The 55,712-nt window shown below is 73.0% G+C and carries 55 protein-coding genes (2 of these 55 only partly in view); 25 read left to right on the forward strand and 30 right to left on the reverse strand.

What is annotated here, in order from left to right; all coding sequences use genetic code 11:
• The 9 genes from ACFYYW_RS08385 to ACFYYW_RS08425 all read right to left on the reverse strand — a co-directional run.
• Positions 1–413, reverse strand: partial view of an ABC transporter permease gene (locus ACFYYW_RS08385; protein WP_352322613.1) — the beginning only. Its footprint begins 517 nt before the window's first position; 413 of the gene's 930 nt are visible here — the first part of the coding sequence; the start codon lies at positions 411–413; its stop codon lies off the left edge, out of view.
• Positions 410–2,032 carry a TIGR04028 family ABC transporter substrate-binding protein gene (locus ACFYYW_RS08390; RefSeq protein WP_387646491.1) on the reverse strand — a complete coding sequence of 541 codons (1,623 nt, stop codon included), beginning with the start codon at positions 2,030–2,032 and terminating at the stop codon, positions 410–412. Before ACFYYW_RS08390 ends, ACFYYW_RS08385 begins: the two co-directional genes overlap by 4 nt.
• Positions 2,033–2,185: 153 nt before the next feature.
• Entirely contained in the window at positions 2,186–3,274 is a 1,089-nt protein-coding gene (locus tag ACFYYW_RS08395) for an LLM class flavin-dependent oxidoreductase (protein WP_387646494.1), read from the reverse strand.
• On the reverse strand, positions 3,271–4,305 hold the full coding sequence (locus tag ACFYYW_RS08400; protein WP_364413656.1) for an LLM class flavin-dependent oxidoreductase: 1,035 nt from the start codon (positions 4,303–4,305) through the stop codon (positions 3,271–3,273). Before ACFYYW_RS08400 ends, ACFYYW_RS08395 begins: the two co-directional genes overlap by 4 nt.
• Positions 4,302–5,471 (reverse strand): LLM class flavin-dependent oxidoreductase, encoded by a 1,170-nt coding sequence (locus ACFYYW_RS08405; protein WP_352322617.1) that lies wholly within the window; start codon positions 5,469–5,471, stop codon positions 4,302–4,304. Before ACFYYW_RS08405 ends, ACFYYW_RS08400 begins: the two co-directional genes overlap by 4 nt.
• Positions 5,468–6,790, reverse strand: coding sequence for an NtaA/DmoA family FMN-dependent monooxygenase (locus ACFYYW_RS08410; RefSeq protein ID WP_387646498.1), 1,323 nt, complete (start codon positions 6,788–6,790; stop codon positions 5,468–5,470). Before ACFYYW_RS08410 ends, ACFYYW_RS08405 begins: the two co-directional genes overlap by 4 nt.
• Complete coding sequence (locus ACFYYW_RS08415) at positions 6,787–7,698, reverse strand: glutathione S-transferase C-terminal domain-containing protein (protein ID WP_387646500.1); 912 nt, start codon at positions 7,696–7,698, stop codon at positions 6,787–6,789. Before ACFYYW_RS08415 ends, ACFYYW_RS08410 begins: the two co-directional genes overlap by 4 nt.
• A complete protein-coding gene (locus tag ACFYYW_RS08420; RefSeq protein WP_352322620.1) occupies positions 7,695–8,213 on the reverse strand; it encodes a flavin reductase family protein in 519 nt (172 codons plus the stop codon). Before ACFYYW_RS08420 ends, ACFYYW_RS08415 begins: the two co-directional genes overlap by 4 nt.
• 350 nt (positions 8,214–8,563) lie before the next feature.
• On the reverse strand, positions 8,564–9,904 hold the full coding sequence (locus ACFYYW_RS08425; protein WP_352322621.1) for a lanthionine synthetase LanC family protein: 1,341 nt from the start codon (positions 9,902–9,904) through the stop codon (positions 8,564–8,566).
• Between the two features lie 111 nt (positions 9,905–10,015).
• Here ACFYYW_RS08425 and ACFYYW_RS08430 point away from each other — a divergent pair, with 111 nt between their 5' ends.
• Entirely contained in the window at positions 10,016–10,570 is a 555-nt protein-coding gene (locus ACFYYW_RS08430; RefSeq protein WP_387646504.1) for a hypothetical protein, read from the forward strand.
• Here the strand turns inward: ACFYYW_RS08430 and ACFYYW_RS08435 are convergent.
• On the reverse strand, positions 10,556–11,158 hold the full coding sequence (locus tag ACFYYW_RS08435; protein ID WP_387646506.1) for a TetR/AcrR family transcriptional regulator: 603 nt from the start codon (positions 11,156–11,158) through the stop codon (positions 10,556–10,558). The two genes, ACFYYW_RS08430 and ACFYYW_RS08435, sit on opposite strands and share 15 nt — an antisense overlap.
• A 67-nt stretch (positions 11,159–11,225) precedes the next feature.
• Between ACFYYW_RS08435 and ACFYYW_RS08440 the strand changes: the two genes are divergently transcribed.
• Together ACFYYW_RS08440 and ACFYYW_RS08445 are read left to right on the forward strand one after the other, a co-directional pair.
• Complete coding sequence (locus ACFYYW_RS08440; protein WP_387646508.1) at positions 11,226–12,257, forward strand: saccharopine dehydrogenase NADP-binding domain-containing protein; 1,032 nt, start codon at positions 11,226–11,228, stop codon at positions 12,255–12,257.
• Positions 12,254–13,102, forward strand: a complete 849-nt coding sequence (locus tag ACFYYW_RS08445; protein ID WP_352322625.1) for an NAD(P)H-binding protein — start codon at positions 12,254–12,256, stop codon at positions 13,100–13,102. The genes ACFYYW_RS08440 and ACFYYW_RS08445 overlap by 4 nt, the downstream gene beginning before the upstream one ends.
• A 33-nt stretch (positions 13,103–13,135) precedes the next feature.
• Here the strand turns inward: ACFYYW_RS08445 and ACFYYW_RS08450 are convergent, their stop codons facing one another.
• Entirely contained in the window at positions 13,136–13,624 is a 489-nt protein-coding gene (locus tag ACFYYW_RS08450) for a helix-turn-helix domain-containing protein (protein WP_352322626.1), read from the reverse strand.
• 69 nt (positions 13,625–13,693) lie between these two features.
• Between ACFYYW_RS08450 and ACFYYW_RS08455 the strand changes: the two genes are divergently transcribed.
• Entirely contained in the window at positions 13,694–15,124 is a 1,431-nt protein-coding gene (locus tag ACFYYW_RS08455; RefSeq protein ID WP_387646512.1) for an MFS transporter, read from the forward strand.
• Here the strand turns inward: ACFYYW_RS08455 and sigJ are convergent.
• From sigJ to ACFYYW_RS08475, 4 genes are all read right to left on the reverse strand, one after another.
• Positions 15,121–16,014, reverse strand: a complete 894-nt coding sequence (sigJ, locus tag ACFYYW_RS08460) for an RNA polymerase sigma factor SigJ (RefSeq protein WP_387646515.1) — start codon at positions 16,012–16,014, stop codon at positions 15,121–15,123. The two genes, ACFYYW_RS08455 and sigJ, sit on opposite strands and share 4 nt — an antisense overlap.
• 57 nt (positions 16,015–16,071) lie before the next feature.
• Positions 16,072–17,364, reverse strand: a complete 1,293-nt coding sequence (locus ACFYYW_RS08465; RefSeq protein WP_387646517.1) for an ArsB/NhaD family transporter — start codon at positions 17,362–17,364, stop codon at positions 16,072–16,074.
• 172 nt (positions 17,365–17,536) lie between these two features.
• Entirely contained in the window at positions 17,537–18,361 is an 825-nt protein-coding gene (locus tag ACFYYW_RS08470; RefSeq protein ID WP_387646520.1) for a hypothetical protein, read from the reverse strand.
• A 271-nt stretch (positions 18,362–18,632) separates the two neighbouring features.
• Entirely contained in the window at positions 18,633–21,371 is a 2,739-nt protein-coding gene (locus tag ACFYYW_RS08475) for an AAA family ATPase (protein WP_387646522.1), read from the reverse strand.
• A gap of 102 nt (positions 21,372–21,473) precedes the next feature.
• Between ACFYYW_RS08475 and ACFYYW_RS08480 the strand changes: the two genes are divergently transcribed.
• Positions 21,474–22,088 (forward strand): LysE family translocator, encoded by a 615-nt coding sequence (locus ACFYYW_RS08480; RefSeq protein ID WP_387646525.1) that lies wholly within the window; start codon positions 21,474–21,476, stop codon positions 22,086–22,088.
• A gap of 3 nt (positions 22,089–22,091) precedes the next feature.
• Positions 22,092–22,631: a TetR/AcrR family transcriptional regulator gene (locus ACFYYW_RS08485; RefSeq protein ID WP_387646527.1), complete on the forward strand. Its 540-nt coding sequence runs from the start codon at positions 22,092–22,094 to the stop codon at positions 22,629–22,631.
• Positions 22,632–22,703: 72 nt separating this feature from the next.
• On the opposite strand, the gene ACFYYW_RS08490 is transcribed toward ACFYYW_RS08485, so the two are convergent.
• The 6 genes from ACFYYW_RS08490 to ACFYYW_RS08515 are packed head-to-tail and all read right to left on the reverse strand — an operon-like array spanning position 22,704 to position 31,012.
• Entirely contained in the window at positions 22,704–23,900 is a 1,197-nt protein-coding gene (locus ACFYYW_RS08490) for a hypothetical protein (protein ID WP_352322635.1), read from the reverse strand.
• A gap of 9 nt (positions 23,901–23,909) precedes the next feature.
• Entirely contained in the window at positions 23,910–24,290 is a 381-nt protein-coding gene (locus ACFYYW_RS08495; protein WP_352349473.1) for a Rid family detoxifying hydrolase, read from the reverse strand.
• Between the two features lie 9 nt (positions 24,291–24,299).
• Positions 24,300–25,376, reverse strand: a complete 1,077-nt coding sequence (locus ACFYYW_RS08500; protein ID WP_387646529.1) for an alanine racemase — start codon at positions 25,374–25,376, stop codon at positions 24,300–24,302.
• A 43-nt stretch (positions 25,377–25,419) separates the two neighbouring features.
• Complete coding sequence (locus ACFYYW_RS08505; protein ID WP_387646532.1) at positions 25,420–26,949, reverse strand: amidohydrolase family protein; 1,530 nt, start codon at positions 26,947–26,949, stop codon at positions 25,420–25,422.
• 8 nt (positions 26,950–26,957) lie between these two features.
• Complete coding sequence (locus ACFYYW_RS08510; protein WP_387646534.1) at positions 26,958–30,332, reverse strand: DUF4153 domain-containing protein; 3,375 nt, start codon at positions 30,330–30,332, stop codon at positions 26,958–26,960.
• Complete coding sequence (locus tag ACFYYW_RS08515) at positions 30,329–31,012, reverse strand: response regulator transcription factor (RefSeq protein ID WP_387646537.1); 684 nt, start codon at positions 31,010–31,012, stop codon at positions 30,329–30,331. Before ACFYYW_RS08515 ends, ACFYYW_RS08510 begins: the two co-directional genes overlap by 4 nt.
• A 72-nt stretch (positions 31,013–31,084) precedes the next feature.
• Here ACFYYW_RS08515 and ACFYYW_RS08520 point away from each other — a divergent pair, with 72 nt between their 5' ends.
• From ACFYYW_RS08520 to ACFYYW_RS08535, 4 genes are all read left to right on the forward strand, one after another.
• Positions 31,085–31,939 (forward strand): arylamine N-acetyltransferase, encoded by an 855-nt coding sequence (locus tag ACFYYW_RS08520; RefSeq protein WP_387646539.1) that lies wholly within the window; start codon positions 31,085–31,087, stop codon positions 31,937–31,939.
• Positions 31,940–31,978: 39 nt separating this feature from the next.
• Positions 31,979–33,046: a protein kinase gene (locus tag ACFYYW_RS08525; RefSeq protein WP_387646541.1), complete on the forward strand. Its 1,068-nt coding sequence runs from the start codon at positions 31,979–31,981 to the stop codon at positions 33,044–33,046.
• Positions 33,043–34,467: a glycosyltransferase family 39 protein gene (locus ACFYYW_RS08530; protein WP_387646543.1), complete on the forward strand. Its 1,425-nt coding sequence runs from the start codon at positions 33,043–33,045 to the stop codon at positions 34,465–34,467. Before ACFYYW_RS08525 ends, ACFYYW_RS08530 begins: the two co-directional genes overlap by 4 nt.
• 105 nt (positions 34,468–34,572) lie before the next feature.
• Positions 34,573–34,764, forward strand: a complete 192-nt coding sequence (locus ACFYYW_RS08535; protein WP_352322643.1) for a hypothetical protein — start codon at positions 34,573–34,575, stop codon at positions 34,762–34,764.
• Positions 34,765–34,789: 25 nt separating this feature from the next.
• On the opposite strand, the gene ACFYYW_RS08540 is transcribed toward ACFYYW_RS08535, so the two are convergent.
• A complete protein-coding gene (locus ACFYYW_RS08540; protein WP_352322644.1) occupies positions 34,790–35,101 on the reverse strand; it encodes a DUF3817 domain-containing protein in 312 nt (103 codons plus the stop codon).
• Positions 35,102–35,103: 2 nt separating this feature from the next.
• A complete protein-coding gene (locus tag ACFYYW_RS08545; RefSeq protein ID WP_352322645.1) occupies positions 35,104–35,886 on the reverse strand; it encodes an SURF1 family protein in 783 nt (260 codons plus the stop codon).
• Between the two features lie 106 nt (positions 35,887–35,992).
• Here ACFYYW_RS08545 and ACFYYW_RS08550 point away from each other — a divergent pair, with 106 nt between their 5' ends.
• Positions 35,993–36,166, forward strand: a complete 174-nt coding sequence (locus ACFYYW_RS08550) for a hypothetical protein (protein ID WP_352322646.1) — start codon at positions 35,993–35,995, stop codon at positions 36,164–36,166.
• Between the two features lie 193 nt (positions 36,167–36,359).
• Entirely contained in the window at positions 36,360–37,814 is a 1,455-nt protein-coding gene (locus ACFYYW_RS08555; RefSeq protein ID WP_387646548.1) for a flavin-containing monooxygenase, read from the forward strand.
• On the opposite strand, the gene ACFYYW_RS08560 is transcribed toward ACFYYW_RS08555, so the two are convergent.
• Positions 37,808–38,494: a glycoside hydrolase family 25 protein gene (locus tag ACFYYW_RS08560; protein ID WP_387646551.1), complete on the reverse strand. Its 687-nt coding sequence runs from the start codon at positions 38,492–38,494 to the stop codon at positions 37,808–37,810. The two genes, ACFYYW_RS08555 and ACFYYW_RS08560, sit on opposite strands and share 7 nt — an antisense overlap.
• A 216-nt stretch (positions 38,495–38,710) precedes the next feature.
• Complete coding sequence (locus tag ACFYYW_RS08565) at positions 38,711–40,453, reverse strand: gamma-glutamyltransferase family protein (RefSeq protein WP_387646554.1); 1,743 nt, start codon at positions 40,451–40,453, stop codon at positions 38,711–38,713.
• Between the two features lie 95 nt (positions 40,454–40,548).
• On the opposite strand from ACFYYW_RS08565, the gene ACFYYW_RS08570 reads away from it, so the two are divergent.
• Positions 40,549–41,661 (forward strand): sensor histidine kinase, encoded by a 1,113-nt coding sequence (locus ACFYYW_RS08570; protein ID WP_352326951.1) that lies wholly within the window; start codon positions 40,549–40,551, stop codon positions 41,659–41,661.
• The gene (locus tag ACFYYW_RS08575; RefSeq protein ID WP_352326950.1) at positions 41,658–42,305 is read left to right on the forward strand and encodes a response regulator transcription factor; all 648 of its coding nucleotides are present in this window, start codon (positions 41,658–41,660) and stop codon (positions 42,303–42,305) included. Before ACFYYW_RS08570 ends, ACFYYW_RS08575 begins: the two co-directional genes overlap by 4 nt.
• Here ACFYYW_RS08575 and ACFYYW_RS08580 read toward each other — a convergent pair.
• Complete coding sequence (locus ACFYYW_RS08580) at positions 42,286–43,833, reverse strand: FAD-dependent monooxygenase (RefSeq protein WP_387646557.1); 1,548 nt, start codon at positions 43,831–43,833, stop codon at positions 42,286–42,288. The genes ACFYYW_RS08575 and ACFYYW_RS08580 overlap by 20 nt on opposite strands.
• Before the next feature lie 57 nt (positions 43,834–43,890).
• Here ACFYYW_RS08580 and ACFYYW_RS08585 point away from each other — a divergent pair, with 57 nt between their 5' ends.
• From ACFYYW_RS08585 to ACFYYW_RS08610, 6 genes are all read left to right on the forward strand, one after another.
• A complete protein-coding gene (locus ACFYYW_RS08585; protein ID WP_352326953.1) occupies positions 43,891–44,088 on the forward strand; it encodes a helix-turn-helix domain-containing protein in 198 nt (65 codons plus the stop codon).
• Positions 44,085–44,558, forward strand: a complete 474-nt coding sequence (locus ACFYYW_RS08590; RefSeq protein ID WP_352326948.1) for a Clp protease N-terminal domain-containing protein — start codon at positions 44,085–44,087, stop codon at positions 44,556–44,558. Before ACFYYW_RS08585 ends, ACFYYW_RS08590 begins: the two co-directional genes overlap by 4 nt.
• A 59-nt stretch (positions 44,559–44,617) precedes the next feature.
• The gene (locus ACFYYW_RS08595) at positions 44,618–45,391 is read left to right on the forward strand and encodes a class I SAM-dependent methyltransferase (protein WP_387646560.1); all 774 of its coding nucleotides are present in this window, start codon (positions 44,618–44,620) and stop codon (positions 45,389–45,391) included.
• A gap of 140 nt (positions 45,392–45,531) precedes the next feature.
• Positions 45,532–45,768, forward strand: coding sequence for an SHOCT domain-containing protein (locus ACFYYW_RS08600; RefSeq protein WP_352326946.1), 237 nt, complete (start codon positions 45,532–45,534; stop codon positions 45,766–45,768).
• 98 nt (positions 45,769–45,866) lie between these two features.
• The gene (locus ACFYYW_RS08605) at positions 45,867–46,745 is read left to right on the forward strand and encodes a sulfite exporter TauE/SafE family protein (protein ID WP_352326945.1); all 879 of its coding nucleotides are present in this window, start codon (positions 45,867–45,869) and stop codon (positions 46,743–46,745) included.
• 56 nt (positions 46,746–46,801) lie between these two features.
• The gene (locus ACFYYW_RS08610) at positions 46,802–48,190 is read left to right on the forward strand and encodes a tetratricopeptide repeat protein (RefSeq protein ID WP_364413624.1); all 1,389 of its coding nucleotides are present in this window, start codon (positions 46,802–46,804) and stop codon (positions 48,188–48,190) included.
• Between the two features lie 77 nt (positions 48,191–48,267).
• On the opposite strand, the gene ald is transcribed toward ACFYYW_RS08610, so the two are convergent.
• Together ald and ACFYYW_RS08620 are read right to left on the reverse strand one after the other, a co-directional pair.
• Positions 48,268–49,377, reverse strand: coding sequence for an alanine dehydrogenase (ald, locus tag ACFYYW_RS08615; RefSeq protein WP_364413622.1), 1,110 nt, complete (start codon positions 49,375–49,377; stop codon positions 48,268–48,270).
• A 52-nt stretch (positions 49,378–49,429) separates the two neighbouring features.
• Positions 49,430–50,812, reverse strand: a complete 1,383-nt coding sequence (locus ACFYYW_RS08620; RefSeq protein WP_352326942.1) for an aspartate aminotransferase family protein — start codon at positions 50,810–50,812, stop codon at positions 49,430–49,432.
• Between the two features lie 231 nt (positions 50,813–51,043).
• Here ACFYYW_RS08620 and ACFYYW_RS08625 point away from each other — a divergent pair, with 231 nt between their 5' ends.
• Together ACFYYW_RS08625 and ACFYYW_RS08630 are read left to right on the forward strand one after the other, a co-directional pair.
• Positions 51,044–52,399 carry a dipeptidase gene (locus ACFYYW_RS08625; protein ID WP_352326941.1) on the forward strand — a complete coding sequence of 452 codons (1,356 nt, stop codon included), beginning with the start codon at positions 51,044–51,046 and terminating at the stop codon, positions 52,397–52,399.
• Positions 52,400–52,492: 93 nt separating this feature from the next.
• On the forward strand, positions 52,493–53,263 hold the full coding sequence (locus ACFYYW_RS08630; RefSeq protein ID WP_387646564.1) for a phytanoyl-CoA dioxygenase family protein: 771 nt from the start codon (positions 52,493–52,495) through the stop codon (positions 53,261–53,263).
• Between the two features lie 76 nt (positions 53,264–53,339).
• Here the strand turns inward: ACFYYW_RS08630 and ACFYYW_RS08635 are convergent, their stop codons facing one another.
• Complete coding sequence (locus ACFYYW_RS08635) at positions 53,340–53,612, reverse strand: hypothetical protein (RefSeq protein ID WP_387646567.1); 273 nt, start codon at positions 53,610–53,612, stop codon at positions 53,340–53,342.
• 12 nt (positions 53,613–53,624) lie between these two features.
• Positions 53,625–54,212 carry a winged helix-turn-helix domain-containing protein gene (locus ACFYYW_RS08640; RefSeq protein ID WP_387646569.1) on the reverse strand — a complete coding sequence of 196 codons (588 nt, stop codon included), beginning with the start codon at positions 54,210–54,212 and terminating at the stop codon, positions 53,625–53,627.
• Positions 54,213–54,372: 160 nt separating this feature from the next.
• Between ACFYYW_RS08640 and ACFYYW_RS08645 the strand changes: the two genes are divergently transcribed.
• The 3 genes in view from ACFYYW_RS08645 to ACFYYW_RS08655 are tightly spaced (at most 57 nt apart) and all read left to right on the forward strand, a layout consistent with a single transcriptional unit that may run on beyond the window.
• On the forward strand, positions 54,373–55,017 hold the full coding sequence (locus ACFYYW_RS08645) for an alpha/beta fold hydrolase (protein ID WP_387646572.1): 645 nt from the start codon (positions 54,373–54,375) through the stop codon (positions 55,015–55,017).
• Between the two features lie 57 nt (positions 55,018–55,074).
• A complete protein-coding gene (locus ACFYYW_RS08650) occupies positions 55,075–55,644 on the forward strand; it encodes an ATP-binding cassette domain-containing protein (RefSeq protein ID WP_387646575.1) in 570 nt (189 codons plus the stop codon).
• On the forward strand, positions 55,644–55,712 hold the beginning of the coding sequence (locus tag ACFYYW_RS08655; protein ID WP_387646578.1) for a YhgE/Pip family protein. It continues 2,211 nt past the right edge of the window; 69 of the gene's 2,280 nt are visible here — the first part of the coding sequence; the start codon lies at positions 55,644–55,646; its stop codon lies beyond the right edge, outside the window. The genes ACFYYW_RS08650 and ACFYYW_RS08655 overlap by 1 nt, the downstream gene beginning before the upstream one ends.

A 55,712-nucleotide genomic window follows, 5' to 3' on the forward strand; every position in this document is an offset into this window, starting at 1 on the left:
GGCACCGACAACAACGCCCCGCGCAGCCACGACGTCCGGCTGTAGCTCGCCACGAACGCGATCACCACGGCGAGCAGCACCGCCAGGACGAACGCCGCCGAGGCCAGCCGGGCCGTCTCGGGCAACGCCTCGCCCAGGCGCTCGACCACGGGGGTGCCGGTGTCGATCGAGTAGCCGAAGCCGCCGGTCAGGAAGCCGGTCAGGGTGCGCAGGTACTCGCCGATCGGCGAGCCGCCGCTGTAGTACGCCCGGATGTCGGCGATCTGCTGCGGCGACAGGCCCAGCTCGGGGTTCTGGAACTTGATCAGGATCGAGTCGCCGGGCAGCAGTTGCAGCAGCACGTAGCTCGCGGTGAAGGCGGCCCACAACACGAGCACCGCCTGCCCGGCCCGCGTCAGGAGATACCTGGTCATTGCTGGGTCTTCCACGTCGAGTAGAACCACGGCCGGGCGACCGCCTCGAAGGCCACGCCCTTGACGTACGGCGCGCCGCCGTACACCTGGGGCTCCTCGAACAGGGGGATGGCGTAGCCCTGGTCGATCACGTACCGCTGGATCTCGCCGACCTTGGCGTTGCGCTTGGCGTTGTCGGGCTCGGCGGACTCCTCCTCCAGCAGGGTGTCGAGCTTCTTGTCCTTGGACAGGATGACGTCGCGGTTCTGGCTGTGGAAGTGGCTCTTGATCACGTCCTGGTCGGCGCGGCCGACCATGCTGTGCGCGACGGCGGTCTTCTCGGCGTCCTTGATGTCCACGGCCTGGGTGCCGGCGTCGGCGGGGCGGATCTCCAGCTGCACGCCGAGCTTGGCCCACTGCTGGCCGACGAGTTCGAGCGTCTGCTTGGACAGCGGCTGCGGGCCGGCGACGAAGACGCCCAGCCGCAGCTTGACGCCGTCCTTCTCGCGCACGCCGTCGGCGCCCCTGGTCCAGCCGGCCTTGTCGAGCAGCGCGTTGGCCTTGGCCGGGTCGTAGGCCAGATCCTTGGACAGGTCGAGGTAGCCCTGGGCGAGGTGGCTGAGCACGGAGGTGGCCCGCGGGTAGCTCGCGGTGAACAGGGTGTCCACGACCTCCTTGACGTCGGTGCCCGCCTGCAGCGCCTTGCGCACGTCGAGGTCCTTCAGGATGCTGTTGGACGGCCGCAGGTACAGGCCGTTGTTCACGCCCCTGGTCGGCTCGGCGTAGATCTGGAAGCCGGCGTCCTTGACGGTCTTCTCGTCGTAGGCCTGGACGTAGCGCACGAAGTCGGCCTGGCCGGAGGTCAGCGCGCCGACCCGGACGTTGTCCTCGGGCGTCACGATGATCTTGATCTCGTCCAGGTACGCCCGCCCCTGGTGCTTCGACGACGGCGGCGCCCAGTTGTAGTCCTTGCGGGCGGCCAGGTCCACCTCCTTGTCGACGATCTGGTTCTTCAGCGTGAAGGGACCCGAGCCGACGATGTTCTTCAGCTGGCACTGCTGCTCGTACGGCAGCGAGATCGTCTTCTTCGACACCAGCCCGGCCCCGATGACCGAGGTGCCCTGGAGGAAGCCGGGAGAGGGCTTCTTGAAGTGGAACCGCACGGTCAGCGGGTCGACGACCTCGCTGCGCTCGTAGTTGTTGACGAACTCGGCGACCGGCAGCTTGAGCTCGGTGTTCCCGAGGCCGTACACGTCGAAGTTGGCGGCGACGGCGGCGGCGTCGAGCGGGCTGCCGTCACTGAAGGTCACGCCCTGGCGCAGGTGGAAGGTGTACTCGGTGGCGTCGTCGTTCACCTCCCACTTGGTGGCGATCCAGGGCTCGATCTCCAGCGTCTGCGGGTTCTGCCAGGTCAGCTTGTCGGTGATCTGGTTGAGGATGCCGCCGTTGGGATAGAAGCCGGCGGCCGGCAGGTAGAGGCAGGTGGGCGGCTGGTGCTCCAGGTAGGTCAGCGTGCCGCCGTACACCGGCTGACCGCTGGACGGCGCCGCGCCGGCAGCACCCCCTTGACCGCCACAGGCGCCGAGGAGCCCAACGACGGCGAGCATGACGGCTGCGGTGCGCAGGCTGGATGAGGACATGGGGTACTGCCTTTCAGACAAAACATACCTAAAAAGTAGGAAAAGGCTACAGCATGCGCGCGACCGAAGCCACCAGGGGTTTCGGTCCGCACGTGACGCGGGCACGCCGGGCTCCGGAGCTCACGGGCGCGTCCGCGTCACGGGCCTTCCGGATTACCGGCGTTGCCAGGCTTCGGCGAGCAGTTCGTAGGAGCGCACGCGGTCGGCCGGGTCGTGGGTGATGGTGGTGACCAGCAGCTCGTCGGCCCCGGTGACCCGGCGCAGCACGCGCAGCCCCTCGGCCACGGCGCGCGGCGTGCCGACGAATTGGGTGTCGATCCGGTCCTTGACCAGCTCGCGGTCGGCCTCGGTCCAGACGTGCCGGGCCGCCTCCTGCGGCGTCGGGTACGGCATCGCGCCCGCCCCCGTCCTGATGCTGCGCACCCACAAGCCGTACGGCGAGGCCAGCTCACGCGCCCTGGCCTCGTCCTCGGCCACCACCGCGTCGGCCGACACGATCACGTACGGCTCGGCCAGCTCGTCCGACGGCTTGAACGCCTCCCGGTACGCCTCCACGGCCTCCAGCACGCTCGACGGGCTGACGTGGTAGTTGGCCGCGAACGGCAACCCGCGCTCCCCCGCCACCCGGGCGCTCTGCCCGCCGCTGCTGCCCAGGATCCACACCTGGACATCGGCCCCCTCGCCGGGCGTCACGTGCGCCTCGTGGGTGCCGCCGAGCAGGGCCAGCACCTCGTCGACCTGGTCGGCGAAGTCGGGCGTCACCGCTCCGGGCTGCTGGAGCAGGCTCGCCTGGAAGGCCAGGCGAGGGATCCTGGCCAGCCGCGACCAGTCGAAGGGCGGCGGGATGAGCAGCCCGTCCACCACCCTGGCCTCCTTGCTCGCGGGACGTGCGGGAGCCGGCTCGGCCCCGCGCCGCCCCGAGCGGCCGATGCCCAGATCGAGCCGGCCCGGATGCAGCGCGTCGATGATCCCGAACTCCTCGACCACGGACACCGGCGTCCGGTGGCCGAGCTGCACGGCTCCCGAGCCGACCCTGATCGTCGAGGTGGCCGCCGCCACCAGCCCGATCAGCACGGCGGGGGCCGAGCCGGCCACGCCCGGGGCGAAGTGGTGCTCGGCCAGCCAGTAACGGGCGTAGCCGAGCTCCTCCGCGCGGCGGGCGAGCTCGATCGTGTCGCGCAACGCCTGGCCCGCGGTGCCGCCCGAGCTGATGGGGGCCAGATCGAGAATGGACAGAGTCATGACGCGCTCCCCGGGAACGGACGGCTGGGGATCTCCGCGCGCAGCGCCGGCGCGATCTCGGTCTGGAACAGCTCCAGCGTCTGCCGGTGCTGCCCCGGCGTCAGGCCGTCGGCGTCGGCGGGGATGTGCATGACCTCGTGCCCGAAGCGCTTGTGGTAGCGCAGCACCTTGTCGATGATCTGCTGCGGGCTGCCGACCAGGATCGAGCCGCGTTCGATGGCGTCCTCCAGGGTGGGGAAGACCGGCTCCACGCCGGCCCGCCGGAACGTCTCCAGGCGGGCCTGGTAGATCGGCCGGTACTCGGCCAGCGCCCGTTGCGAGGTGCGGGCCGCGTAGTAGCCCGCGCTGCCCGCCCCGACCAGGGCGTCGGCGGGGTCGTGGCCGTGATGGGCCCAGCGTTCGCGGTAGTGGTCGATCAGCTCGGCGTAGGGCTCGATGGGGTTGGTGACGTTGGCCGAGAACAGCGGGTCGCCGTGGCGGGCGGCCAGCTCGACCGACTCCTTGCTGGTCGCGCTGCCGTGCCAGACCCTGATCGGCTGTTGCAGCGGGCGCGGCCAGGTCTCGGCGCCGGTCAGCGCGGGGCGGAAGCGGCCCTGCCAGGTGACCCGGTCCTCCCGCCACAGGCGGCGGAACAGCTCGTACGCCTCGCGGTTGCGCTCCCACTGGTCCGCGGCGGTGACGTGGAAGAGCCTGGCCTGCGCCGCGCCGTTGCCCTTGCCGACGATCAGTTCGAGCCGGCCGCCGGACAGGTGGTCGAGCGTGGCGTAGTCCTCGTAGGCGCGGACCGGGTCGAGCAGGCTCAGCGTGGTGACCGCGGTGAACAGCCTGATCCTGGACGTCCTGGCGGCGATGTGGCTGAGCACGACCGGGGGCGAGGAGGAGATGAAGGGCCGCTCGTGCCGCTCGCCCACGCCGAAGCCGTCGAAGCCCAGCTCCTCGAAGAGCACGGCGGTCTCGACGACCTCGCGGAACCGTTCCGTGGGTGACCGGCCGTCGCTGTGGACGATCAATGTGATGCCCAAAAATTTCATGACACCTCCGCGTACCTGCTCGCCGGGCGCGGCAGGCCGAGCAGCCCGCGTAACGTCCGGGCCTCGTACCCGCTCCTGAAGGCCCCGCGCCCGCGCAGCTCGGCCGTCAGCTCCCGGCTGATCCGCTCCAGGTCGTACGGCACCGCCCCCGGCCGCAGCCGGAAGCCCTCGATCCCGGCCCGCCGCCACTCCAGCAGCAGGCCGGCCAGCTCCCCCGCGGTCCCGGCGAAGATGGCCGCGTCGGAGGTCAGTTCGGCCCCGTCCAGCTCGTCGAGCCGCGCCTTGCGCCGGGCCGCGTCCGGGCCCAGGAAGACCAGCAGGTCGGCGAAGATCCGCAGGTCGCCGGAGAGCCCCCGGACCTCCTCGACGATCTCCCGCGCGTGCTCGGCCGAGCGCGGCGTGACGAAGACGACGTCGGCCGCGCCCGCCGCGAACTCGTACGGCAGCCGCGCGTGGGCCAGCGCGGCCACCACCGGCTGCCCCTGCGGCGACCTGGGCGTGATGGACGGCCCCCGCACCGAGAAGAACCCGCCCTCGAAGTCGATGTGGTGGAGTTTGCCGCGGTCGACGAACCGGCCGGTGGCCACGTCCCTGATCTCGGCGTCGTCCTCCCAGCTGTCCCAGAGCCGCCGGGCCACCTCCACGGCGTCGGCGGCCTCGGCGAACAGGGCGCGGACGTGCGGGTCGGCCGACAGGTCCACCCCGCCGGGCCGGTTCAGCACCACGTCGAGCGGGGCGAACCGGCGGCGGCCGAAGTGGGCCGCCTCGCTCGCCCGCGCCGAGACCTGCGGCCGCCAGCCCGCCCGGCCGCCGCTGACGTGGTCCAGCGTGGCGATGCCGATGGCCACGTGGAACGGCTCGGTGTGCGTGGTGGTGGCCGTCGGGACCAGGCCGATCCGGGTGGTCAGCGGCGCCAGCCGGGCCGCGAGCAGCACCGCGTCGAACCGGCCGCGCACCTGGTCGGTGCGGTCGTCGGGGCCGTCGGGCCGGGTGGACTGCAGGCCCAGGGCGTCCTCGAAGGTGACGAAGTCGAGCAGCCCGCGCTCGGCCTCGGCGACCAGCCCCGCCCAGTGACCGGCCGAGAAGAGCCGCGCGGCGGGGGCCGCCCGCCAGGCGGCGGGGTGCCAGCCGGCGCCGTCCAGCGCCACGGCCAGGTGCAGCGTCATGACAGCTCCAGGTGCTCGCGCAGGGTGGTCCCGGTGTACTCGGCGCGGAAGACGCCGCGTTCGCGCAGCGCCGGCACCACCCGGTCGACGAACTCGTCCAGGCCGCCGGGGGTCAGGTGCGGGACGAGGATGAAGCCGTCGGCGGCGCCGGCCTGCACGTGCTCGTCCATCTGCCGGGCCACGCCCTCCGGGGTGCCGACGAACGTCTGCCGCCCGGTGACCTCGATCACCAGCTCGCGGATGCTCAGCCCCTTCTCCGCGGCCAGCGCCCGCCATTTGGCCGCCACCGCGGCGCGGTCCTTGATCGGCACCCGTCCCTGGGAGACGCCCTGGGTCAGGTCCGGCTCGACGTCGGGGAACGGTCCATCGGGGTCGAAGGCTGACATGTCGCGCCCCCACACCTGCTCCAGGAACGCGATCGCGGTCTGCGGCCCGACCTGCTGCCGCCGGATCCTGGCCGCGTTCTCGGCGGCCTCCTCGTCGGTGTCGCCCAGCGCGAACGTCACGCCGGGCATGATCTTGAGCTGCTGCGGCTTCCGGCCGTACCGGGCCAGGCGGCCCTTGACGTCGGCGTAGAAGCGCCTGCCGTCCTCCAGCCTGCCGTGCGGGGTGAAGACCACGTCGGCGTGGGCGGCGGCGAACTCGCGGCCGTCGTCCGAGTCGCCGGCCTGGATGATCACCGGGTGGCCCTGCGGGGAGCGCGGCAGCGTGAACCGGCCCTCGACGGTGAAGTGCCTGCCCCGGTGGCTGACCGTGCCGATCGCGCCCTCCCGCAGGAAGCGGCCGGCGTCCTGGTCGGCGAGCACGGCGTCCGGCTGCCAGGAGTCCCACAACTCGCGCGACAGCCGGACGAACTCCTCGGCCCGCCGGTACCGGTCGGCGGGGTCGAGGAAGCCGCCGCGGCGGAAGTTCTCGCCGGTGAAGGCGTCGGAGGTGGTCACCACGTTCCAGGCGGCCCGGCCCTCGCTCAGGTGGTCGAGCGTGGACAGCCGCCTGGCCAGCTCGTACGGCTCGTTGAAGGTGGCGTTGACCGTGCCCGCGAGCCCGAGCCGCGAGGTCACCGCGGCCAGGGCGCTGAGCACGGTCAGCGCCTCGGGCCTGCCGACCACGTCCAGGTCGTGGATGCGGCCCTTGAGCTCGCGCAGCCGCAGCCCCTCGGCCAGGAAGAAGAAGTCGAACGTGCCGCGCTCGGCCGTCCTGGCGAGGTGGACGAACGAGGCGAAGTCGATCTGGCTGCCCGACCGGGGGTCGGCCCACACGGTGGTGTTGTTCACGCCGGGGAAGTGCGCGGCGAGGTGCACCTGCCTCTTGCGCGTCACCGGCCCCGCCCGTGCGGCCTGTCCCAGACGGCGGGCAGGCCCTCGATGGTCTCGCCGAACGCCGGGCGCTGGTAGAGGTCGCGGGCGTAGCCCCAGAGGTGCTCGAAGTCGGGCAGCTCGCGCTCGCTGATGAGGTGCTCGCGGTTGTGCAGCGCGTCGAACCTGGCCAGCGTCACCCACAGCCGCACGTCCGCCTCGGTGATCGTGTCGCCGGTCAGGAAGCGCTGCTCGGCCAGGCGTTCGTCCAGGCGTTCCAGGGCCGCGACGACGCGGTGGCGCTCCTCCTCGCGGGCGGCCTCGGTGCCGGCGGGGGCCACCCGGGTGACGCCGGTGTTGACGTCGTGGTAGATCCACGCGTTCAGCTTGTCGATCTCGGCGCGCAGGTGCTCGGGGTAGAGGTCGACCGAGGTGTCGGCCCACTTCTCGAACTGGGTGGCCAGGTCGATGGTGATGTCGGGGAAGTTGTTGCTGACGATCCTGCGCCGCGCCCTGTCCCAGAGCACGGGCACCGAGATGTGGCCCGGGTAGCCCTTCTCGGTGGCGTCGTAGGCCTGCTCCAGGAAGGCGAACCCGTTGACCGGGTCCGGGCCCCTGCGCTCCCTGAAGGCCCAGCCCCGGCCGTCGCGCTCGTCGTCCACGTACGACAGCGAGACGACGTCCTCCAGGCGCTTGAGCTTGCGGACGATCGCGACGCGCTGGGCGTAGGGGCAGGTCCAGGCGGCATAGACGTGGTAGCGGCCGGGCTCGGCGCGGTAGCCGCTGGTACCGTCGGCGGTGACGCGGTCCTGGAAGGGGTAGACCGGGCGGTCCCAGCCGGCCGACAGGTGCAGGCGGCCGGGGCCGTAACGGCCGTAGGCGACGCGGTCGAGCGGGCCGGCGTAGACCGGCGTGCCGGTGGTGGCGGTCACAGGTTCTCCTGGTGGGGTAGGAAGCGGCCGAACCGGCCCTGGTGGTAGAGCAGCGGGCGGCCGGCGCTGTGCGTGGCCGCCTCGGCCACCAGGCCGACGACCAGCACGTGGTCGCCGACCTCGACGGTCTCGTACGGCAGGCAGATCAGGTGGGCGGAGACGTCCTGGAGCAGCGGCGCGCCCAGCGGCCCCGCCCGCCACCGCGTGGGCGCGGCGAACCTGTCCACCCCCTTGCGCGCGAACCGCGCCGCCAGCTCGGCCTGGTCGCTGGCCAGGATGTTGACCGCGAAGTGGTCGGCCCCCTGCAGCCACGGCCAGGTGGTGGAGGACTGGTCCACGTAGAACGAGACGAGCGGCGGGTCGAGGCTGACCGAGGAGAACGAGGTGGCGGTGAGCCCCACGGGGATGCCGTCGCTCTGCGCGGTGATCACCACCACTCCGCTGGCGTGCACGGCGAGCGCCTGACGGAACACGTCGGCGCCGACGGCCTGCTGGTCGGGCAGGGTGTCGGTCATGCGCCGGCCTCCGCTCGTGCGTACCGGCGGAGGGGTCTGATTGCGATCACGGAAAGGCTCCTCACGGGAGAGAGGGCGTGCTCACGCCGCTCCCGGCGGCCGGGCCGGGAGCGCCGGGAAGGGGGCACGCAAGGGGTTCGTCAGCGGAGGCGTGGACGGCGTCGGCCACGCTGGAGCGCTCAAGGGAAGGCGGGCGGCTGCTGGTCCGTGATCAACGACACTGGGCGCTGGCGACGTGACCGAAGTCCACGTGCGGGCGCCTGGTCAGGAGAGTGCCCTGGCTCATGCCAACGACGCTAGGCCGCCGCGAGCCTCAAGTCAATATTCCCTACTGGTTTTAAAGGGAATACCTATTGGGATGAATCGCGAAGTTTGGCGGGCGGCACCGGGATCGCCGGGAAAGGGTTGTCCGGCAGCAGGATGACCCGGCGCGCCTGCCGGGGCTGCATGGCGGCGTCGAGGTGGAGCAGGGCGGCCCCGATGCCGGCCGCGCCGACCATGTACCCGGTGTCCGCGCTCACCTCGCCCGGCCGCAGCCGCCGGTACGCCTGGTACCAGCGGAACCCCTGGCCGTCGTGGTTGTCGCCGCGCCCGATGAGGTGCCCGGCGAGCACCTGGGCCTGCGCGAGGCGGGTTTCGTCGCCGGTGGCCGCCCACAGGCCGACGAACAGTTCGAGCAGCCCGGCCGCGCCGCAACACTGACAGGCCACGTTCCAGAAGCCGTCGGTCTGCCGGAGGGGGGCGCCGCTCTCGACGACGCCGTGCGCGAGCCGTTCGACCCAGTCGAGGTGGCCGGGGTCGCCGGTGACCCGGTGCAGCTCGTAGAACATCCGGGCCACGCCCGCCGAGCCCGAACAGAAGCCCAGGTAGTGCAGCTCGCGCCCCTGCGGCACGTGGTGCGGGACGACGGCGCACCGGCCCGCCACCGCGCTCACCTCGCGCACGAAGCCCGCGCCACGGGCGGCCGCCTCCAGGAAACGCCGCTCGCCCGTGACGCCGTAGAGCCTGGCCAGCAGGAAGGCGGTGCCCGCCGTGCCGGACAGGAAGCCCGGGGTGACGGCGTCGAGGGGCAGGTCGGCGCAGTCGCCGAAACGATGGCCGGGCACGGCGAGCCCGGCGATGCGCTCGCCCGCCGCCACCGCCGTCTCCTCGTAGCCGCGCACGCCGAGCGCGGCGGCGGCCTGGAGCAACCCCAGGACGATGCCGCCGTCGCCGCGCTGGGCGGGCTCGCGTGTCCAGCCGGGGCCGCCGTCCAGCGGGCGCGCGGCGCGCACGATCGCGTCGGCCACCGCGACGGCCTCCTCCTCGAAGACGCCGTCGCCGAAGGCCCAGCCGGCCTCGATCAGCGCGACGAGCGTGCCGGTCAGGCCGTGGTAGAGGGTCAGGTCGGGGCGTTCGCGCCAGGTGGCGGCCAGGTAGCGGGCGCCTCTGCGGGCGTCGTCCAGGTACGCCTCGTGGCCGGTCGCGGCGGCCAGTTCCAGGAAGAACAGCACGATGCCGGCCGCGCCCGCGTACAGGGACGCGGAGTCGCCGGCGGCGGCCGACCTGCCACGGGGGTCGGGGTTGGCACGCCAGTGACGGCCTCTGCCGTCGTCGACTGCGGCGGTGCGGATCCAGCGGCCCGCCATGATCGCGGCGGTCAGCGGAGTCTCGGCGCGCTCACTCGGCGAGCGGGTCCGGTCCAAGCCCATACTCCATTCTCCCACACTTCCGGTAGGAAAATCGGCCTTTTCCTCAAGGGTTCGCCTCCATCATCGCGGGTAACGGAACGGTGACGTCGAGTATCGAACGGGGAGGGCGTCGTGAAGCGTCCCATCATCTGCGCCGCGATCCTGGCCCTGGGCGTCACGGGCTGCACGAACACCGGCTACGACACGGGGCAGCACCTGCCGCAGAACGAGGGCGCGAACGCCGACGCCAAGGGCGTCATGCACGTGCGCAACGCCCACCTGCGGGCCGCCGCCGGCCAGGCGGCCACTCCGACCTCGCCCGCCGCCGAGCAGAACCTCTACGCCGTGCTGATCAACGACGGCCACAAGCCCGACCAGCTCCAGCGGATCACCGTCGACGGCGGCGGCTCGGTGCAGCTCTCCGGCGCCGCCGCCGACATCCGGCCCGGCCAGCCCGTGGGCGCGGGCGACCAGCCGCTCGGCACGGTCACCGGCGTACGCGGCACCACCGTGCCGATGACCTTCACCTTCCGCGACGCCGGGGCCGTGCGCGTGCTCGTGCCCGTGAAGCAGAACGCGACCCAGTCCCCCGCCCATTCGACCGGCCCCGCGGCCACTCCGGCGGCGCCGGGCCACGCGCCGCCGCACGCCCCCCGTCACCGGACCGGCCACTCAACCGGCCACTGAGGGCCGCAGCGCCGACAGCAGCCGGTCCAGCTCGGCGGCGATCAGCGGCAGGTCGGCGTCCGGGTCGGCGGAGCGGGCCAGCAGCATGCCGCCCTCGCAGACCGCGCCGAACACGAGCTGCGCGCGGGCGGGCACGTTCCCGCCCTCGATCCGCCCGCCGTCGGCGGCCCGGCGCAGGCCGCCTACCAGCACGCGGAGCAGGTGGTCGTACTCGATCGCGCGGGCGGTCTCCCAGCCCAGCACCGAGGGCGCGTCGAGCAGCACGATCTGCCGGAAGCCCGGCTCGAGGCAGTGCTCCAGGAAGGTGCGCAGGCCCCGGCGCAGCGCCGCCAGCGGGTCGTCCTCCTGGGCTCCGGCGTGCTCCAGGGCCGCCGCGACCTCGGCCAGCTCGCCGGTGAACGCCGCCCGGAACAGCGCCGGCTTGCCGCCGAAGTGGTGGTACGCGGCCCCCTTGGTCACCCCCGCGCGGGCGGCGACGGCGTCGATCGAGGTGTCGGCGTAGCCGTTCTCGCCGAACAGCCGGCGCGCGGCGCCCACCAGGCGCGCCGTCGTCTCGTCCGTGCGTTCTGCCTGGGTGCGGCGGCTCATTGACTTCCATACTCCTAGTACGTATGTTCGAATCGCGTACCAGAAGTATGGAACACGGAGGCCCATCATGTCCGCAGAACCCATCGCCGTCTACGGAGCAAGTGGTCATACCGGACGCCTGGTGGCGGCGGAATTACGCGCCCGCGGCCTGGAGGTGATCCTGGCCGGCCGCGACGCCGCCCGGCTCAAGGCCGTCTCCGACGAGCTCGGCGGAGCCCGCGTGCACGAGGCCCCGCTCGACGACGCCGACGCCCTGCGGGCCCTCACCGCCGAGGCCGGCGTGCTGGTCCACTGCGCCGGGCCCTTCACCGACACCGGCCGGCCCGTGGCCCGCGCCGCGGCGGCGTCCGGCTGCCACTACGTCGACCACGCCCTTGAGCAGCACCACACCAAATGGATGTTCGACACCATGGCCGAGCCCGCCGCGGCCGCGGGCATCACGATGATCACGGCCATGAGCTTCTACGGCGGCATGGGCGACCTGCTGGCCGCGGCCGTGTCCGCCGGGCTGACCGGCATCGACCGGGTGACCAGCGCGTACGCCGTGTCCGGCTGGCGGCTGACCACCGGCGCGCGCAAGACCGCCGAGCTGCTGTTCGCCGACACCCGCCGCATCACCTTCAGCGACGGCGCCCAGCACATCGGGTACGTCGAGCCGCGCAACGCCGTCTTCCCCTTCCCGCCGCCGCTCGGCCCGCGCACGATGATCGCGCCGATCCCGTCGTCGGAGGTCGTCACCGTGCCCAGGCACGTGCCGGCCCGCTGGGTCGAGGCGCAGCTCACCGCGCACACCTTCGAGGAGGAGGGCGCGTTCACCGGCGAGGCCGCCGACCCGGAGACCAGGGCGGCCTCGGAGTTCACCGTGGCCGTCCAGGTCGTCACCGAGGACGGCGGCGCGGCCGGCCGGATCACCGGCCGCGACCTGTGGCGGCTCAGCGCGCTGGCCTCGGTCGAGGCCGCCGTGCGGCTGGCCGCCGGGCACGGGCCGGGGGCCGGCGTCTTCGCCCCGGCCGAGGCGTTCCCCGCCGAGCCGTTCCTGCGCGACCTCGAAGCGCTCGGGCTGCTCCGGCTCACCCTGCCGGGAAGGAGCGGGCGATGATCCTGGTCACGGGCGCGGCCGGCGGCCCCCAGGGCGGCACCGGCCGACAGGTCGCCGAGCAGCTTCTCCAGCGCGACCAGGCCGTGCGCGCCTTCGTGCACTCCGACGACGAGCGCGCCGGCGAGCTGCGCAAGCTCGGCGCGGACGTCGTCGTCGGCGACCTGCGCGAGATCAGGGACGTGCGGCCCGCGATGCGCGGGGTGCGGCGGGCGTACTTCACCTATCCGGTGACGGCCGGGCTGCTCGACGCGACCAGCGCGTTCGCGGCGGCGGCCAGGGAGGAGGGGGTCGAGCGGGTGGTCGAGGTCTCCCAGCTCGACGCCCAGCCCGAGGCCGGCACGCCGCGCATGCGCCGCCACTGGCTGTCGGAGCAGGTCTTCGACTGGGCGGGGGTGGGCGCGGTGCACCTGCGCGCGGCGGTCTTCTTCGAGAACCTGGCCGTCGTGGCGGACGCGTACGGCGAGCTGGCCCTCCCGCTGGGCCCGCCGGACACGCTGATCCCGCTCGTCGCCGCCGCCGACGTGGCGCGGGTGGGCGCGGGCCTGCTGCTGGACCCGGCGCCGGCCGACCCGGTGTGCCTGGTGACGGGCCAGCTGGCGACGGCCGCCGAGGCCGCCGACGCCCTCGGCGTGCGCTACGCGGACCTGCCGCCCGAGGAGTGGGAGCGGCGGGCGCACGACCTGTACCGCGACCCGTACGCCGTCGAGCACCTGACGCACCTGTGGGCGATCTTCCGCTTCATCGGCTCCGGCGACCACCCGCTCTACCGGGTCACCGAGAGCATCGAGCGCGTCGGCGGGCGCCGTCCGGTGACCATCGGCGAGTTCGCCGCCGCCCGGCGCTGATCCCGAACCGGCCGGCCCCCTCCACCGGGCCGGTCAGCGCAGGCCCGCGAGCACGCCGCGGGCGACGGCCTCCCGCCCGGCCTCCTCCTCGGCCGCCGCCGCCTGCTCGGCCGCCACCCGTACGTCGTAGGCGGCGCGGGCCGTGGCGATCTCGCCCTGGTGCTCCTCGGTCCAGGTGACCAGGGCGCGGATGGTGGCGTGCAACGTGCCGCCGAGGGGCGTCAGCGCGTAGTCCACGCGGGGCGGCACGGTCGGATGGACGGTACGGCTCACCAGGCCGTCGCGCTCCAGGTGACGCAGGGTCCTGGTCAGCATGCGCTGGCTCACGCCGTCGATCATGCGGCGCAGCTCGGTGAAGCGCAGGCTGCGCCGGTCGAGCAGCGCGATCACCTGCAGCGACCACTTGTCGGCGATCCGGTCGAGGATCTGCCTGACCTCGCAGTCCTCCCGCTGGTCCCATTGCAGCACGTCGTAGTCGGTATCCCCGCAGTGACCGAGGGACATCGAAGTTCCGTCTTCCATGTCTCCCAATGGTGACCAAAAATGCTGCTGGTTACAAGAAGGAACCGACCATTGTGGAAGGAATGCACCATGTCTCCCTCATCTCCCACGAATGATCGCATGGGGGCGCGCGCGTGGAGCGCGCTGTTCGTCCTGGCGGGGGCCGTCTTCCTGGAAGGCATCGACGTGGCCATGCTCAACGTGGCGCTGCCGTCGATCCGGGCCGACCTCGGCCTGTCCACCGGCACACTCAGCGGCGTGGTCAGCGCGTACGTGCTGGGTTACGGCGGGTTCATGCTGCTGGGCGGCCGGGCCGCCGACCTGCTCGGCCACCGCCGCATGTTCCTGACCTGGCTGACGGTGTTCCTGCTCTTCTCCGGCCTGGGCGGCCTGGCGACCGAAGGGTGGATGTTGCTGGTCGCCCGGTTCGTCACGGGGGTCGCCGCCGCGTTCATGGCGCCCGCCGGGCTGGCGCTGGTCACCGGCACCTTCCCCGAGGGCCCGCAGCGCACCAAGGCGCTCGGCGTGTACGCCGGGACCGCGGCGGGCGGCTTCTCGCTCGGCCTGGTCGCCGGCGGCCTGCTGGCCTCGATCGGCTGGCGCTGGGTGTTCTTCGCCCCCGTGGTGTTGTCGGCGGTGATCCTGCTGGCCGCCGTCCCGCTGGTCAAGGACTCCGGCGAACGGGCGCGGGGCTCGTTCGACCTGGCCGGGGCGCTGACCATCACCGGCTCGATGTTGCTGCTCGTGTACGGCGTGGTCCGCCTGGAGGCGCCCGCGGACGGCTCCGGCGCCACCGTCGCGACGTTCGCCGCCGGGCTGCTGCTGCTCGCCCTGTTCGTGCTGATCGAACGCCGCTCGGCCAACCCGCTGGTCCGGCTGGACATCCTGCGCTCGGGCTCGCTCGTCCGGGCCAACCTGGGCGCGCTGCTCTTCCTGGCCTCGTTCGCCGGGTTCCAGTTCCTGGCCACGCTCTACCTGCAGGAGGTGCGCGGCTGGAGCACCCTGCAGACCGGACTGGCCATGCTGGTGATCGGCATCGACACGGTCCTGGCCCCCACGCTCACGCCGCGCCTGGTCAACAGGTTCGGCAACGCCCGCGTGCTGTTCGCCGGGATCGTGCTGTCGGCGCTGGCGTACGCGCTGTTCCTGCCGGTCGGCCCGGACTGGACGTACGCCGCCATGCTGCCCACCATGCTCCTGCTCGGCCTGGCCTTCTCGCTGACCTACGGCCCGCTGACCATGGCCGCGACCGAGGGCGTGGCGGAGGACCGGCAGGGCCTGGCCGGCGGCCTGCTCTACACGGCGATGCAGTTCGGCACCGCGCTCGGCCTGTCGGCGGTCACCGCCGTGAACGTGGCCGCGCTCGGCGGGGGCGCCGCGCCGACCCTGGACTCGCTGCGGATCGCCCTGGCCGTCCCGGTGGCCGCCGCGGTCGTGGCGGTGCTGGTGACCGCGTTCGGCCTGCGGGCCCGCGCCGCCGCCGCGCCCGTCGAGAGCCCGGTGCCCGAGGCCGTCGGCTAGGACGCGCTCGCTCCCGGCTCCTTCCGCACCCGGGAGAGCTTGTCGGGGTTCGCGACCGTGTAGATGTCGCGCACCTGCGACCCGTCGGAGGTCAGATCGACGACCATGACGGCGAACGGCGCGTTCTCCACGAACACCACCGCCGAGGGGTCCCCGTTGGTCTCCCGGTACTGGATGTCCAGCCCTTCCATCGGCTGGGCGGTGCGCGCGACCAGCAGCCGGGCCACCTTGTCGCGACCCCGGACCGGACGCGGCCCGCCCACCGCGGACTTGCCGCCGCCGTCGGCCCACAGGGTCACCTCCGGCGCCAGCAGCTCCATCAGCGCGTCGAGGTCGCCGCCGAACGCCGCCGCCACGAACCGCTCGGTCACCTCCTGCTGGACGTGCGCGTCCACCCGGTAACGCGGGCGCCGGGCCTGGACGTGCTCCCGGGCCCGGTGCGCGAGCTGGCGTACGGCGGCGGCGCTGCGGCCGAGCATGCCGGCGATCTCGGTGTGCTGGAAGGCGAACACCTCGTGCAGGACGAACACGGCCCGCTCCAGCGGGGTCAGCGTCTCCAGCACCACCAGCAGGGCCAGCGACACCGACTCGCCCCGCACCACGTCCTCCGCCCCGTCGGCCGGTCCGTCAGCCGCGGTGACCAGCGGTTCGGGCAGCCACGGCCCGACGTAGGTCTCGCGGCGGCGGCGCAGCGCCGACTGGTGGGCGAGCGCCTGGTTGACGGCGATGCGCACCAGGTAGGCGCGCGGGTTGCCGATCTCGTCCGGGTTCCGCGACGACCAGGCCAGCCAGGTGTCCTGGAGCACGTCCTCGGTGTCGGAGACGCTGCCGAGCATGTTGTAGACGATGGAGAACAGCAGCTCCCTGTGGCCGCCGAAAACGTCCGTCATTCCAGGCATCATGTCCTTTGAGAGCCTTCGTGGCCCCCGGGTGTGACATGAGCTGCGTCACACCAGGTAACGCAGCCACAGGTACGGCGTCGCCAGCGCGACCGTCGTCGCGGTGACGATCAGACCGTACTTCGTGAACTGCCAGAAGCTGATCGGGGTGCCGTTGCGGGCGGCGATGCCGAGGATGACCACGTTCGCCGCCGCGCCCACGGCGGTGGCGTTGCCGCCCAGGTCGGCGCCGAGCGCCAGGGCCCACCACAACACCTGCGCCGGGCCCTCGCCGCCGTTGGCCTGGACGAGGTCGGCGACGATCGGGCTCATGGTGGCCACGTACGGGATGTTGTCGACGATGGCGGAAAGGCCCGCCGAGGCCCACAGCAGGACCATCGTGGTCAGCCCGAGCCGGCCGTGCGTGGCCTGCGCGGCGGCCTGGGAGACCTGGGCGATGACCCCGGTCTCCACCAGCGCCCCGACCATGACGAACAGCCCCGCGAAGAACACCAGCGTGGGCCACTCGACCTCGGCGATCGCCTCCTCGGTGGTCACCTTGGTGAGCGCCACCAGCACGCCCGCGCCGAGCAGCGCCACCACCGACGGCTCGTAGTGCAGCACGGGATGCAGCACGAACGCCGCCATCACCACCGCGAGCACGGTCAGCGACTGCCACAGCAGCCTGCGGTCGGCGATGGCCTCGCGCTCGTCGAGCGTCATGATCTCGGCCGCCAGCTCGGGGTCGTAGCGGAACGACCGGCGGAACATCACCCGGCACAGCCCGATGAACACCACGAGCAGCACCACGATCAGCGGCGTGAGGTGCGCGAGGAAGTCGTTGAAGGTCAGCCCGCCGCGGCTGGCGATGATGATGTTAGGCGGGTCGCCGACCAGGGTGGCGGTGCCGCCGATGTTGGAGGCCATCGCCTCGGCGATGAGGAACGGCGCCACCGGCAGCGCCAGCCGCTCGCAGACCAGGAAGGTCACCGGCGCGATCAGCAGCACGGTGGTCACGTTGTCCAGCAGCGCCGACGCGCCCGCGGTGATCAGGATCAGCAGCACCATGAGCCGGAACGGGCGCCCCCTGGCCCGTTTGGCGGCCCAGATGGCCAGGAACTCGAAGACGCCCGTCTGTTTCAGCACGCCGACGATGACCATCATGCCGAGCAGCAGGAAGATGACGTTCCAGTCGATGCCGGTGTGCTCGTCGAAGAAGGCCGCGCCGCCGTCGGTGGCGTGCAGCACCAGCATGATCCCCGCGCCGCCGAGCGCAGCGGCGACCCGGTGCACCTTCTCGGTGGCGATCAGCGTGTACGAGACGAGGAAGACGGCGACCGCCAGCCACGCGGTGACGGTCACGGCGGACCACCCGGGAAAGCCTTCAAGGAGAACTCCGAGATCGACGACAGAATCGCCGACCAGACTTCCCGGCACACCTCAGGACAACCTACCAACAGGCGCGGCCGGACGGGACCGGCGGACTGGCCGCCCGTACGGGGCCAGGCGCCGGTCGCGCCCGGTGGGTGGCTGGTCAGCCGACGGTGAACTGCCCCTTGAAGTCGGCGTGCAGCACGCTGCCGGACGAGCCCGACACGCACGTGCCCGAACCGCCGAGCAGGTAGGTGTCGAACCGGCCGGTGAACGCCTTGCCTCTGAACGGCCCGGACTGGATCGTCCCCGTCACCTTGGCCGTGTCGCGCACGATCTCGACGATGCGCGCGCCGGCCTTGCTGGTCTGCCTGGTGCCGTTGACGGTCCAGTCGATGGTGACCGTGCCGGTGCCCGCGGGCGCGGCGCTCCCGGCGGCGGCGGCGCGGTCGCGGATGACGCCGTCGGACCGCCCCCAGGGCTCGCGGATGACGCCGTCGGACTGCCCCCACCGCTCGCGGTCGTAGACCACGCGGTCAGCCAGGTTGCGCTCGTCCCGATCGTGCACGATGCGATCGGCCAGGCTACGGCCCTCGCGGTTGTAGACGATGCGGTTGGGCAGGCTGCGGCCGTCGGCGTCGCGGTCGGTGAACACCCGGTCGAAGGCGTCGCCGTCGCCGGACAGGCGCCCCCTGGTGCTGGTCGTGGTACGTCCGCCGCAGGTCGGGGTCACGCCGTTGAAGCTGGCTCTGAGCCGGGCCGCCGTGACGCCCGTGCCGCCGTGGTCGACGCAGTTCCACGGCTCCCGGCGGCTGACGGAACGTTCCAGGCGCAGCAGCCGCTGCGCCCCCGGCAGGTACTGTGCCTGACCGGACACGGTGCAGGAGATCACGGCCGCGGCGTGCGCGGCCCCCGGGACGACGGCCGGAGCCAGGACGGTCAGCCCGGCCGCGGCCAGGGCGGGCAGTGACGTGGCGAGAGTAGGCATGAGACTGCTCCTTTTCGAGGCAGGACGGGTCGGCGCAGCGGGCCGACCTGTCACGGCAGGACGGGTCGGCGCAGCGGGCCGACCTGTCACGGCAGGACGGGTCGACGCGAGCCGCCGGCCGGGCCCGCCATCGCTCTCCGGTGTGAGAGGTCCCGATCTCGGACGCTACGAGGCGAACCGCAAACATCGCCCCAAATGGCCGCCCGTGGCGTCCCAGATGTACGGACTCACCCCTGCCTGTCCGCCTCAGCCCCTCCGGCAGCGCAGGCGATCACAGGAGATCGTGCGCGCGGGCGGCGGCGGCCGCCTGGGTACGGGTGGAGACCTCCAGCTTGGCCAGGATGTTGGAGACGTGCACGCTGACCGTCTTCTGCGCGATGAACAGCCGCCCGGCGATCTCCTTGTTGGTCAGCCCCTCGGCGACCAGCCGCAACACCTCGACCTCGCGCGCGGTGAGCCCGCCCTCGGCCTGCCCGCCGCCGAACCGGGCCCGCCTGCCGAACTCCAGCAGCGCGGCCTCCAGCGGCGCGGCCCGCAGCCGGCCGGCCGCCTCCTTGGCCAGGGACCACTCCTGCTGCGCCGCCTCCCGCTCGCCCGCCGCGAGCAGCGCCTCGGCCAGCCGCCAGCGCGCCCTGGCCACCTCGTAGACGAAGCCGAAGTCGAAGGCCGCGACCACCTCGCGCCACAGCGCGACGTCGAGCCGCCCGTGGAGGCGGTGCCAGTCGGCCTCCACGCGCAGCGCCCACGCCTGCCCCTCGGGGCCGAGGTGGCCGCCGTCGCCGGTCGGCCCTCTCGTCGCGGCGAACCGGGCGCGGGCCAGCAGGTCGTCGGCGCCCTCCGTGGTGCCCAGCTCGGCCATCGCCCACAGGCTGACGGCGGCCAGCCGCAGCGTGCCGGACTCGCCCTCGTCGAGCGTGGCCATGGCCGCGTGGGCGTGGTCGAGCGCGGCGGCCGGGTCGCCGTTCCACAGGGCGTGCTCGGCGGCCATGCCCCGCGACATGTACGTGGCCAGCGGGTCGTGCCAGAACGGGCGCAGCCACCCCAGCCGCGCCTCGACCGCGGGCAGCCCCCGCCCCACCTCGATGAACAGGGCGAAGGACGACAGGATGGCCTCCGACAACGTGCCCACCCGCGCGCCGAACCCGGCGGCCACCGCCTCCGCGGCGTCCCACTCGCCGGCGACGTAGTGGATGAGCAGGCGCAGGAAGCGCAGGTCGGTGCCGTAGGTGCTCCAGTTGAGGCCGGTGTGGACGGCCAGCTTGATGCCGTCGTCGGCGACCTCGGCGGCCTGGGCCAGCAGGCCCTGCTCGTAGAGGATGCGGGCGTGGTGGAAGCGGGCCCGCAGGTCCATCGCCAGGTCGCCGGTCTCCCGGGCGGAGGCGCTCTCGACCAGCGAGTGGGCGCGGGCGACGTCGCCCCGCAGCTCGACGTAGCTGGCCAGCGTGAGCAGCGCGCCCACCTCGGCGTCGGCGGCGCCGCAGGCGCGGGCCGTCTCCAGGGCGCGCGCGGTCAGCGGCTCGACCTCGTGGTGGCGCGGCGTCCACAGCAGCGTGCGGGCCTGCGTGGCGAGGGCACGGGCGAGGCTCGGCTCGTCTTCGGCGCTCTCCACCGCGCGCTCGGCCGCCGCGATCGCGCCGGGCGGGTCGTTGGTCTCGTAGAGGTAGTACGCCAGCCGCTCCTCGACCTCGGAGGTCGAGGGCAGCGCGCGCAGCCGGTGGATCGCCCGGTGGTTGTCGCCGCTGTCGGCCGCCGCGACGGCGCTGCGGAAGGCCAGCGCGACCCGGCTCTCGCCGGCCAGCCCGGCGGCGCCCTCGACGCGGTCCCACAGGCCGAGCGCCTGGTCGTAGTGGTTGTGCGCCTCGGCGGGCGCGCCCAGCCGCTCGGCCTCGCGGCCCGCCTGCGCCGAGGCGGCGAGCGCCCCGGCCAGGTCGTGGCTGGCGAGGTGGTGGTGGGCCAGCTCGGCGGGCGAGGTGAGCAGCCGGGCGAAGTCGGCGTGGAGCCGCGTGCGCTCGCCGGGCAGCAGGTCGGTGTAGACGGCCTCCTGCAGCAGGGCGTGGCGGAAGGCGTAGCCATGGCCGTGCACCTTGAGCAGGCCGCGCGAGACGATCTCCCTGACCGCCTCCTCGAACTCGGCCAGCGGCAGCCCCGCCACCTCGCGCAGCAGGTCGTCCTCCACCCGGCGGCCGGCCACCGCGGCGGCGCGCAGCACCCGCTGCCCGGCCTCGGACAGCACCTCGACCCGCGACAGCAGCAGGCTGGCCAGCCCGTCGGGCAGGCTGTCGCCCTCGGACATGGCGGCGAACAGCTCTTCGGCGTAGAACGGGTTGCCCTCGGCGCGCGAGACGATGAGCCCGAGCTCCTGCGCGTCGACCTGCCCCAGAGTGGTGACATAGTCCGACATTTCGCCGGATTCCAGCGGGCCGAGCTCCACGTTCGTCACCGACGGCAGCCGCTTCAGCTCGGCCAGCACCGCGCGCAGCGGATGGCGGCGGTGGAGGTCGTCGGTGCGGTAGGTGCCGGCCACGCAGACGCGCTCGCTCTGCAGCATGCGGCTGAGGAAGACCAGCAGGTCGCGGGTGGAACGGTCGGCCCAGTGGAGGTCTTCGATCACGAACAGCACCGGCTGGACGTCGGCCAGCAGCCCGAGCAGCGACCCGAACAGCCGCTGCTGGGTGAGCCCGGCCGACGGCGCCCCGCTCTCCCGGCCCGGCAGGAGCTGGCCCAGCATGGGATGGGCGGCGACGGCCTCGCGCACGCCGGGCTCGGCCCCGCGCAGCGCGTCGGCCAGCGGCAGGTAGGGCAGCGCGTCGCCCAGCTCGGCGCACTGGCCGACCATGACGTGGAAGCCCCGCTCGCGGGCCTCGGCGACCAGCTCACCGGCCAGGCGGGTCTTGCCGATCCCGGCGTCGCCGCCGACGAGCGCGACCCCGGCCGTGCCGTCGGCCGCGGCCTCCAGCACACGCACGAGCTTGGACAGCTCGGCCGAGCGCCCGACGAGAAGACCGTTCACGCCAGCAAGTGTGCCACGCGCCTGTGACATTCCATTGGTCCGCCCGGCCGCCCCGGAATTGGCCCTCATCGTGCTGCCGGGCCCCCTCTACGCTGCTCTTTCGTGATCTCCTTGACGACTTTCCTGCTCTTCACGACGGCCTCGCTCGCCCTGGTGCTCGTCCCCGGCCCCAACCACCTCTACATCGCCGCCAGGGGCCTGGCCCAGGGCAGGGCCGCCGGGCTGGCCAGCGCGCTCGGCGTGGAGACCGGGACGCTGGTGCACATCGCCGCCGCCGCGGCCGGGCTCTCGTACGTGATCTCGCGGTCGGCGACGCTCTTCGCGGTCGTCAAGTGGGCCGGCGTGGCCTACCTCGTCTACCTGGGCGTGCGCGCCTTCACCGCCAAGGAGGCGCGGGCCGGGACGCCGCCCGTGCAGCCGCTGTCCAAGGTTTTCCTCGAAGGGGTGCTGGTCAACGTGCTCAACCCCAAGGTGGCGCTGTTCTTCGTGGCCTTCCTCCCGCACTTCGTGGACCCCGGCGCCGGCTCGCCGGCGTTGCAGATCGTCGTGTTCGGCCTGACGCTGCTGCTCCTGGGGTTGGTCTCCGACGTCGTGTACGCCCTCACCGCCGGCACCCTCGGCACCCGCCTGACCAGGGGCGCCAAGGCCCTGCGGTACGTCAGCGGCGTCGTCTACCTGGGGCTCGGCGTGGCCATGGCGTTCGCCGGGAGAAAATGACCTATGGCGCCGAGGAAGCAGCAGGAGATCTTCGACGCGACGCTGTGGCTGGTCGCGGAGAAGGGCTACGACGGGCTGACCGTCGAGGGGGTCGCCGAGCGCTCGGGGGTCAACAAGACGACGATCTACCGGTGGTGGCCGTCCAAGGCGGCGTTGCTGGGGGCCGCGCTGGTCGAGTCCGGCGTGCTGGCGTTCGAGCCGCCGGACACCGGGTCGTTCCGCGGCGACCTGGTGGCGCTGGTCGAGCAGATCGGGCGGCTGCTCACCGAGCCGCCCGGCAGCGACATCGCGGTCGCGGCGCTGGCCGCCGCCGTGCGCCATCCCGAGCTCGACGCCGGCCGCTTCTTCGCCGACCGGTTCGCGCGGGAACGCGTGGTGTTCGAACGCGCGGTGCGGCGGGGTGAGCTGAGCGCATCGGCCGACCCGTTGCTGATCATGGATCTGCTGGGCGGGGCCGTGTGGATGCGCACGGTCTTCCGCGGCCTGCCGCTGCCCGGCGGCTTCGCCGAGAAGGCCGTCTCGGCCCTGCTCGACACCCTGTGAGCGGCTGCGCCCGAGGTGAGCGGTTGCACCCGAGGTGAGCGGCTGCGCCCGAGGTGAGCGGGGCCGGGCGGGTCAGCCGGCGGCGGCCAGGGCGGCCGGGATGCGGTCGAGCACCGGGTGCGGCACCAGACCGTAGGCGTAGAAGTCGACCGCCAGCGCGCCCGCCGCCTTCGCGCCCCTGGCCTTGGCCACCAGGCGGTCGGTCGAGTCGCTGTCGGGGTAGCCGGGCCGCAGCACCGCCCGCACCTCGCGGTCCTTGCCCACCGACCGCAGGTAGGCGCCCACGTCGTCGGCCACCCGCGCCGCGTCCCGCGCGTACGCCAGCACGCCGAAGGCGGGCACCAGGTCGCCCAGCGCCACCAGGTCCACGCCGAGCTGCCAGGCGTCGTGGGCGGCCAGGCCCGGCGTCGGCAGGCCGTCCCGGTAGCCCTTCACCGCTCCGGTCGAGTCGATGAAGACCAGCCTGGAGCCCTCTTCCGCGACCGCCGACGACACCTCGGAGACCAGCGTGGTGACGGTCTCCGAGCGCGCCCGCGCGTACGCCACCACCTCGGGCCCGGCGTAGGCGGTGAGCGCCGCCCTGGTCACCTCGCCCTGCGCGGCCGGGTCGCCGTCGAAGACGCCGCCCACGATCCGCGCGCACTCCTCGCGCGCCACCTCGGCGTTCACGCCCAGGTCGGTGGCCCGGCGCATGCAGTAGTCGCAGAAGCAGAGCCCGAACAGGAACGTGTCCATGGGGCCGAGCTGCACGAAGGAGCGTTGCGGCTCGACCGGCGTGAAGTGCAGCGCCTCGGCGACCACGCTCTCGACGCCCAGCCGGGCCACCGCCCTGGCCAGCGCGACGGAGTATTCGCGCACGTCGGGATGGGCCGGGCACAGGTCGACGAGCGAGCCGCGGTCGCCGAAGCAGTCGCGCACGGTCACGTCGGGGTGCTCGTTGCCGAGCGTGGCGTTGCGCAGGAAGACCGTCCAGCCGTGGAGCTTCAGGCCACGCCCGGCGCACGCCTCGCGCAGCCCGTCGAGGGCGTGGACGTGGCCGGGCACGGGGGCGAGCCGGAGCCCGTCGAACAGCTCGGCCGGCGGGGTGAAGTGCACGCCGTCGTGCCTGACGGTCAGCCGGGACAGTCCGTGCGGGGTGACGTCGCGCGCGCCGTGGTGGACGGCGCCGACCGTGACCCCGCCCACGCCGTACGCGCTGATCCTGTCGAGCACCCGCTCGACGCCCTCACCGTGCAGGTCCTCGGCGAAGACGTATACCGAACTGTCCACGTGCAGACCTTACGCGCTCTTGTGCGCGACGAAGTCGATCTCCACCAGGATGTTCATGAGCTGCGAGCCCACCGTCGTCCGCACCGGGTACGGCTGGGTGAAGTACGACTTGTACACCTCGTTGTAGGCGGCGAAGTCCTCCTTCACGTTCTGGAGGTGGACCGTCGACTTGACGACGTCGTCGAAGCCCAGGCCGTGGGCGGCGAGGATGGCCCCGAGGTTCTTCATCACCTGGTGGGTCTGGGCGGCCACGTCGTCGCCGACGATCTCGCCGGTGTGCGGGTCGAGCGGGCCCATGCCGGAGGTGAAGACGAAGTCGCCCACCACGAGCCCCTGGGAGTAGGCCCCGACCGGCGCGGCGCCCTCGGTGGTCTTGAGCTCTTTCTTCACGGAATCTCCCTAGAAATCGGTGTGAATCGTGCCGACGACACGGTAATCCCGGTCCACCAACGGCAGCACGCGCCACTTGTCGAACGCGGTGCACGGATGTGAGATCCCGAAGGCCAGCAGGTCGCCCGGCTTGAGCCCGTCGGCCCGGACGACGGTGTGCTGGTCCTGCATCTTCGTGATCGTGACGCCGCTGCGGCGCGGCACCGGCAGGCCCTCGTCGTAGGGCGCGTCGCGCTTGCCCATGCCCACGATCGCGAGGCCCGGCTCCGGCGTGGACAACACGTGCGCCCACACCTCGAGAGCCGGCCGCAGCTCGCCCTCCATCCGGTTGAACGGCGTGCGCTCCCGGTAGTAGCCGTCGTCGTGGGTGACGTACGCGCCGCTGCGCAGCAGGATCCTGGCGTGCGTGGTGACCAGCTCGCGGCCGATCACGTCGAACCACTGGCTGCCGCCGATCGTGAGGATCGGGTTGCGCACGCGGACGTGCTCGACGGCCTCCTGCAGCCCGCCCAGGTACCGCCGCACCTCGTCGGCGCTCTTCAGCGCCCCTTCGTACCCGGCGACGCCGGCCAGCTCGACGCCGGGCGTCTCCTGCGCGTACGCGGCCACCTTCAGCAGCTCGTCGAGCGTGCGGCAGCCGGCTCGTCCGCCTTCGTGCCCGAGCTCCACCAGCACCCGGAACGGCCGGGTCGAGGCGTGCCGGGCCAGGATGTCCACCCCGACCTCGGAGTCGACGAAGCTGAGGAAGTCGAAGGCGGGGTCGCGGTCGAGCTCTCCGGCGGCCCAGGTCAGCCCGGCCGTGTCGACGACCTGGTTGGCCACCATGATCCGGTCGCCGCCGTAGCCGCGGGCGATCCTGGCCTGCCGGGTCGTGGCGACCGTCAGCCCCCAGGCGCCCGCTTCGAGCTGCATCGCGGAGATCTCTGGCGACATGTGCGTCTTGACGTGCGGAGCCAGCTCCATGCCGTGGTCGCGGGCGAAGGCCGCCATCGTGGCCACGTTGTGCTCCAGCGCGTCGCGGTGCACGATCATCAGCGGAAAGCCGAGCTCGCCGTCGAGGACGGACTGCCCAAGGATCACCTGCACGACACCCCCCTTTTATCCGCGTCCGACCTTATCCCAGGCGGGATCAGCGTGATCGAAGCGCCCGTCCGGGGTTGGCCCCGGTCAGCTCGCCGCCGGTCAGCACCCGTACGCCGGAGACGAGCACGTCGTCCACGCCGTGCGCGGGGGTGCGCGGATCGGCGTACGTCGACCGGTCCGACACCGTGAGCGGGTCGAACACCACCAGGTCGGCGACGTGTCCGGGGCGTACCAGCCCGCGCCGGTCGAGCCCGAAGCGCCGGGCCGGGTGGGAGGCCAGGTGCACGACCGCCTGCTCCCACGTCCAGTCGCCCAGCTCGCGGACGTGCCGGCCGAGGAACCTGGCGAAGGCCCCGAACCCGCGCGGATGCGGATGACCGCCCACGTAGATGCCGTCGGAGCCGCCGGTGTGGGCGGGATGGCGCAGGATCCGGCGTACGGACTCCTCACCCGCCGGGCCCTCGTCGGGACGCGCGGAGACGCACCCCGCCTCCAGCCGCGTCGCCACCAGCAGATGGCGGCAGAACGCGGCGGGCGTCATGCCGGCCCGCTCCGCGGCGTCCGGCAGGGCGAGCCCTTCGGCCCATTCCAGGCCGGGCGCGTGGGAGACGGTCAGCCGGGGGTAGACCTCGCCGAGCCCCGCCCACCAGTCGTCCAGCTCGGGCGAGGCGATCATCTCCAGCGCCGCGTCGGTGTCGGCGCCCGGCACGGACGGCGGCAGCACCACCATGGCCAGGATCGTGCTGCCGCGCAGGTAGGGATAGGTGTCGAAGGTGAGGTCGACGCCGTCGTCGTGCGCCCTGCCGACCAGCGGCAGCAGCACGTCGGCCGGCCCGTGCAGGTGGGAGACGTGCACGGCCGCGCCGGAACGGCCGGCGATGTCCACGACCTCCGCCATGCCGACCCCGGCGTTCGCGCCGTAGGCCCGCATGTGGGTGACGTACGGCAGGCCGCCGAGCGGCGCGCACAGGGCGGCCAGCTCGGCGGCGTCGGCGTAACGGCCCGGCAGGTACTCCAGCCCGCTGGACAGCCCGACCGCGCCCTCGGACAGGCCGCGCTCGACCCGCTCGACCATCGCGGCCAGCTCCCCCCGCGAGGCCGGCTCCGGCGAGGGCCCGAGGACGTCGTAGCGGATCGTGCCGTGCGGCAGCAGGTAGGCCGTGTTCAGCGCCACCGCGCGGTCGTATCCGTCGAGCAGCTCGGCCACGCTCAGCGGCCCCTCGTGCAGGGCGCCGTTGACGGCGGCGAAGTAGCGGGAGGCGTAGGCGACGGTCTCCGCCGACCCCGGCGCGAAGGACAGACCATCCTGCCCCAGGACGAACGTGGTCACCCCCTGCCGCAACGCCGCGAGCTGCACGGCCGGGTCGAAGACGGCGGCGTCGCCGTGGGCATGGCAGTCGACGAAGCCCGGCGCGACGAACCGGCCGGTCGCGTCGATCACCGTACCGGCCTGCGCGCCGCCCAGCCTGCCGACCGCCGCGACCTCGTCGCCCGCGATGCCCACATCCGCCCGGTACGGCGGCGCGCCCGTGCCGTCGAGCACCCGGCCGCCGCTGATGACTACGTCGAACCTCACACCAAGATTCAATCAGAGCCGCGCGAGGACGCCGATGGGCACGTCGTCGAGCGGACGACGGGCCGCTCGGCCAGCAGGTCCCTGGCCCGCGCGCGGGCGAGGTTCCAGCCGTTCCACGGGTCGGGGCGGTCGAGCCCGTTGGCGCGGACCACGTCGGCCAGCACGCAACTGCGCTGCGGCTCGGGCAGCCGGTCGAGCGCGGGCACGGCCTCCGCGCCGAGGTCGCCCAGGTAGTCGGAGTCCATGTTGGTCACGCCGCGCACCTCGACCTGGGTCTGCGCGACCTGCAGATCGGGGTTCACCATCGCGAACGCCCCCAGGCCGAGCCCGGTGACCAGGACGATCGTGCGCGGCAGCCAGCCGGAGCCGCGGCCCGCCAGGCGTACCGCCCCGGCCAGCAGCACCAGCGCGAACAGCGCGCCCAGCCACCACACCGTCGCCTGCACCGAGATCCGCAGCCGCGACAGGCCGTAGGCGTCGGTGTAGAGACTCATCCGGTGCAGGGCCGAGGCCAGCACCACCAGGGTCAGCCCGCACAGCACGCCCAGCATGACGGCCAGCAGCCAGCGCTCGCCGCGCTCGGTCCGCAGCAGCCCACCGGCCACCGCGACGATGCCCAGCACGAACACGCTGACCACCACGAGCTGGAAGAACCCCTGCCTGGCGTACTCGGCGTAGGTCAGTCCCGCCGTCCGCAGCACCCAGCCGTCGCCGCCGAACAACACCCTGATCTGGACCGCCACGAACGCCGAGAACAGCAGGTTCACCCCGACCAGCGGCACCAGCCACACGATCCTGCTCACGCCGAACTTGTGCTCGGGACCGACCGGGTCGATCACCGGCCGCAGCGCGACCAGCACCGTCGCGGCCAGCAGCACGGCGACGAACCCGAAGACGAAGATCCGCAAGGGCACCGAGTCGGCCCAGGCCGGGGTGCTGGTCAGGCGCTCGACGTACGCGGCGAACACCGCGTCGGCCGAGGCGAACAGCAGCCCGAACACCAGCACCAGCACGGCCGTGATGCCGAGCCCCGCGAGCACCGGCAGGATCCGCCGCCTGGCGGTCAGCTTCCGCAACGGCCCGGCGAGGAACCACGGCACCGGGCCGAGCGCGAGCACCACGGACATGCCGCCCCTGATCACGCCCAGCCATCCCGCCCCCGCCCCGGACACCGCCAGCGCGCCCAGGCCGGCCCCCGCCATGAGCAGGACCGCGACCAGCCAGTCCGCGTCGCGCACGGCCGTCATGGAGATCAGCCAGTACGCCGTCATCCCGAACGCCAGCGTCCAGGGGGTCATCCTGCGCAGCACGGCCGGCAGCGCCGCCGCGCCGAGCACCATCGCGACGAGCACGATCCCCAGCCCGACCTGCGCGTCGGGCAGCGCCACGGCGGCGAACACGCCCGCGCCGGCGGCGGCCGGCAGCAGCCAGCGCGGCGGGGCCGGCAGCTCGGGCCTGGGGAAGAGCGGCGGCGGCACGTACACCTGCCCACCCCCGCCCCCGCCCCCGCCCCAAGCCGCGGCCCGCCCCGCCACCGCCCCTTGGTAGGCGGCGCCCTGGTGTGCCGCGCCGCTCTGGTGCGCCGTGCCTTGGTAGGCGGCGCCCTGGTAGGTCGCCGCCCTGCGCACCGAGCTCGCGCCCAGCGCCATGCCGAGCGCGCCGCCCAGGGCGGTCACCATGACGAGGGTGACGAGCGCGAGGCCGTCGCCGACGGTCATCGAGACCAGCACGGCCGCGAACAGACCGCCCAGGAAGCCGACGATCACCCCGAGAACCCCGCCGCCGACCATCCTGGCCAGCCCCCCACCACCCACCGCCGCTGGAACCGCACCCGCCGACGCGGGCTGCGCCGGACCGGCTCCCTGATACGCCCCACCCCCCGCAGACACCCCAGCCCCTGTCGGGATGCCGGCCTCCATGGTCGCGCCGGCCGCCGTAGGGATGCCGCCCCCTGTGGCGGCCCCTGGCCCTGTGGGGGTCCCAGCGTCTCTGGGGGTGGCGGACTCTGCGGGCACGCCGACCTCCCTGGAGGTGCCGGACGCCGCGGGCGGGCCCGGGTCCGTCGTTGCGGAAGCGGGCGGCGGCGTGTCCTCGGCCGAGGACGGGCGAGCCGCCGTTCCCGGGGCCGCCGTGATGCCCTGTCCCACCGTCATGTCCGGACCCGCCGTCGCGCCCTGGCCCGCCGTCGCGTCCTGGCCCGCCGTCGTGCCCTGGGCCGCCGTCGTGCCTTGGGCCGTCGGGGTGCTGAGGGGCGGGGTGGTGTCGGAGGGGGGCGGGGTGGGGACGGCGTGGTCGTCGCCGGGCGCGTTGGGGGCGGTGGCTGGGGGGAGGGGGTCCCTCAGGTGGTCGGTTCGGCCTCGGTTCGCCCCCGTGTCGAACGGTGTGTCCGTCATCGTCGTCCTTCCTGGTAGATCGACGACCATGCGGCACCCCGCGCAGTCGTCGATGCGGATCGACCCCCCGTGCAGCTCCACGACCTCCTTGACGATCGCCAGCCCCAGCCCCGCGCCCCCGGAGTCGGCCGCGCGCCCCGCGTCCAGCCGGGAGAACCGTTCGAACACCCGACCCCGGGCCGCCTCCGGGATGCCCGGCCCCTGGTCGGCCACCACCAGCCGAGCCCCGTCCCGCTCCGCGCCGCACGCCACCGTCACCACGCCCCCGGGAGGGCTGTGCCGTACGGCGTTGTCCAGCAGGTTCGCCAGCACCTGCGCCAGCAGGTCGGGATCGGCCCGCACGCCCAGCCCGCCGGGCACCGACGCCTCGATCGTGACGTCCTCGCGGGCCAGCGACGCCTCCCGCACGGCCTGCTCGACCAGCGGCGCCAGCGCGACGGCCTCGGGCTCGATCAGCCGGACGCCGGAGTCGAGCCTGGACAGGTCGAGGAGCTGGGCCACCAGACGGCCGAGCCGTTCGGTCTGGGCGAGCGCGGTCCTCATGGTGACCGGGTCGGGCGCGGAGACGCCGTCCACGACGTTCTCCAGCACCGCGCGCAGGCCGGTGATGGGGGTGCGCAGCTCGTGGCTGACGTTCGCGACGAGCTCGCGCCGCTGCCGGTCAACCGCCCCGAGGTCGGCGGCCATCGCGTTGAACGCCCTGGCCAGCTCGCCCACCTCGTCCCGCGAGGTGGCGCTGACCCGCAGGCCGTAGCTGCCCTTGGCGATCGTCTGGGCGGCCCTGGCCATCTGACGCAGCGGCTTGGTCATGCCCATGGCCAGCACCTGAACCATGATCAACGCGAGGATGACCGCGACCACGATCCGGACGTCCCGGGTGAACCCGGCGTTGAGCCCGACTTCGTTCACCACGAACGCGGTGCCCACCGCCAGCACGATGACGATGCCGAGCTTGACCTTGATGCGGCCGAGGAAGTCGAGCGGCCTCATTGCCGGACCAGGGCGTAACCCACGCCGTGGACGGTGCGCACCACGTCGGAGCCGAGCTTGCGGCGCAGCGCCCGGACGTGGCTGTCCACGGTCCTGGTCGCGGCGGCCTCGGAGAAGCCCCACACGTCCGACAGCAGCCGCTCGCGCTCGAAGACCTGCCCGGGGCGCTCGGCCAGCCGCCGCAGCAGGTCGAACTCGGTCCTGGTGAGCTGGGCCTCGATCCCGCCCACGAACACCCGGCGCGCGGCCGTGTCAATCTCCACCTCGCCGACCCTGATCACTGTGTCCTCGACGGCGAGCTGGGCCGCCCGCTCGACCCGGCGCAGCAGCGCGTGGATCCTGGCCACCAGCTCGCGCATGCTGAACGGCTTGGCCAGGTAGTCGTCGGCCCCCACCCCCAGCCCGACCAGCACGTCGGTCTCCTCGCCGAGCGCCGTCAGCATGAGGACGGGCACCGGCCGCGCCGCCTGCATCCTGCGGCACACCTCAAGCCCGTCCAGACCGGGCAACAGCCGGTCGAGGATCACCAGATCGGGCTCCGCCTTCCCGTACTGGACGAGGGCGTCCTGCCCGTCGCCCGCCACCCGGACGTCGAAACCCTCGGCGGCCAGCCTGTTCCGCACGGCCAGGGCGATCGTCACATCGTCCTCGACCACGAGGACGCGCCGCTGCTCTGCCACGCACGAAAGCCTAGAAGTGCGCTGTGCAGACGACACTCCATAATTTGTGCACATCTGGTGCAGACTTGCCGCGTGAACACCGCTGGCTACCTCAGCCGTCTGGGCCTGTCCCACCTGATAGACGCCCCCGCGAGCGCCGAGGGCCTGCGCGCGCTGCACGTCGCGCACGTCGAGAAGGTCGCCTACGAGGCGCTGGAGATCTGGCTCGGCCGCCCCACCTCCCTCGATCCCGTCGAGTCCGCCGAGCGCATCATCAGGGGCCGCGGCGGCTACTGCTACCACCTGAACGGCGCCTTCTCCGAGCTGATCAGGAGCCTCGGCTACGACGTCACGAGGCACGTCGGCGGCGTGCAGAACCCCGGCAGCGAGCCCGGCGTCACCGGCAACCACCTCGTGCTGACCGTGCGCGGCCTGCCGAGCCACGACAACCCGGGCGGCGAGTGGCTGGCCGACCTCGGCCTCGGGGACGGCGTGCACGAGCCGCTGCCGCTGGTCGCGGGCGCGTACCGGCAGGGGCCGTTCACGTACGTCCTGCGGCCGTCGCAGGTCGCGCCCGGCGGATGGCGGTTCGACCATGACCCGAGCGGTTCGTTCGTAGGGATGGATTTCGAGCGGACCCCAACAGAGATGTCCGCCTTCGCTGATATGCACAACCATTTGTCGACGTCGCCGTCGTCGGGGTTCGTGCGCACCGCCGTCGTGCAGAGGCGCGACGCCTCGGGCGTGGACACGCTGCGCGGGCTCGTCCTGACCCGCGTCGGCGCTGGCAGCCACTCGATCACCCTGGACACGGCGCGCGATTACTTCGCGGCGCTGGCCGACGTGTTCTCGCTGACCTTCGACGACCTGACCGACCAGGACGCGGAGCGGCTCTGGAGCAGGCTGCACGACGCCCACGAGGCGTGGCTGACCGGCCGGACCGCGTGATGGCCGGGCGGGCCGGGCGAGCGCTATCGTGCACTCGACATGGCTGAGACCAGGAAGCTGGCCGGGCGCTACCGGCTGCTCAACCCCCTGGGCGCGGGGTCCGTACGGCTGGCCTTCGACGAGACGGAACACCGCGACGTCGCGGTCAGGGAGCTGCGCATCCCGCCCGAGCTGCGCGAGTCCGCGCTGCACGAGGCGCGCCGGGCCGCGGGGCTGCGGCACGCCTCGATCGCCCGGGTGCTCGGCGTGCTGGTCGAGGACCGGGTGCCCTGGCTGGTCATGGAGTTCGTCTCGGGGGTGTCGCTGGAGCAGGCCGTACGCGCCCGGCAGCCGCTGCCCGTCGTCCAGGTGGCCAGGATGGGCGTCTGCGTGTTGTCGGCGCTGTCCGTGGCGCACGCGGCCGGGATCGTCCATGGGCAGGTCAGCCCCGGGAACGTGCTGCTGACCAGCACCGGGAGGGCGGTGCTCACCGGGTTCGGGGTGCCGAGCCTCAGCATGCGGCCCTCGGCCGACCTGTGGTCGCTGGCGGCCACGCTGCACTTCGCCGTCGAGGGCCGTCCGCCCGGCCAGGTGCCCGCCGAGGGCGCCGACCCGCTGCGGTCGCTGATCCGCGCCATGCTGCATCCCGCCGGGTCGCCGCCGGTGGAGGTGGTCCGCGAGACGCTGGAGCGGCTGGCTCTCGACCAGCCGCTCGACCAGGTCGTCCGCGCCCTTGGACCGCTCCCGCCCGCCGAGGTGGCCGAGATCGGGCTCGCCCTGCTCGACCAGCTCCAGGCCATGGGCGGCCGGCACGGGGCGGTGCAGCCGAGCGGCGTGCTCATCTCCGACCAGGGGCGGGCCACGCTGGTCGCGCCGCTGCGGTCGGGCACCGTCCCGGCGTACACGGCTCCGGAGGGGGTGGCGAGCCCGACCGCCGACCTGTGGTCGCTGGGCGCCACCCTGTTCATGGCCGTGGAGGGGGTGCCGCCCGCGCCGGGGGCGTCGCTGGCGCGGGCCGGGGCGCTGGCTCCCGTCCTGGTGCGCCTCCTGTCGGGCAATCCGGCCGACCGTCCCGCCCCCGAAGTCCTCCGGCACGAGCTGCGGGCGGTCATGGGCCCGCGCCGGTGACCGGCGCGCCCGTCCTGCCGCGCCTCGCCGGCGCCGGCGCCCCCACGCGGAACGCCGGCCGGTGGTGGCCGGTCGTGCCCGCGGCCGTCGCCGCGGCGGCCGGGTTCTGGGGGCTGTCGGTGCCGTCGTTGTGGCGGGACGAGTCGGTCAGCGCGCTGGTCGCGCGCATGCCGTTCGGCGAGCTGCGCCGTTTCCTCGCCGACCTCGACGCCGTCCACGCCCTCTACTACCTGCTCCTACGGCCCTTCGCCGCGCTTCCCTGGCCGCCGGAGATCGCCGTCCGCCTGCCCTCGGTGCTCGCCTTCACGGCCGCCGCGCTCGGGGTCGCGGCCCTGGGCCGCCGCCTGGCCGGCACCCCCGCCGGCCTGTACGCCGGTCTGCTGTACGCCCTCACCCCCATCGCCGCCCGGTACGCCCAGGAGGCCCGCTCGTACGCCCTGGTGAGCGCGGTCGCCGTGCTGTCCACGTGGCTCCTGGTCAAGCTGCTCGACCGTCCCGGCGCGGGGGTCTGCGCGGCCTACGGCGCGAGCGTGGCCCTGCTCGGCTGGCTGCACCTGTACGCCCTGCTGCTCGTCCCCGCCCACCTGCTCACCGCCTGGCTGCCCGCCCTCCGCCGCCCGCTCACCGCGAACCCGATACCCGCCGTCGTGCGTTCGGCGGTCGCGGTCGGCGCGGCGGGGGCGGCGCTCGTGCCGCTGCTCGTCCTGGCCGCCGGTCAGCGGGACGCCCAGGTGTTCTGGCTCAGGACCCCCGGCTGGGCCGAGCTGGCCGCCTTCCCCGGCGAGGTCGCGGGGGCGGGCGCGGTCGTGCTGTTCGCCGCCGCTGTGTGGGGAGCCGTACGCGCCCCGGCCGTGGCGGTGTGGGCGGTGCTGCCGGTGGCGCTGTCGTTCACGATCTCCCAGGTCCAGCCCGTCTACCATCCGCGTTACGTGCTCTTCGCGGTGCCGCTGCTGGCGTTGCTCGCCGGGATCGGCCTGGCCGGGGTGCGGTGGCGGGCCGTGCCGGTCGCCGTCCTGGCGTTGTTCGCCGTGCTCGTGTTCCCCGCGCAGGCGGCGATGAGGCAGCCCGCCGCCCGTCCCGACGACCTGCGTACGCTGGCCGCCACGCTGGCCGCGGAGGAACGTCCGGGCGACCGGGTGTTGTTCGTGCCGCAGCGCTTCCGGCTGTTCGTGGCCGTGTACGGCGCCCCGTACGAGCGCCTGACGGACCTCACCCGCGCGCCCGGCGCGCCCGGCCCGCGCACGGCCGCCGAACTGGACGCGGCCCTGAAGGGCGTGGACCGGGTCTGGCTCATCTCCCCCAGGATCGGGACGAAGTACGCCGACGACGAGCGCTACCGCACCCTCAAAAGAACGCTCGTCCCAGGACAGACCCGCACCTACGGCTCGATCCACCTCACCCTCTGGTCCCGCAACAATTGAGATACATCGCGTCATGGAACCTCAGGCACGGGTCCACTCGTTGGACGGGCGACGCAGAATGTGGGAGAGGCGGGGCGCGGGCTCCGCGTTCGGAGGAAGCCAGGGATGTCGCCAGTTCAGAAGTACGTCATCGGCGCAGGCGCCGCGGTTCTGCTCTCGCTGATCTTCTTGCCGGGCTGGATCACCCTGCTGGTGGTGCTCGGCGCGGTCGCGGCGCCGGTGGTCGGCTACCTCATGCTCGACCCGTCGCAGCGCGAGCGGCTCAAGCGGGCCCGCAGGCGCGGGATCGGCGGCTGAGGCCCGCGGGCCGCGGCGGGGGTCGTCAGGCCCTCGCCGCGCTCAGCTCCGACCGCACCCGGCTGTGCACCCTGCGCTCCACGTAGAACGACAGGAACGGGACCGTGCCGCCGAGCATGACCCCGAGCATGTACGGCCAGCTCCAGCGCGCCTTCATGCCCAGATTCATGACGGTGATGAGGTAGATCATGTAGAGGCCGCCGTGGATGGGCGCGACGATCTTCGACAGCTCGGCGGCGCCGAAGCCGTAGCGCAGCACCATCGCGACGCACAGGATGAGCAGCATGACGCCGACCACGTAGGCGAGCACCCGGAAGGGCTTGAGAGCCGATTCCACCGTTAACCTTCCAGAACCATCTCGGGGGACTTGTCGCGGTCCCGATCCGCCCGTACGGCGTCGCGTACGAAGTGGAACCACATGAAGACGGCGAATCCAGCGAAGATCCACCAGTTTGCGGCATAAGCCAGGTTACGCCAGGTCAGCGTGCCGCCGACCTCCGGCGGCCGGATCTTCACCTGCGTGAGCGAGCCGGACGGCGGCTGCGCCACCATGAAGCCGGTCCGCAGCTTCTGACCGGCCCACAGGTTGATCAGCTCGCCGGTGGACACGGTCTGCACCTGCCCCGGAGGCAGCCCCTCGGCTCGCCGCTGGACGCTGTCGGTGCCCTGCTGGCCCCGCAGCCGCCCGTGCACCGTGACCCGGCCCTGCGGCACGGCGGCGACGCCCGGATCGTCCGCGCCGGCCGCCCAGCCGCGCACGACCGGCATCAGCGTGCCGTCGTCGAGCCTGATCGGGGTGAGCACCCAGTAGCCGTGGCCGCGTGAGACGTTGCCGCCGGGCGCGTCGACGTCGGGCCGCCGGTCGGCGACCAGGAGCTGCCGGGCGGCCTCGTACGTGCCCTCGGCGGCGACCCTGCGGCCGACGGCCTCGCCGTCCATCTGCCCGCCCACCTGGGCCAGCGTGGCGACCCCCACGGGGGCCGGATCGACGGCCGCGTGCGGCTTGCCGGAGTCCTGGAACACGCCGAGCTGCCAGCGGCCGAGCAGGATGAAGGCGACGAGGACCCCGATCGTCAGCAGATGCAGCCCCACGACGCGGGGTGAGAGCAGGGTCCGGAGCATGCCTCAAAGCTATCCGCCGGGTGGAGTGGTCCCCTCATCAGCCCATGCCTATAGGTAGTGGCAAAGGGGTGCAAATGGACCATGTCATGGCGCTAGGCTGCTGGCCATGTCTGACCAGCATATCGATCCCGCGGGCAACACCCAGCAGTTCCGCGCCTTCGCACAGCGCCAGGAGCAGGAGGCCGCGGCGGCCCCCAAGAAGTCGCCGCTGGTGCCGATCCTCGCGGTCGCCGTGGCCGTCGTGATCATCGGCGTCGCCGCCTTCCTGCTGCTCCGCTAACACCCAACCGCATACGGTCACCCCACCCGCCCCGACGCCGTGGCGGGTCTTTGCCGTTTCCGCACATGCTGGACATACCGGCCAGTCGGTTTGGCGGGCTCATATCTGGACACCCCCTGGACCGGCAGCCAGCGGCTGACTACATTGGACGACATGTCCAATACACCGGACATCGAGCCGGTCAGGAGGTTCAGTGGCTGAGCCAGGAGTGGTGATCATCGGCACCGGCTTCGCCGGGATCGGCATGGCGATCAAGCTCAAGGAGGCGGGCTACCACGACTTCGTGATCCTGGAGAAGGCCGCCGACCTGGGTGGCACCTGGCGGGACAACACCTACCCCGGGTGCGCGTGCGACGTGCCGTCGCACATGTACTCCTACTCGTACGAGCTCAACCCCGGCTGGACGCGGATGTTCGCCCCGCAGGCCGAGATCCGGGACTACGTACGCACGTGCGCGGACAAGTACGGAGTGACCCCCCACATCCGCTACAACAAGCACGTCACGTCCCTGGAGTACGACGACGACCGCCGGAACTGGACGGTCACCACGGACGACGGCGCAACCATGCGGACGAACGCCATCGTTTCCGGCATCGGCGCCCTCCATATCCCGAAATTTCCGGAAATTGTGGGGAGGGAATCCTTCGCCGGCCCCTCCTTCCACTCCGCCGAATGGGACCACTCGGTCGACCTCACCGGCAAGCGCGTCGCCGTCGTCGGCACCGGCGCCTCCGCCGTCCAGTTCGTCCCCCAGCTCGCCCCCCGGGTGCGCGAGCTGACCGTCTTCCAGCGCACGCCGCCGTGGATCCATCCCAAGCCCGACTTCGCCTTCTCCCCCGCCGCCCGGCGCGTCCTGGCCCTGCCGGGCATGGCGCGGGCCCTGCGCGCGGCCGTCTACTGGGCGCTGGAGAGCCGGGCGCTCGGCTTCGCGGTGCACCCGCGCCTGATGAAGGCACACGAGGCGCTGGCGCTCAGGCATCTGGCGGCGCAGGTGCCCGATCCCGGCCTGCGCCGCAGGCTGACGCCCGACTACACGATCGGCTGCAAGCGCGTGCTGATCTCCAGCGACTACTACCCGGCCCTGACCAGGCCGGACGTCACCCTCGTCACCGACGGCATCGCCGAGATCCGGCCCCGCTCGATCGTGACCGAGACCGGCGAGGAACACCCGGCCGACGTGATCGTCTACGGCACCGGCTTCAAGGTCGTCGAGGCCCTCCACGAGCAGCGCATCACCGGCCGGAACGGCCTGAAGATCCAGGACGCCTGGCAGAACGGCATAGAGGCCTACCACGGCATCACCACCGCGGGCTTCCCGAACCTGTTCTTCCTGCTCGGCCCGAACACCGGCCTCGGGCACAACTCGGTCGTCTTCATGATCGAGTCGCAGGTCCGCTACGTCATCGAGTGCCTGCGCCTGATCTCCAGGACCCAGGCCAGGGCGCTGGACGTCAGGAAGGACGCCCAGGACGCCTTCAACCGCCGGCTGCGCGCGCGCCTGGACCCGCTCGTGTGGAACGCGGGCGGCTGCCGCTCCTGGTATCTGGACGAGCACGGAGTGAACCGGACGATCTGGCCGGGCTTCACCTTCGAGTACTGGGCCCGTACGCGGAAGGTGCGGCCGGAGGCGTACGAGCTCATCTACTGAGGACTCATGCGGCCCAGCGCCTTGAGCTGGACGGGGGTGAGCGCGGAGACGTTCTGGTCCACCGGCGCGTCGGCGTACTGGTGGATGGTCCAGGTCTTCCAGTCGGCGGGGGCGGTCACCTGGCCGGGGCCCTTGCCGTAGCGGGCCACCCACAGCGGGTACCGCTGGAGGCCGTGGCCGTACTCGTCGGCGAAGTTCCAGCCGCTGTAGAACAGCGGCGTGACGCCGGTCCTGGCCTGGACGTGCGCCAGCCACTTCTTGGCCCAGGCGTTCACCTCGGTCACGGACCGGCCGTCGGCGCTCTCCAGGTCGAGCGCGAGCAGGTCGCCCTTGGCGGCCGGCTGCCGGCCGACCACGGACAGGAAGTGGTCGGCCTCGGCGATCGGGTCGTTCGACGGGTGCCCGTAGTGGTAGGCGCCCCGCACCTTGCCCTTCCCGCCCAGGTCGGCCCAGTGGCGGGCGAAGGAGGCGTCCACGCGGGTGACGCCCTCGGTGGCCTTGACGATGCCGAACGCGGCGCCGCTGGCGGCCCAGTCGTGGTCCGGCTGGTAGTTGGAGACGTCCTGGCCGTAGGTGAGGCCGTCGGCGTGGGCGGGGGCGGACGTCAGGCCGAGGCCCGACACGGCGGCGGTGACGGCCAGCAGGGCGCTCGCGTACAGCTTCTTGACGTTCGGCTTCACGGGGTTCCTCCTGAGGGCAGGCGGCAGCCGCCCACGGGTGTCTGTCGGGATGCCGCGACGGCGGCTGATGGGCTGCGGCAGGCGGTTCCGCCCGGCGGCATGGCGCGTCGCGATGCCGTTACAACCCCGTGACCTGGGCAAACATTCCCTCATGCCGGAGTCAAGCCGAGACTCCCGGCGAGGGCGGCGGCCCGCGGGGGGCCGCCGCCGTGCGCGCTAGCGAGGGTTCACGACCAGGGCGCTGCCGCCGCCCCGCCGTACGGGCTCGGCGACGGCCTGGACCAGGCCGTGGCCGCGCAGTTCCAGCGCCGTGGCCGCGCCGATCTCCGGGTTCAGCACGAAGCCGTGGCCCTTGGCCTCCAGCTCGGTCCGGTACTTGTCGAGGAACGCCTGCTCGGCCTGCGTCTGGGCGGTGTTGCGCTGCGTGGCCCGCGGCGCGGCGAGCGCGTCGGGCAGGCTCATGCCGAATTCGTACCGGTTGACCAGGATCTGCAGCACGGTCGTGATGATCGTCGAGCCGCCCGGCGAGCCCGCGGCCAGCACCGGCCTGCCGTGGTCGAACACCAGCGTGGGCGCCATCGACGAGCGCGGCCGCTTGCCGGGGCCGGGCAGGTTGGGGTCGCCGGGGGCGGGGCCGAAGGTGAAGTCGGTCAGCTCGTTGTTGAGCAGCACGCCGCGGCCCGGCACCACGATGCCGTTGCCGCCGGTCGACTCGATGGTGAGGTTGTAGGCGACCACGTTGCCCCAGCGGTCGGCGACGACCAGGTGCGTGGTCTCCGGCCCCTCGTCCGCGATCGGGGTCGCGGTGCCGGTCGGGGTGGCGCAGGCGCCGTACGTGCCGTCGGGGCTGCCGGGGGCGACCGGGCTGGTCAGGGCCCGGTCGCCGATCAGGCAGGCGCGCTCCTTGGCGAACCCGTCGGACAGCAGCTCGCGCAGCGGCACGCCGGGGATGTCGCCGACGTAGGCGTTGCGGTCGGCGAAGGCCAGCCTGGACGCCTCCAGGTACTCGTGCAGGCCCACCTTGGGCAGGGCTTCGAGGATGTTGAGCGCCTCGCCGACGGTCGAGCCGCCCGAGGACGGCGGGGCCATGCCGTAGACGTCCATGCCGTTGTAGGAGATCTTGGTGGGCTCGCGCAGGAGGGCGCGGTAGTCCCGCAGGTCCGACAGCTCCATCAGGCCGGGCCTGACGTTGCGGGTGCTGCCGGGGGTGACCGGCGGCTTCTTCACGGTGGCCACGATCTCCGCGCCGAGCCCGCCGCCGTACAGCCAGCCGGGGCCGCGCCGGGCCAGTTCCCGGTACGTGTTCGCCAGCTCCGGGTTCTTGAACACCGAGCCGACCGGCGGTGGGGCGCCGTTCGGCAGGTAGAGCCGGGCCGTCGAGGCGATGTCCTTGAAGCGGCCGGCGTTCGCGGCGGTCTGGTCGTGGAACGTCTGGTCCACGACGAAGCCGCGGGAGGCCACCTCGATGGCGGGCTGGAGCGCCTGGCCGAGCGAGAGCGTGCCGAACCGGCGCAGGGCCAGGTCCCAGTGCGCCAGCGTGCCGGGCACGCCCGCCGACAGGCCGCTGGTGACGCCCTCGTCGAACGGGATGCCCTCGAAGCTGGACGCGGTCATCGCGCGCGGGGCGGTCTCGCGGCCGTCGATGGTGACGACCTTGCGCTGCCTGGCGTCGTACAACACCATGAAGCCGCCGCCGGTCAGGCCGGCCGAGTACGGCTCGGTCACCCCGAGCACGGCTCCGGCGGCCACGGCCGCGTCGACGGCGTTGCCCCCGCGTCTCAGCACGGAGATCGCGGCCTTGCTGGCGTCGAGGTCGACGGTGGCGACGGCGCCTCCGTACCCCTCGGCGACCGGGGCCTTCTGCTGGGGGCCCGCCGACGCGTGGGGGCCCGCCGACGCGGGCGCGGCGGGCAGGAGTGAGATGAGGACTGCTGCTGCGGAGAAGATCACACGGCGCATGGTGTCCACGATGACCCAGCTACGCCCGTCGTGGTAGGGCCCCCTCGGACAAGGGGATGATGTCGCGGGCGCCGCGGGTGGCCTAGCGTGGAGGCGTGCGCTGGAAGTCCGGTTTCGACCCTTATCTCGCCCTGATCGTGGCGGTCGCCCAATTGGTGATCGCCCAAGGTGCGACGTGGGGCCAGCAGCGCCTCCTGCGGGAGCCGCTCGACCCCTACGCGTACGCGTTGCTGCTGGTCGGGCCGCTGACCATCCTCTTTCGCAGGCGGTTCCCGCTGCTGACGGTGTCCGTCGCGCTCGCCGCGATGGACCTGTTCCTCATCGGCGGCTACGCCTACGGCCCCGCCTTCCTCAGCCCGGGTGTCCTGCTGTTCCTCCTGGTCACGGGGGGAAGGCGGCTGATGGCCTGGACGATGGCGACCATGACGGTGGCCTCGCTGCTCAGCTACGCCTGGTGGGTGGGCAACCGCGACCTGTTCCACAGCGTAGCGATCCTGGCGTTCATCCTGCTGTTCATGGTCGTGGCCGAGCTGGTCAGGATCGTCAGGGAGCGCCAGGCCGAGCGCGAGCGCGTCGCGGAGGAGGAGGCCAGGCGGCAGGCCAGCGAGGAGCGCCTGACCATGGCCCAGGAGCTGCACGACGTGCTCGCGCACAACATCTCGCTCATCCACGTGCAGGCCAGCACCGCGCTGCACCTCATCGACGCCAACCCCGAACAGGCCCGCTCGGCCCTGGCCACGATCAAGACGGCGTCCAAGGAGGTGCTGGGCGAGATGCGCTCGGTGCTCAACGTGCTGCGCGAGGGCGCCCCGCGTTCCCCGACGGCCGGGCTCGACCGGCTCGACGACCTCGTCCAGCGGTCGGGGATGGAGGTCTCGCTCAGGCGGGTGGGGTCGCGGCCGCTGCCGCCGCAGGTCGAGCGGGCCGCGTACCGGATCGTGCAGGAGTCGCTCACCAACGCCGCCCGCCACGCGCCCGGCTCGCGGGTGTCGGTGCGCCTGGAGTACGGCGCCGCGGAGCTGGTCATCGTGGTCGCCGACACGGGGGCCACCAAGCCCGCCGTCCTGTCGGAGGAGGGCAGCGGCAACGGCATCCCCGGCATGCGCGAGCGCGCCTCCGCCCTCGGCGGCACGCTCGTCGCCGGCCCGTCGGGCGGCGGCTTCCAGGTCGAGGCCCGCCTGCCCCTACCCGAGGAGAACCCAACGTGATCAAGGTGTTGCTCGCCGACGACCAGGCGCTGGTCCGGGCGGGCTTCAAGGCCCTGCTGGACGCCCAGCCCGACATGACCGTGGTGGCCGAGGCGGCCGACGGCGCGGAGGCGGTGCGCCTGGCCGGCGAGCACGCCCCGGACGTCGTCCTGATGGACATCCGCATGCCCGGCACCGACGGCCTGACCGCCACCCGCCGGATGCCGCCCGGGCCGCACATCATCATCCTGACCACCTTCGAGCTGGACGAGTACGTCTTCGAGGCGCTGCGCGGCGGCGCGTCCGGCTTCCTGGTCAAGGACACCGAGCCGGCCGAGCTCATCCAGGCCGTGCGGGTGGTGGCGGCGGGCGAGGCGCTGCTGTCGCCGAGCGTGACCCGGCGGCTGATCGCCGAGTACGCCTCCCGCGCCAAGGAACCGGTCGCCACCCAGGGCCTGGACCAGCTCACCGAACGCGAGCGCGAAGTGCTCTCCCTGGTCGGCACGGGCATGACCAACGACGAGATCGCCGCCAAGCTGTTCATGTCGCCGGCCACGGCCAAGACCCACGTCAGCCGGGCCATGATGAAGCTGCACGCCCGCGACCGCGCCCAGCTCGTGGTCATCGCCTACGAGTCCGGGCTGGTCAGGCCGGGCTGGCTCTGACGGCGGCCGGTCCCGCCCCGAACCAGGCCCGCGCCGCCTCGGCCAGGCCGCCGGTCCCGGCCCAGGCCACGTACCCGTCGGGGCGGACGAGCAGCACGTCGGCGGGCGGCTCGGCGCACCGCGCCCGCACCACGTCGATCCACCCGCCCTCGGGCAGCGCCAGGTCCGGCCGGTCGCCGGGGTCGCCGGAGAGCACCGGGTCCGGCCCGCCGCCGGGGCCGCCGGGCGCGGGGGCCGGTCCGTCGCGGAGGTCGAGCAGCACCGGCCGTCCGGCCCGCAGCAGCCCGGACAGCCGCTGCTCCCCCGCCGCCGTGCTCAGCGGCAGGTCGGGGAGGAACCGGCCGGCGAGCGGGTGCGGGTGCTCCAGCCCGCGCGCGGGCGGGTAGCGGGTGTCGGAGCCGTGCAGGAGCGCGGCGAGCCGGCGCAGCGGCTGCTCGTCGGCGAACAGCTCGGCCAGCAGCGCACGCAGGGCCTCGCCGTCCTCGCCGGGGGCCCGTTCCAGGGCCGCCTGGGCGCGGGTCTGGGCGAGTGCCCGCGCGGCCACCGGACGGCGCTCCTCCTCGTAGGTGTCGAGCAGCCCGGCGGGCACCCGTCCGAGCAGCACGGCGGCCAGTTTCCAGGCCAGGTTGGCCGCCTCCGTCAGTCCGACGTTGAGCGCCGACCCGCCGGCCGGGAACAGGTGGGCGGCGTCCCCGGCCAGGAACACCCGTCCGGCCCGGTAACGGTCGGCGAGCCGGGCCTGCGCGACCGTGCCGGACAGCCAGATCGGCTCGCCCAGCGGCAGGTCCCGCCCGATCACCCGGCGTACGGCCGCGCGGAAGTCGTCCGGCGTCACCGGGCCGGTGGGCAGCGTGCCGCGCTCGCGCACGCCCGCGATGAGCACGCCGGGCCGCAACGAGGTGAGCAGCAGGCGGCCGGCCGGGGTGCGGTTCCAGCCGGGTTCCAGCCCCTCGACGCGCGGCGCCTGGAACGGGCCCTGCTCGTCCCGGGCGAAGTGGCCGAGCCGCAGCACCTCGTCGTCGGTGGTGCCCGGGAAGCCGATGCCCGCCAGGGCGCGGACGGTGCTGTGCCCGCCGTCGCAGCCGACCACGTACCGGGCGCGGGCCCGGCCGGTGGACAGCTCCAGCGTGACGCCCTCCTCGTCCTGGGCCAGGCCGCGGACCTCGTGGCCGCGCCTGATCTCGGCCCCGAGCCGGGCGGCCCGCTCGGTCAGCAGCCGTTCCAGCCGGGGCTGCTGGATCAGCAGCAGCCGCAGCGGCATGTCGTCGTGCCCGGCGAAGCGCAGCGGCACCTGCCCGAACGGGAACCCCGGGGCCGGGCCGGCGAAGCCGCTGCCCTCGGCGAGGAGGCCGAGCAGGCCGCGGTGGCCGAGCAGCTCCACGATCTGCCCGGCGAGCCCGTTGGCCTTGGGCAGCTCGCTCGGCTCCGGGCGTTTGTCCAGCACGATCGGGCGTAAGCCGGCCAGCGCCAGCTCGCCCGCGAGCATGAGCCCGACCGGGCCCGCTCCCACGATCATCACGTCGTCCATGCCTGTCAGGCTAGATTGACAGAATCGAGCCTGTCAATCTAGCCTGACAGCGTGGACATGGAAGAGCTGTCTCAACGCATCAGGTCGAACGACCCCGCCCTCGGCCTGCGGGCGGTGGGCGCGCTGCACCGGCTGGCCGAGCAGGTCGAGGCGGCGTCGGTGGCCGCGGCCAGGGAGCAGGGCTGGACCTGGGAACAGATCGGCGACGCGCTCGGCATGTCGCGGCAGTCCGTGCACGCCAGATACGGAAAGTGAGGATCGCCATGTTCGGCAAGGAGAAGAGCCCCTTCGCCGCCGTCGTCAGCGCGGCGCTCGACGAGGCCAGGCAGCGCGGCGACCGGCGGCTCGGCACCGAGCACCTGCTGCTCGGTCTGCTGCACGATCCCGCCGCCGAGCCGGCGCGGGCGCTCGGCGTCGACCTGGCCGGGGCGCGCGCCGCGCTCGACGAGCTCGACCGCGAGGCGCTGCGCTCGATCGGCCTCGACCTCGGCCAGGCACCGCGCGCGACGCCCCGCCGGCATCCGCCGGTGCCCGGCACCGCGCTCACGTCGAGCGCCCGCGCGGTGGTCAACGCCGCCATCGGGGCCACCCGCCGGAAGACCAGGCCGCAGGCGCCCCGCCACCTCCTGCTCGCCCTCCTGGAGCGGGACCGCCACGACCCGGTGGCCCGGCTGATCGACCAGCTCGGGATCGACCGCGCGGCCGTCCGCGCCCGCGTCGCCTGATCGGCGACACGGGAGAAATCCGGTTGAAGCCGCGGCCCGGGCGCTGACATGGTCGAAGGATGCGGCGTACATACGATGACCTGGTCGAGGAGGCCGACACGGTGTCCGTGGCCGGCTGGGACTTCTCCTGGCTGGAGGGCCGGGCCACCGAGGAGCGGCCCTCGTGGGGCTACTCCCGTCTGCTGGCCGGGCGGATGGCGGGGGCGCAGGCGGCGCTCGACGTCCAGACCGGCGGCGGCGAGATCCTGGCCGGGCTGCCCACGTTGCCGAAGGTGACGGTGGCGACCGAGTCGTGGCCGCCCAACCTGGCGCTGGCCGCCGCCCGGCTGCGCCCGCGCGGGGCGTACGTGGTGGCCGACGACGACGAGCCGCGCCTGCCGTTCCGCGACGGCGTCTTCGACCTGGTGGTCAGCCGCCATCCGGTGGCGACCTGGTGGTCGGAGATCGCCCGGGTGCTGCGTCCGGGAGGGTCGTACTTCTCGCAGCAGGTCGGCCCGCGCAGCGTGTTCGAGCTGACCGAGTTCTTCATGGGCCCGCAGGACGGCTCGGCCCGCGACCCGCGTCAGGCCGTGGCGGAGGCGGAGGCGGCCGGGCTGGAGGTGGTCGACCTGCGGGCCGAGCGGCTGCGGATGGAGTTCCGCGACATCGGCGCGGTGATCTACTTCCTGCGCAAGGTGATCTGGATCGTGCCGGGCTTCTCGGTCGGCCGCTACGGCGACAGGCTGCGCGAGCTGCATGAGCTCATCGAGGCCGAGGGCCCGTTCGTCGCCCATTCGTCCAGGTTCCTCATCGAGGCCCGGCGGCCCGAGGCGCACCCGTCCTCCGGACGATGAGACGCACCGGCGCGCTACCTCCTCGGGCGTACGCCGGGCCCGCCTGAGCACTCCCCCGGGCGCAGCGGCGGCGGCTCCCGGCGGGCGATTCGCCGCGCCCCCGGAGGGCGGACCCTGGAGGCAGGACGAAGGAGGAAGTCATGCATCCGCATCTCTGGCCGGTCTTCCCGGTCTTCTGGGGCCTGTTCTGGGTCGCGCTCATCGCGCTCGCCGTCACCGCCCGCCGCAAGGGCTGGTGGGGGCGTCGCCCGGCGGCCGTGCCCGACCGGCCCACCGCGTCGGCGGAGCGGATCCTGGCCGAGCGGTACGCCCGCGGCGAGATGGGCGACGACGAGTTCTTCGAGAAGATGTCCGTGCTCAAGGGCGCAACCACCTAAACATCACTAAGGGTACAAGAACTGTCACTGGCCGCATCCGGCCTGCCGCGTTACGTTTCCCCCGAAAGCATCGTGAGCGAGCACGGGGAGGGCTGGACGTGGAGGCGGTCACCCTGTTCGCCGGGGGCGTGGCAGCCGGGCTGGTGGCCGGCACCGCCTCGTGCACGGCCGCCCAGGGCGGGCTGCTCGTGGGCCTGGCCGGCCACCGCCCCGGCCGCGACCCGGCGCTGGTGGCCTGGTTCCTGGCCGGCCGGCTGGCCGCGTACACGCTGGTGGGGGCGCTGCTCGGGCTGCTCGGCTCGGCGGTCGGCCTGCCGCCGCGGGCGCGGGCCGTGCTCCTGGTCGCGGGCGGCTGCGCCGTGATCGTGTTCGCGATCCGGCTCATGCGCGGCGGGGGGCACGCGTGCGCCGAGCCCGTCCGGCCGTCCGGTTACCGGGCGCCGCTGCTGGGGGCGGCCACCGTCCTCGTGCCCTGCGGGGTGACGATCGGCATGGAGATGCTCGCCGTCTCCAGCGGCTCGCCGCTGGCGGGCGCGGCGGCCATGGCGGGGTTCGTGGTCGGCACGGCGCCGGCGTTCGCGCTGCTCGGCTACGTGCTGCGGCGGATCTCCCGCACCCGGCTGGCCAGGTACGCCGGGGTGGTCGCCGTCGCCGCCGGGCTCTGGACCGTCGTGGCCGGGCTCAACCTGGGCGGCTGGACGTGGGAGGCAGCACCGGCCGCCGCGGGGCCCGCCGCCCGGACCGTCACGGTCTACGCCACCCGCGAGGGCTACCGGCCCGCCGCCGTGTCCGTCCCGGCGAACGTACCGGTCGAGGTCATCTTCAAACTGGTCGATCCGGGCTGCACGGGCACTCTCACCATCGACGGGCGCGACGTGGCCCTGCCCGCCACCGTACGGCTGCCGCCCCACCGCCCCGGCTCGCTGCGTTACGTGTGCGGGATGGGGATGTATTCGGGGTTCATCAGGTTCTCCTAGGGCCGTTGTCGGCGATTACGGTTCGCGAACGTATGATCACGTGCCACTCTGTCGCCATGGCCTGGTGGCAGGGAGAGGTGGCGACGCCGGCCGTTCCGGCGCCACGGGTGGGTGACGAGCCGGAGTTGCTGGTGGCCGCGCAGCAGGGCGACGCCCAGGCGGCCCACCGGCTCGGCAAGCTCTACGCCCAGCGCGGCGACCGCGCGGCGGCCCGGCTCTGGTGGGAGCTGGCGGCCGCGGGCGGCAACGTCGACAGCGCCTACAACCTGGGCGTCTGGCACGAGAAGCACGGCAGCCTGGAGGAGGCGGTCATCTGGTACGAGACCGCCGCGGCCACCGGCGACGCGGAGGCCGCCGCCAATCTCGCCACCCTCCTGCTGGAACAGCGCGGCGACGCCGGGGCCGCCAGAGCCTGGTTCGAACGCTCGGCCCTGGCCGGGTCACGTTCCGCGGCCCGCCGGCTGGCCCTGCTGTGCGAGGACACCGGCGAGACCGGCGTGGCCCGCGAGTGGCACCGCAGGGCGGCCGACGACGGCGACCTGGCCTCGGCCCACGACCTCGGCTTCCTGGCCTACTCGGCCGGCGAGGACGAGGAGACCGTGCGCTGGTGGGAGTACGCCGCCCGCGGCGGCCACGCCGACTCCGCCCACTGCATGGGCCTCTACCTGCACGCCAGCCGCGACCCCGAGGGCGCCGAGGCCTACTACCGGCTGGCCGCCAAGAACGAGCACCCGGGCGCCGCCTCCCGGCTCGGCGCCATCGCCCTGTCCCGCGGCGACCTGCGTACGGCCCGCGCCTGGTACGAGCGGGCGGCCGCGGCCGGGCGGCTGGAGGACCAGCGCATGGCCGGGTTCGTCTGCGTGGAGCTCGGCGACACCCCGGCCGCCAGCCACTGGTTCGGCAGGGCGGCGGCGGGCGGCGACGCCGAGTCCGCCTTCAACTACGGCCTGCTGCTGATCGCCGAGTTCGGCGATCTGGCCGGCGGCCGCCACTGGTTCCGCCAGGCGGCGCGGGCGGGCCACCACGGCGCGGCGGTCGAGCTGGGCGGGCTGCTGACGGTGGCCGGCGAGCTGGGCGAGGCCGAGGAGTGGCTGGCCGACCCGCCGCCGCAGGCGTGGGCGCGCACCGCCGAGCCCGAGCTGGCCGCCCGCGCCGAGCTGGCCGCGGCGGCCACCGGCCGCAGGGGCGGCGTGCCGCTGTCGGTGCCCGACCTGACGGAGGTGCTGGGCACCTGGGACCTGGTGACCAGGCCGCTGCACGACCACTCCGACGTGATCGGCTGGCTGGTGGAGCGGAGCGGGGTGCACCGCAGCGCGGTCGAGCACCTGGCGTCGGTGCGCGGCACGCTGCTGCGCCCCGGCAGCGCGCCGTGGCCGGGCACCGGCGAGATCCAGCACGTCCTCGCCACCGCCCGTGACCTGCGGCGCCGCCTGGGAGTGTGTTAGGGCCGCCGGGGAGTGTATCAGGGCCGCCCTGGGAGTGTGTCAGGGGCGCGACCGCCGGCCGCGCCCCTGGAGGACGATCAGAGAACGTCGGCGACCGGCGTGTACGGCAGCCCCAGCGCCTGGGCGACCGGCTCGTTGGTGAGCACGCCGTCATGGGTGTTCAGACCGCCCGCGAGGCCCTGGTCGGCCTTCAGCGCGTCGCGCCAGCCCAGGTTGGCCAGCTTGACCGCGTACGGGAGCGTCGCGTTGGTCAGGGCGTAGGTGGAGGTGTTGGCCACCGAGCCGGGCATGTTGGCCACGCAGTAGAAGATCGACCCGTGCACCGTGTACGTCGGCTCGGCGTGCGTGGTCGGCCGCGAGTCCTCGAAGCAGCCGCCCTGGTCGATGGCGATGTCCACGAGCACCGAGCCCGGCTTCATCCGCGCGACCAGGTCGTTGGAGACCAGCGTCGGGGCCTTGGCGCCGGGGATCAGCACGGCGCCGATGACCAGGTCGGCCTGCAGCACCTCGCGCTCGATCGCGTACGAGGTGGACACGAGGGTCTTCAGCCGGCCCTGGTAGATGGCGTCGATGTGGCGGAGCCGGTCGATGTTGGTGTCGAGCACGGTCACGTCCGCGCCCATGCCGACGGCGATCTGCGCCGCGTTGAGGCCCGAGACGCCGCCGCCGATGACGACGACCTTGGCGGGGGCCACGCCGGGCACCCCGCCGGGCAGCACGCCCCGGCCGCCGTTGAAACGCATGAGGTTGTAGGCGCCCACCTGCGGCGCGAGCCGGCCCGCGACCTCCGACATCGGGGCGAGCAGCGGCAGCGTGTGGCCCACCTGGACGGTCTCGTACGCGATGCCGGTCGTCCTGGCGGCCAGCAGGGCGTCGGTGCACGGACGGGAGGCGGCCAGGTGCAGGTAGGTGAACAGCACCAGGCCCTCGCGCAGGCGGTGGTACTCCTCGGCGATGGGCTCCTTGACCTTCAGGACCATGTCCGCCCCCGCCCAGACGGCGTCGGCGTTGTCGAGGATCTTCGCGCCCGCGGCGAGGTACTCCTCGTCGGTGATGTGTGAGCCGAGGCCGGCACCTCGCTGGACGGTGACGTCGTGACCGTTCCGCACCAGCTCGTGAACACCGGCGGGGGTGACCGCCACACGGTATTCGTGGTTCTTGACCTCGGCAGGGACGCCGATCTTCATCGTAGGGATCCTTTCGGAGACCGGCACTTCGTCGTACCGGGTGGGGAGGGTGTTAGAGGCGCGCCCACGCTTCCGAGAGCACGCCCCGCAGGATGGATCCGATCTCGTCGAACTCCTTCTGCCCCGCGATCAGCGGGGGCGCGAGCTGGATCACGGGGTCGCCGCGGTCGTCCGCCCGGCAGTAGAGTCCGGCGTCGAACAGCGCCTTGGACAGGAATCCGCGCAGCAACCGCTCGGACTCCTCGGCGTTGAACGTCTCCTTGGTGGCCTTGTCCTTGACCAGCTCGATGCCCCAGAAGTAGCCCGAGCCCCGCACGTCGCCGACGATCGGCAGGTCGCGCAGGTCGTCGAGGGCGGCCTGGAAGAGGGGCTCGTTCTTGGTGACGTGGCCGAGCAGGTCCTCGCGCTCGAAGATGTCGAGGTTGGCGAGGGCCACGGCGGCCGACACGGGGTGGCCGCCGAAGGTGTAGCCGTGGGCGAACATGTTGTCGCCCTGCTTGAACGGCTCGAACAGCCGCTCGTGCGCGATCATGGCGCCGATGGGCGAGTAGCCGCTGGTCATGCCCTTGGCGCAGGTGATGATGTCGGGCACGTAGTCGAACTTCTGGCCGCCGAACATGGTGCCGAGGCGGCCGAAGGCGCAGATGACCTCGTCGGAGACGAGCAGCACGTCGTACTCGTCGCAGATCTCGCGCAGGCGCTGGAAGTAGCCGGGGGGCGGCGGGAAGCAGCCGCCGGCGTTCTGGACGGGCTCGGCGAAGACGGCGGCCACCGTGTCGGGGCCCTCCATCTCGATGGCGCGGGCCACGCGGTCGGCCGCCCAGATGCCGTATTCCTCCGGCGACATGCCGGGGACGCCGCTGATCTCGTCGGCGCGGTAGTAGTTCGTGTTCGGAACGCGCACCGAACCGGGCACGAGGGGCTCGAACATCTGCTTGAACGCCGGGATGCCGGTGATCGACAGGGCGCCCTGCGGGGTGCCGTGGTAGGCGATCTGGCGGCTGATGACCTTGTGCTTGAGCGGCTTGCCGACGAGCTTGTAGTACTGCTTGGCCAGCTTCCACGCGGTCTCGACGGCCTCGCCGCCGCCGGTGGTGAAGAAGACCCGGTTCAGCTCGCCCGGCGCCTGCTCGGCCAGGCGGGTGGCCAGCTCGGCCGCCTTGGGGTGCGCGTAGGACCACAACGGGAAGAAGGCCAGCTCCTGCGCCTGCTTGGCGGCGGCCTCGGCCAGCTCGGCACGCCCGTGTCCGACCTGGACGACGAACAGCCCGGCCAGGCCGTCGAGATAACGCTTGCCGTGGATGTCGTAGATATAGGACCCCTCACCGCGCACGATGGTCGGGATCTCGTTCTCCTGGTAGGCGCTGTGCCTCGTGAAGTGCAACCACAGGTTGTCCTGCGCGGCCTTCAGGACGTCGTTTTCCGGCTGCGTCATGGTTATCTTCCCTCGTGTCGAACTCCCCACAGTGTGCATCTTCACCTGCGGTTTGCCAAGCGAATCGGTCGCAGCACTATGCAAGAAAATCGAGATCCGCAGAACCGTTGTGTAACCGCAACGAAATCCGCAGGTAGATTAACGCGCGGGTCATGCCCGTTTCCATACTGTGGAACCTTCTGTGATCCAATGAGACCAAACTGTCGAGAACGACCCCCGGGGGACCGTCCCGTGACTCCTGACCAGATCGAGAGCGCCGTCGCCGCCGCGATGCCCCGAGCCATCGAGGAGCTCAAGCGGCTCGCCGCCATTCCGTCCGTGGCCTTCCCCGGGCACCCGGAGGAGCCGGTCCTCGCCGCCGCGGCGGTGACGGAGGAGCTCGTGCGCTCGGCGGGCCTGCCGCACGTCCAGCAGGTCGCCGTCGAAGGCAGCTTCCCCGCGATCTACGGCGAGGCCCCGGCCCCTCCCGGCGCGCCCACCGTCCTGCTGTACGCGCACTACGACGTGCAGCCCGCCGGCGACCTGGCCGCCTGGCGCACGCCGCCGTTCGAGCCCACCCTGATCGACGGCAAGCTGTACGGCCGCGGCTGCGCCGACGACAAGTCGGGCATCATCTCCCACATCGCCGCGCTGCGCGCCTTCCAGGGCCGGTTCCCGGTGGGCATCAAGGTCATCATCGAGGGCCAGGAGGAGTACGCGGGCGAGCGCCTGGAGGCCTTCGTCGAGCGCAACCCCGAGCTGCTGCGGGCCGACGCCATCGTGGTCGCCGACACCGGCAACCCGCGCGTCGGCGACCCGGCGGTCACGACGTCGCTGCGCGGCATGGCGGCCTTCACCATCGAGGTGCGCACGCTGCGCGAGGCCGTGCACAGCGGCTCGTTCGGCGGCGCCGCCCCCGACGCGCTGGCCGCCCTGATGCGCATGCTGACCGCGCTGCACGACGAGAACGGCGACATCCGGGTGCCCGGCCTGCCGCGCGGCAGCTTCCTCGGCCAGGGGCCCTCGGAGGAGGAGTTCAGGAAGACCGCCGGCGTGGCGGACGGCGTCTCGCTGGTCGGCTCCGGCTCGCTGGCCGACCGGCTGTGGGCCTCGTACGCCATCACCGTCACGGGCCTCGACGTGCCGACCGTGTCGGGCGCCGTGAACGCGGTCCAGCCGGCGGCGCGGGCCCGGGTGACCGTCCGGGTGCCTCCGTCCGGCGACCCGAAGACCACGGTCAACGCCGTGGTGGAGTTCCTGCGCCAGGTGGCGCCGTGGGGCGTGCAGGTGTCGTTCGACGACTTCACCGTCGGGTCCGGCTTCCAGGCCGACTCCGGCGGCAAGGCGCGGTCGGCGCTGAACCGGGCGATGGAGCGCGCGTTCGGCCGCCCGCCGCGCGACGTGGGCGCGGGCGGGTCGATCCCGCTGGTGAACACGCTGCTCAAGCAGTACCCGGCGGCCGAGATCCTGCTGTTCGGCGCCGAGGACGAGGACGCCGCCATCCACGCCCCCAACGAGCGGGTCGACCTCGACGAGCTGCGCCGGGTGGCCACCGCCGAGGCGCTGTTCCTGCAGGAGCTGAGCCTGCCGTCGGCGCTCGGCGTCTGAGCTTCGCCCCCGGGCGGAAATTGCGTTGCCCCTCCCGGCCGCCGTTCGTCAGACTGCACGACGTTCCGCGGAAATCACCAGGAGGGGCTGCGCATGTTGACCGACGAGCAGATCGAGTCGTTCGTCGAGGACGGGTTCGTCCGGCTTCCCGGCGCGGTTCCCCTGGAGACCGCCGAGCAGTGCCGGGCCGAGCTGTGGGCGGCCAGCGGCTGCGACCCCGATGACCCGTCGAGCTGGACCGAGCCGGTCGTGCGGCTGGGCTGGATGGCCACCCCGTCGTTTCGCGCGGCGGCCAACACGCAGCAGCTCCACGAGGCCTACGACCAGCTCGTGGGCGCCGGGCGCTGGACCGGGCCCATGGGCCTCGGCACCTTCCCGCTGCGTTTCCCCAGCGACAAGGAGCCCGGCGACGACGGCTGGCACCTGGAGGCGAGCTTCTCCGGCGACGCCGGCGAGTACCGGGTGAACCTGCGCTCGCGCGGCCGGGCCCTGCTCATGCTGTTCCTGTTCTCCGAGGTCGGCCCCGACGACGCCCCCACCCGGGTACGCGTCGGCTCACACCTGGACGTGCCCGCCCTGCTCGCCGATTCCGGGGACGAAGGGCGCGAATGGTTCTCGCTGTGCGGGGACGCCGTGCCGCTCAGCGAGGGGCGCCGGGAGGTCACCGTCACCGGCTCCCCCGGCGACGTCTTCCTGTGCCACCCGTTCCTGATCCACTCGGCCCAGCCGCATCGCGGCAGCGTGCCGCGGTTCATGGCCCAGCCGCCGCTGATGCCGACCGGCCTGCTCGACCTCACCGGCACCGCGCCGACGCCGGTCGAACGCGCGGTCCTGAAGGGCTTGAACGGGACGGCTCCGGCTTAGAACGCCCGGCGGTCCAGGCGTCGCGGTCCAGGCGTCGCGGACCGGGCGGAGCGCCAGGGGTCGCGGGCCGGGCGGGTCAGGCATGGTGGTCCGCCGTCAGGCGCGGTGTCTGCCTGGTCGTGCCGCGGCTGACCAGGCGCAGGCCGGTCTCCACGAGGGCCCAGCCCAGCCGCCGTTCCCAGGCGCGGGCGAGCGTCCCCGGGTGCGGCCGGCGCGGCGGGCCGGTTCGGGCTGTCCGGCCCGTCCGGCCCGTCCGGCCTGTCCGGTCTGTACGGCGGCGGCTCTGGGCGGCGGCGCGCAGTTCCTGTGCGCGTACTCGCTCGACAAGTAGGTATAAGTCGGGGTTCATCCTGGTCTCTCCTCACGTCGCGAACGGGAACCCGTACAGGTGCACGGCCACGTTCTCGCGGCCCTCGGTGTCACCCGCCTCGCCGGCCGCCCGGCCGCGGGCCGTCCACTTCGCGACCACGTCGTCGATCTCCTGCCGGAGGTCGCGCAACTCCTCCGCGGTCAGCGACAGCAGGAACTCCGACCCGAAGGACGAGTCCTGCCAGGCTTCGCTCCAGGCCCACTGCGCGTCGAGGTAGCCCTCGTACATCTCGGAGAGCTGGCGGGCGTGCAGGCGGGACAGGGTCTGGTGGACCACGACGCCCTCGGGGCTGTCGCGGAAATCGGAGTTGCGGGTGGAGAAGCTCTCCGCCGACGTCCGCCACCAGCGCTCCCGGGCGTCGCCCCGGCCTCCTTGCGTCTCCTCGATGAGGCCGTGCGAGGCCAGCTTGCGCAGGTGGTAGCTGACCAGGGAGACCGCCTCGTCCACCTGCTCGGCGAGCTGCGAGGCCGTCGCGAGCCCGGCGACCTTGAGCGCGCGGTACAGCTTCATGCGCAGCGGGTGCGCCAGCGCCTTGAGCGTGCCGACGTCCTGGACGCGGGGCCGATCGTGGCTTGCCATGCCTCCACGCTAGATGCGAAAGGAAAATTGCGCAATAAATCTTTTCTGTCTTACCTCCTCGCCATACTGCGTCGAGAACAGGGACACCGACGATGGGAGCAAGAGCCATGAGCGAGGCACCGCGGGGCGTTTCCGGCACGACGGCGCGGGGGTGAGGCGGGTGGCGACGTTCGCGCTGATCCACGGCGGCGGCAGCTCCGCCTGGGACTGGCACCTGGTCGAGGCCGAGCTGCGCGCCCGGGGCCACCGCACGGTGGCCGTCGACCTGCCGATCGAGGACGAGTCGGCCGGCCTGGCCGACTACGCCGACACGGTCGCGCGAGCCGTCGGCGAGGCGGACGAGCTGGTCGTGGTGGCCCACTCGTGGGGCGGCTTCGTCGCCCCGCTGGTCTGCGAGCGCCTGCCCGTGAAGCTGCTCGTGCTGGTCACGGCCATGATCCCGGTCCCGGGCGAGCCGCCGGGCGAGTGGTGGGCCAACACCGGCTACCAGGGCGCCGACGACCTGGACACGATCGCGCAGTTCATGCACGACGTCCCCGAGGAGCTGGCGGAGGAGGAGTTGGCGCGGGGGCGTGCGCAGGCGGAGAAGTCGTCCGTCGAGCCGTGGCCGGGCGCGGCGTGGCCCGACGTGCCGACGCGGTTCCTGCTCTGCCGGGACGACCGGTTCTTCCCGCCGGAGTTCATGCGGAAGGTGGTCCGGGAACGGCTCGGTGTCATGCCCGACGAGATCGGGGGCAGTCACATGGTCATGTTGTCGCGGCCGAAGGAGCTGGCCGAGCGGTTCGAGGCGTATCTCACAGTGTGACGCGCCGCATCACGAGGTAATCTTTTGTACTGACCAGTCAGTTCAAGAGATGGGGTTGTGGTGATCGTCGCGGAGGGCTTGTCGATCGAGGGGGTGTACCCGGCGGTCTCGCTGAAGGCGGGCCCCGGCACGCTCACGGCGGTCGCCGGGCCGGCGGGCAGCGGGCGTACGAGCCTGCTGCTCACGCTGGCCGGCCGGATGAAGCCGACCACGGGCACACTCTCCGTCGCCGGGCACACCAGGCCGCGGGCCATCCGCAAGGCGGCGGCGCTCGCGCTGGTCGACGGCGTGACGGATCTCGACAGAGCGCTGACGGTCAAGGAGCACCTGCGCGAGCGCAGGCGCAAGCCGTACCAGGAAGTCCTGAAGCGGGCGGGGCTCACGGCGCCGGACACGACGCCGGTGAGCCAGCTCGACCGCGAGCAGCAGGTGCGCCTCGGCGTCGCCCTGGCCCTGCTGGACGAGCCCGCGGTGATCCTCGCCGACAACGTGGACGCGGGCCTGCCCGACGACCGCGTACAGAAGCTCTGGGACCTCCTGCGCGACCTCGGCGCCGGCCTCGGCACGGCCGTGATCGCGACTTGCGTGCGCCCGCCCGCCCGCTACGACCACCTCGTGGAGCTGTGATGAAGGGCATGCTGCGGTCCCGGTTGACCCGGGCTGCGCTGGCGGCGGTGATCGTGCTGCCGCTGCTG

Source organism: Nonomuraea sp. NPDC001831 (assembly GCF_042892035.1).
Classification (GTDB): Bacteria; Actinomycetota; Actinomycetes; order Streptosporangiales; family Streptosporangiaceae; genus Nonomuraea.

What these genes read in the sequence shown, in the direction of transcription:
- ACFYYW_RS08610 (WP_364413624.1), top strand. Translation starts at nt 46,802, where the DNA reads ATGGCCTGGTGGCAGGGAGAGGTGGCGACGCCGGCCGTTCCGGCGCCA.
- ACFYYW_RS08635 (WP_387646567.1), bottom strand. Translation starts at nt 53,612, where the DNA reads ATGAACCCCGACTTATACCTACTTGTCGAGCGAGTACGCGCACAGGAA.
- ACFYYW_RS08620 (WP_352326942.1), bottom strand. Translation starts at nt 50,812, where the DNA reads ATGACGCAGCCGGAAAACGACGTCCTGAAGGCCGCGCAGGACAACCTG.
- ACFYYW_RS08405 (WP_352322617.1), bottom strand. Translation starts at nt 5,471, where the DNA reads ATGACGCTGCACCTGGCCGTGGCGCTGGACGGCGCCGGCTGGCACCCC.
- ACFYYW_RS08585 (WP_352326953.1), top strand. Translation starts at nt 43,891, where the DNA reads ATGGAAGAGCTGTCTCAACGCATCAGGTCGAACGACCCCGCCCTCGGC.
- ald (WP_364413622.1), bottom strand. Translation starts at nt 49,377, where the DNA reads ATGAAGATCGGCGTCCCTGCCGAGGTCAAGAACCACGAATACCGTGTG.
- ACFYYW_RS08455 (WP_387646512.1), top strand. Translation starts at nt 13,694, where the DNA reads ATGTCTCCCTCATCTCCCACGAATGATCGCATGGGGGCGCGCGCGTGG.
- ACFYYW_RS08640 (WP_387646569.1), bottom strand. Translation starts at nt 54,212, where the DNA reads ATGGCAAGCCACGATCGGCCCCGCGTCCAGGACGTCGGCACGCTCAAG.
- ACFYYW_RS08440 (WP_387646508.1), top strand. Translation starts at nt 11,226, where the DNA reads ATGTCCGCAGAACCCATCGCCGTCTACGGAGCAAGTGGTCATACCGGA.
- ACFYYW_RS08420 (WP_352322620.1), bottom strand. Translation starts at nt 8,213, where the DNA reads ATGACCGACACCCTGCCCGACCAGCAGGCCGTCGGCGCCGACGTGTTC.
- sigJ (WP_387646515.1), bottom strand. Translation starts at nt 16,014, where the DNA reads ATGACGGACGTTTTCGGCGGCCACAGGGAGCTGCTGTTCTCCATCGTC.
- ACFYYW_RS08550 (WP_352322646.1), top strand. Translation starts at nt 35,993, where the DNA reads ATGTCTGACCAGCATATCGATCCCGCGGGCAACACCCAGCAGTTCCGC.
- ACFYYW_RS08425 (WP_352322621.1), bottom strand. Translation starts at nt 9,904, where the DNA reads ATGGGCTTGGACCGGACCCGCTCGCCGAGTGAGCGCGCCGAGACTCCG.
- ACFYYW_RS08395 (WP_387646494.1), bottom strand. Translation starts at nt 3,274, where the DNA reads ATGACTCTGTCCATTCTCGATCTGGCCCCCATCAGCTCGGGCGGCACC.
- ACFYYW_RS08630 (WP_387646564.1), top strand. Translation starts at nt 52,493, where the DNA reads ATGTTGACCGACGAGCAGATCGAGTCGTTCGTCGAGGACGGGTTCGTC.
- ACFYYW_RS08525 (WP_387646541.1), top strand. Translation starts at nt 31,979, where the DNA reads ATGGCTGAGACCAGGAAGCTGGCCGGGCGCTACCGGCTGCTCAACCCC.
- ACFYYW_RS08445 (WP_352322625.1), top strand. Translation starts at nt 12,254, where the DNA reads ATGATCCTGGTCACGGGCGCGGCCGGCGGCCCCCAGGGCGGCACCGGC.
- ACFYYW_RS08390 (WP_387646491.1), bottom strand. Translation starts at nt 2,032, where the DNA reads ATGTCCTCATCCAGCCTGCGCACCGCAGCCGTCATGCTCGCCGTCGTT.
- ACFYYW_RS08435 (WP_387646506.1), bottom strand. Translation starts at nt 11,158, where the DNA reads ATGAGCCGCCGCACCCAGGCAGAACGCACGGACGAGACGACGGCGCGC.
- ACFYYW_RS08545 (WP_352322645.1), bottom strand. Translation starts at nt 35,886, where the DNA reads ATGCTCCGGACCCTGCTCTCACCCCGCGTCGTGGGGCTGCATCTGCTG.
- ACFYYW_RS08580 (WP_387646557.1), bottom strand. Translation starts at nt 43,833, where the DNA reads ATGGACGACGTGATGATCGTGGGAGCGGGCCCGGTCGGGCTCATGCTC.
- ACFYYW_RS08400 (WP_364413656.1), bottom strand. Translation starts at nt 4,305, where the DNA reads ATGAAATTTTTGGGCATCACATTGATCGTCCACAGCGACGGCCGGTCA.
- ACFYYW_RS08450 (WP_352322626.1), bottom strand. Translation starts at nt 13,624, where the DNA reads ATGGAAGACGGAACTTCGATGTCCCTCGGTCACTGCGGGGATACCGAC.
- ACFYYW_RS08595 (WP_387646560.1), top strand. Translation starts at nt 44,618, where the DNA reads ATGCGGCGTACATACGATGACCTGGTCGAGGAGGCCGACACGGTGTCC.
- ACFYYW_RS08485 (WP_387646527.1), top strand. Translation starts at nt 22,092, where the DNA reads ATGGCGCCGAGGAAGCAGCAGGAGATCTTCGACGCGACGCTGTGGCTG.
- ACFYYW_RS08600 (WP_352326946.1), top strand. Translation starts at nt 45,532, where the DNA reads ATGCATCCGCATCTCTGGCCGGTCTTCCCGGTCTTCTGGGGCCTGTTC.
- ACFYYW_RS08565 (WP_387646554.1), bottom strand. Translation starts at nt 40,453, where the DNA reads ATGCGCCGTGTGATCTTCTCCGCAGCAGCAGTCCTCATCTCACTCCTG.
- ACFYYW_RS08535 (WP_352322643.1), top strand. Translation starts at nt 34,573, where the DNA reads ATGTCGCCAGTTCAGAAGTACGTCATCGGCGCAGGCGCCGCGGTTCTG.
- ACFYYW_RS08470 (WP_387646520.1), bottom strand. Translation starts at nt 18,361, where the DNA reads ATGCCTACTCTCGCCACGTCACTGCCCGCCCTGGCCGCGGCCGGGCTG.
- ACFYYW_RS08510 (WP_387646534.1), bottom strand. Translation starts at nt 30,332, where the DNA reads ATGAGGCCGCTCGACTTCCTCGGCCGCATCAAGGTCAAGCTCGGCATC.